This is a genomic window from Paenibacillus sp. 7523-1 (assembly GCF_002276415.1).
Taxonomy (GTDB): Bacteria; Bacillota; Bacilli; order Paenibacillales; family Paenibacillaceae; genus Paenibacillus; species Paenibacillus illinoisensis_A.
Map to the genome: position 1 here is coordinate 1 of NZ_NPBR01000018.1, position 44,290 is coordinate 44,290.

Annotated in this window: 45 protein-coding genes and 3 pseudogenes; 16 read left to right on the plus strand and 32 right to left on the minus strand. The window is 39.6% G+C overall.

The annotated features are described in order from the left end of the window. Positions 1-339: 339 nt before the first annotated feature. Both CHH60_RS20330 and CHH60_RS20335 read left to right on the plus strand, forming a co-directional pair. Positions 340-915, plus strand: a complete 576-nt coding sequence (locus CHH60_RS20330; protein ID WP_095360868.1) for a sigma-70 family RNA polymerase sigma factor — start codon at positions 340-342, stop codon at positions 913-915. Next, positions 905-1,954, plus strand: coding sequence for a hypothetical protein (locus CHH60_RS20335; RefSeq protein WP_176476145.1), 1,050 nt, complete (start codon positions 905-907; stop codon positions 1,952-1,954). Before CHH60_RS20330 ends, CHH60_RS20335 begins: the two co-directional genes overlap by 11 nt. Before the next feature lie 173 nt (positions 1,955-2,127). Here CHH60_RS20335 and CHH60_RS20340 read toward each other — a convergent pair whose 3' ends face one another. The 3 genes from CHH60_RS20340 to CHH60_RS20350 all read right to left on the minus strand — a co-directional run bounded on the left by CHH60_RS20340 (position 2,128) and on the right by CHH60_RS20350 (position 4,295). Continuing rightward, on the minus strand, positions 2,128-2,760 hold the full coding sequence (locus CHH60_RS20340) for a type 1 glutamine amidotransferase family protein (RefSeq protein ID WP_095360869.1): 633 nt from the start codon (positions 2,758-2,760) through the stop codon (positions 2,128-2,130). A 75-nt stretch (positions 2,761-2,835) separates the two neighbouring features. After that, positions 2,836-3,798: a helix-turn-helix transcriptional regulator gene (locus CHH60_RS20345; protein WP_095360870.1), complete on the minus strand. Its 963-nt coding sequence runs from the start codon at positions 3,796-3,798 to the stop codon at positions 2,836-2,838. A 32-nt stretch (positions 3,799-3,830) separates the two neighbouring features. Then, the gene (locus CHH60_RS20350; RefSeq protein WP_095360871.1) at positions 3,831-4,295 is read right to left on the minus strand and encodes an NUDIX hydrolase; all 465 of its coding nucleotides are present in this window, start codon (positions 4,293-4,295) and stop codon (positions 3,831-3,833) included. Positions 4,296-4,426: 131 nt separating this feature from the next. Between CHH60_RS20350 and CHH60_RS30335 the strand changes: the two are divergent. From CHH60_RS30335 to CHH60_RS20370, 5 genes and pseudogenes are all read left to right on the plus strand, one after another. Beyond that, positions 4,427-4,941: pseudogene (locus tag CHH60_RS30335) on the plus strand (SDR family NAD(P)-dependent oxidoreductase); the annotation flags it as partial. 57 nt (positions 4,942-4,998) lie between these two features. After that, on the plus strand, positions 4,999-5,265 hold the full coding sequence (locus tag CHH60_RS30340) for a hypothetical protein (protein WP_255248025.1): 267 nt from the start codon (positions 4,999-5,001) through the stop codon (positions 5,263-5,265). Positions 5,266-5,537: 272 nt separating this feature from the next. Beyond that, on the plus strand, positions 5,538-5,885 hold the full coding sequence (locus CHH60_RS20360) for a winged helix-turn-helix transcriptional regulator (RefSeq protein ID WP_095360872.1): 348 nt from the start codon (positions 5,538-5,540) through the stop codon (positions 5,883-5,885). Positions 5,886-6,045: 160 nt separating this feature from the next. Next, positions 6,046-6,387 carry an antibiotic biosynthesis monooxygenase gene (locus tag CHH60_RS20365; protein ID WP_095360873.1) on the plus strand — a complete coding sequence of 114 codons (342 nt, stop codon included), beginning with the start codon at positions 6,046-6,048 and terminating at the stop codon, positions 6,385-6,387. 247 nt (positions 6,388-6,634) lie between these two features. Then, a complete protein-coding gene (locus CHH60_RS20370) occupies positions 6,635-7,522 on the plus strand; it encodes an SDR family oxidoreductase (RefSeq protein WP_095360874.1) in 888 nt (295 codons plus the stop codon). A 267-nt stretch (positions 7,523-7,789) separates the two neighbouring features. On the opposite strand, the gene CHH60_RS20375 is transcribed toward CHH60_RS20370, so the two are convergent. From CHH60_RS20375 to CHH60_RS20390, 3 genes are all read right to left on the minus strand, one after another. After that, positions 7,790-7,978, minus strand: a complete 189-nt coding sequence (locus CHH60_RS20375; protein ID WP_095360875.1) for a winged helix-turn-helix transcriptional regulator — start codon at positions 7,976-7,978, stop codon at positions 7,790-7,792. 710 nt (positions 7,979-8,688) lie between these two features. Next, a complete protein-coding gene (locus CHH60_RS20385; protein WP_095360877.1) occupies positions 8,689-9,474 on the minus strand; it encodes a copper amine oxidase N-terminal domain-containing protein in 786 nt (261 codons plus the stop codon). Positions 9,475-9,807: 333 nt separating this feature from the next. Continuing rightward, on the minus strand, positions 9,808-11,226 hold the full coding sequence (locus CHH60_RS20390) for a stalk domain-containing protein (protein WP_095360878.1): 1,419 nt from the start codon (positions 11,224-11,226) through the stop codon (positions 9,808-9,810). A gap of 369 nt (positions 11,227-11,595) precedes the next feature. Between CHH60_RS20390 and CHH60_RS20395 the strand changes: the two genes are divergently transcribed. Further along, on the plus strand, positions 11,596-12,168 hold the full coding sequence (locus CHH60_RS20395) for a hypothetical protein (RefSeq protein ID WP_095360879.1): 573 nt from the start codon (positions 11,596-11,598) through the stop codon (positions 12,166-12,168). 205 nt (positions 12,169-12,373) lie between these two features. Here CHH60_RS20395 and CHH60_RS20400 read toward each other — a convergent pair whose 3' ends face one another. The 14 genes and pseudogenes from CHH60_RS20400 to CHH60_RS20460 all read right to left on the minus strand — a co-directional run bounded on the left by CHH60_RS20400 (position 12,374) and on the right by CHH60_RS20460 (position 23,651). Continuing rightward, a complete protein-coding gene (locus CHH60_RS20400; protein ID WP_095360880.1) occupies positions 12,374-12,871 on the minus strand; it encodes a DinB family protein in 498 nt (165 codons plus the stop codon). Positions 12,872-13,006: 135 nt separating this feature from the next. Beyond that, positions 13,007-13,813, minus strand: a complete 807-nt coding sequence (locus CHH60_RS20405) for a phosphotransferase enzyme family protein (protein WP_369680201.1) — start codon at positions 13,811-13,813, stop codon at positions 13,007-13,009. A gap of 399 nt (positions 13,814-14,212) precedes the next feature. After that, a complete protein-coding gene (locus CHH60_RS20410) occupies positions 14,213-14,752 on the minus strand; it encodes a GNAT family N-acetyltransferase (RefSeq protein ID WP_095360881.1) in 540 nt (179 codons plus the stop codon). Between the two features lie 215 nt (positions 14,753-14,967). Next, positions 14,968-15,381 carry a GNAT family N-acetyltransferase gene (locus CHH60_RS20415; protein WP_369680200.1) on the minus strand — a complete coding sequence of 138 codons (414 nt, stop codon included), beginning with the start codon at positions 15,379-15,381 and terminating at the stop codon, positions 14,968-14,970. A gap of 339 nt (positions 15,382-15,720) precedes the next feature. Continuing rightward, complete coding sequence (locus CHH60_RS20420) at positions 15,721-15,990, minus strand: CD3324 family protein (RefSeq protein ID WP_095360882.1); 270 nt, start codon at positions 15,988-15,990, stop codon at positions 15,721-15,723. A 317-nt stretch (positions 15,991-16,307) separates the two neighbouring features. Continuing rightward, positions 16,308-16,688 (minus strand): HIT family protein, encoded by a 381-nt coding sequence (locus CHH60_RS20425; protein WP_095360883.1) that lies wholly within the window; start codon positions 16,686-16,688, stop codon positions 16,308-16,310. A gap of 288 nt (positions 16,689-16,976) precedes the next feature. Beyond that, positions 16,977-18,134, minus strand: a complete 1,158-nt coding sequence (locus tag CHH60_RS20430) for a DUF418 domain-containing protein (protein WP_095360906.1) — start codon at positions 18,132-18,134, stop codon at positions 16,977-16,979. Between the two features lie 33 nt (positions 18,135-18,167). Then, positions 18,168-18,446, minus strand: coding sequence for an AI-2E family transporter (locus tag CHH60_RS30345; protein ID WP_255248017.1), 279 nt, complete (start codon positions 18,444-18,446; stop codon positions 18,168-18,170). Further along, positions 18,443-19,072, minus strand: coding sequence for a hypothetical protein (locus CHH60_RS20435; RefSeq protein ID WP_255248018.1), 630 nt, complete (start codon positions 19,070-19,072; stop codon positions 18,443-18,445). The genes CHH60_RS30345 and CHH60_RS20435 overlap by 4 nt, the downstream gene beginning before the upstream one ends. Positions 19,073-19,263: 191 nt before the next feature. Continuing rightward, entirely contained in the window at positions 19,264-19,749 is a 486-nt protein-coding gene (locus CHH60_RS20440) for a DedA family protein (RefSeq protein ID WP_095360884.1), read from the minus strand. A gap of 27 nt (positions 19,750-19,776) precedes the next feature. Beyond that, on the minus strand, positions 19,777-20,337 hold the full coding sequence (gene pssA / locus CHH60_RS20445) for a CDP-diacylglycerol--serine O-phosphatidyltransferase (RefSeq protein WP_095360885.1): 561 nt from the start codon (positions 20,335-20,337) through the stop codon (positions 19,777-19,779). 25 nt (positions 20,338-20,362) lie between these two features. Continuing rightward, positions 20,363-20,989, minus strand: coding sequence for a TetR/AcrR family transcriptional regulator (locus CHH60_RS20450; protein ID WP_095360886.1), 627 nt, complete (start codon positions 20,987-20,989; stop codon positions 20,363-20,365). A 69-nt stretch (positions 20,990-21,058) separates the two neighbouring features. Further along, positions 21,059-22,245 (minus strand): annotated as a pseudogene (locus CHH60_RS30550) (MFS transporter). A 254-nt stretch (positions 22,246-22,499) separates the two neighbouring features. After that, positions 22,500-23,651, minus strand: coding sequence for an FAD-dependent oxidoreductase (locus tag CHH60_RS20460; RefSeq protein ID WP_095360887.1), 1,152 nt, complete (start codon positions 23,649-23,651; stop codon positions 22,500-22,502). Positions 23,652-23,828: 177 nt separating this feature from the next. Here CHH60_RS20460 and CHH60_RS20465 point away from each other — a divergent pair, with 177 nt between their 5' ends. Together CHH60_RS20465 and CHH60_RS20470 are read left to right on the plus strand one after the other, a co-directional pair. Continuing rightward, a complete protein-coding gene (locus tag CHH60_RS20465) occupies positions 23,829-24,422 on the plus strand; it encodes a TetR/AcrR family transcriptional regulator (RefSeq protein WP_095360888.1) in 594 nt (197 codons plus the stop codon). Between the two features lie 511 nt (positions 24,423-24,933). After that, positions 24,934-26,169, plus strand: a complete 1,236-nt coding sequence (locus CHH60_RS20470; RefSeq protein ID WP_095360889.1) for an MFS transporter — start codon at positions 24,934-24,936, stop codon at positions 26,167-26,169. A 144-nt stretch (positions 26,170-26,313) separates the two neighbouring features. Here the strand turns inward: CHH60_RS20470 and CHH60_RS20475 are convergent, their stop codons facing one another. The 3 genes from CHH60_RS20475 to CHH60_RS20485 form a co-directional block, all read right to left on the minus strand. Beyond that, complete coding sequence (locus CHH60_RS20475; protein WP_095360890.1) at positions 26,314-26,817, minus strand: DUF3600 domain-containing protein; 504 nt, start codon at positions 26,815-26,817, stop codon at positions 26,314-26,316. Further along, entirely contained in the window at positions 26,807-27,373 is a 567-nt protein-coding gene (locus CHH60_RS20480; protein ID WP_095360891.1) for a sigma-70 family RNA polymerase sigma factor, read from the minus strand. The genes CHH60_RS20475 and CHH60_RS20480 overlap by 11 nt, the downstream gene beginning before the upstream one ends. A gap of 157 nt (positions 27,374-27,530) precedes the next feature. Next, positions 27,531-28,337 (minus strand): aminoglycoside phosphotransferase family protein, encoded by an 807-nt coding sequence (locus tag CHH60_RS20485; protein ID WP_255248021.1) that lies wholly within the window; start codon positions 28,335-28,337, stop codon positions 27,531-27,533. 234 nt (positions 28,338-28,571) lie between these two features. Here CHH60_RS20485 and CHH60_RS20490 point away from each other — a divergent pair, with 234 nt between their 5' ends. Both CHH60_RS20490 and CHH60_RS20495 read left to right on the plus strand, forming a co-directional pair. Continuing rightward, entirely contained in the window at positions 28,572-29,003 is a 432-nt protein-coding gene (locus tag CHH60_RS20490) for a MarR family winged helix-turn-helix transcriptional regulator (RefSeq protein WP_095360892.1), read from the plus strand. Positions 29,004-29,009: 6 nt separating this feature from the next. Next, the gene (locus CHH60_RS20495; protein WP_095360893.1) at positions 29,010-29,564 is read left to right on the plus strand and encodes a GNAT family N-acetyltransferase; all 555 of its coding nucleotides are present in this window, start codon (positions 29,010-29,012) and stop codon (positions 29,562-29,564) included. Positions 29,565-29,678: 114 nt separating this feature from the next. Here CHH60_RS20495 and CHH60_RS20500 read toward each other — a convergent pair whose 3' ends face one another. Next, positions 29,679-30,077, minus strand: a complete 399-nt coding sequence (locus CHH60_RS20500) for a winged helix-turn-helix transcriptional regulator (protein WP_095360894.1) — start codon at positions 30,075-30,077, stop codon at positions 29,679-29,681. A gap of 136 nt (positions 30,078-30,213) precedes the next feature. Here CHH60_RS20500 and CHH60_RS20505 point away from each other — a divergent pair, with 136 nt between their 5' ends. Further along, on the plus strand, positions 30,214-31,248 hold the full coding sequence (locus tag CHH60_RS20505; RefSeq protein WP_095360895.1) for a zinc-binding alcohol dehydrogenase family protein: 1,035 nt from the start codon (positions 30,214-30,216) through the stop codon (positions 31,246-31,248). Positions 31,249-31,549: 301 nt separating this feature from the next. Here CHH60_RS20505 and CHH60_RS20510 read toward each other — a convergent pair whose 3' ends face one another. Beyond that, positions 31,550-32,779 (minus strand): stalk domain-containing protein, encoded by a 1,230-nt coding sequence (locus tag CHH60_RS20510; protein ID WP_255248022.1) that lies wholly within the window; start codon positions 32,777-32,779, stop codon positions 31,550-31,552. A gap of 244 nt (positions 32,780-33,023) precedes the next feature. Next, positions 33,024-33,914: an AraC family transcriptional regulator gene (locus tag CHH60_RS20515; protein ID WP_095360896.1), complete on the minus strand. Its 891-nt coding sequence runs from the start codon at positions 33,912-33,914 to the stop codon at positions 33,024-33,026. A gap of 428 nt (positions 33,915-34,342) precedes the next feature. Here CHH60_RS20515 and CHH60_RS20520 point away from each other — a divergent pair, with 428 nt between their 5' ends. Beyond that, entirely contained in the window at positions 34,343-34,690 is a 348-nt protein-coding gene (locus CHH60_RS20520; protein WP_176476147.1) for a DUF3221 domain-containing protein, read from the plus strand. Positions 34,691-34,798: 108 nt separating this feature from the next. Here the strand turns inward: CHH60_RS20520 and CHH60_RS20525 are convergent, their stop codons facing one another. Further along, positions 34,799-35,275: a hypothetical protein gene (locus CHH60_RS20525; protein WP_095360898.1), complete on the minus strand. Its 477-nt coding sequence runs from the start codon at positions 35,273-35,275 to the stop codon at positions 34,799-34,801. 1,507 nt (positions 35,276-36,782) lie between these two features. Further along, positions 36,783-37,670, minus strand: coding sequence for an AraC family transcriptional regulator (locus tag CHH60_RS20535; RefSeq protein ID WP_255248023.1), 888 nt, complete (start codon positions 37,668-37,670; stop codon positions 36,783-36,785). A 399-nt stretch (positions 37,671-38,069) separates the two neighbouring features. On the opposite strand from CHH60_RS20535, the gene CHH60_RS20540 reads away from it, so the two are divergent. Next, positions 38,070-38,510 carry a hypothetical protein gene (locus tag CHH60_RS20540; RefSeq protein ID WP_095360900.1) on the plus strand — a complete coding sequence of 147 codons (441 nt, stop codon included), beginning with the start codon at positions 38,070-38,072 and terminating at the stop codon, positions 38,508-38,510. A 1,002-nt stretch (positions 38,511-39,512) separates the two neighbouring features. Here the strand turns inward: CHH60_RS20540 and CHH60_RS20545 are convergent. Further along, positions 39,513-39,827: an ArsR/SmtB family transcription factor gene (locus tag CHH60_RS20545; RefSeq protein WP_095360901.1), complete on the minus strand. Its 315-nt coding sequence runs from the start codon at positions 39,825-39,827 to the stop codon at positions 39,513-39,515. A gap of 190 nt (positions 39,828-40,017) precedes the next feature. Between CHH60_RS20545 and CHH60_RS20550 the strand changes: the two genes are divergently transcribed. Continuing rightward, complete coding sequence (locus CHH60_RS20550) at positions 40,018-41,391, plus strand: MFS transporter (protein ID WP_095360902.1); 1,374 nt, start codon at positions 40,018-40,020, stop codon at positions 41,389-41,391. 91 nt (positions 41,392-41,482) lie between these two features. Here the strand turns inward: CHH60_RS20550 and CHH60_RS30360 are convergent. The 3 genes and pseudogenes from CHH60_RS30360 to CHH60_RS20560 form a co-directional block, all read right to left on the minus strand. Next, a pseudogene (locus CHH60_RS30360) lies at positions 41,483-41,778 on the minus strand (IS3 family transposase); the annotation flags it as partial. A gap of 285 nt (positions 41,779-42,063) precedes the next feature. Next, the gene (locus CHH60_RS20555) at positions 42,064-43,488 is read right to left on the minus strand and encodes an MFS transporter (RefSeq protein WP_095360903.1); all 1,425 of its coding nucleotides are present in this window, start codon (positions 43,486-43,488) and stop codon (positions 42,064-42,066) included. Positions 43,489-43,591: 103 nt separating this feature from the next. Beyond that, positions 43,592-44,179 carry a TetR/AcrR family transcriptional regulator gene (locus tag CHH60_RS20560; RefSeq protein WP_095360904.1) on the minus strand — a complete coding sequence of 196 codons (588 nt, stop codon included), beginning with the start codon at positions 44,177-44,179 and terminating at the stop codon, positions 43,592-43,594. Positions 44,180-44,290 lie beyond the last annotated feature (111 nt).

The following is a 44,290-nucleotide window of genomic DNA, read 5'->3' on the forward strand; positions in this document are numbered from 1 at the left end:
GATGAAGCCGATGAATCTTAATAAATCACATACAGCACAAATAAGGCCGTTATATATTAACGACCTTATTTTTTTATTGTTAAATCACTTAAGTCACATGAGCGTATTTCCACTCGTTATTGCATCTCTTCACTACCTCCTCAATCAAGGTAGGATGATGTCAGCTCTCGCAGATTCTTTTTAGCCAAAAAAAATGAATTTTTCTTAATCACAAAGATCATGCCATAAACCTCACACTAATTACAGATGAGTTTACAAAAAAATAAAAAGAGAACCGAACCTTTTTCCGAAAGAGAGACAATATAGTGTGTAAGCTGCTTACTCAGGAGGGCCCTCTGAATGGAAAGTGAATATATGTATCAATTACTCACAAAAATGAAAGATGGTGATGAACAGGCGTTTCATACGATGTATGATGCCACTTATCAGGACGTCTATCGGACCGTTACCTTTCTGGTGGATCATCAGCAGGATCGGGAAGATGTCATGAATGAGATTTATATGCAAATGTGGACCTCACTGGCCAACTACGATACGAGTAGACCTTTTCACTTCTGGTTGCATGGCTTGGTGATCCGTCAAGTGCAGAGATTTCGGGTCAAGAGCTGGCGGAGATTCCGAATTTTTGAACGCATCTGTTCCTTCTCTCGGGAAGAACCTCATTGGGATCAACCTGCGGTGTTGACGGGTGGGACGAACGACATGATATCGCAGGCCATTAAGAAACTGACCGACAAACAGCGAACGGTGATTATCCTCCGCTTTTTTCATGACTATACGCTCGAGGAAACCGCGACTTTGCTCGATATTCCATTGGGAACAGTCAAGTCGAGATATCATGCTGGCCTGCAGGCGCTTCGAAAAAACATTTGGAATCTCCCCCCAGAAAGGATGGAAAAGATCAATGACTATTGAACGCAAAATCCGTGAACATCTGCACAAAGAAGCTGAAACGGTGGGGTGCCCACCGGCCATTTCCAATCGAATAGAACAATCCTATTCTCAATATTTGCAACGAAAAAGGAGCGGAAGACCCATGAAAAAACGATTGATTGGTGGAATTGTTGCTGTTGCTATTTTGATTCCAAGTGCAGCATTTGCGGCACCTACCTTGATTGATATGCTTACCAGAACACCATTGACTGCTGAGCAAGTCAAGGAGAATGAGGCTGGCAGAGCAGCACTTGAAAAGCTGTACAGCGCATTTCCCGAAACAAAGGCGTTTGAGATCATCGATGCAAGCAACGTTCAAGGTGTTCAAACAAGCATCATCCTGCAGGAAAAGGGAGGAACAGGAAAAAAGATTACACTTCATACAAACGGCATTACCGGTGCGATTGAACACGTGATTCAAGAGAATTGGGAGCCTAAGGAGAAGCCGCTCACTGCTCTAACCGATCAGGAAATCATATCGAAGGTAGATTCTCTCATTGATAAATTGTATGGTAACATCGAACAGTACGAGTTATCTATGGAGCAAATGGAGAACCCGAATCAAAAAACATTTATATTGAATTACAGCACAAAGGGATCAACAACACCGTTCTACCAGGTATTTGTTCAGGGCAATTCCATTAGTGTCTCTCTGATCGGAGTTGAGACTACACCTTCAAGCAAGGTAGAAGGTTTCTTCTCTTCAAATGGTAAACCAGATTATTTTGCCGATGCCTATCTAAATGATGAAAAACTGTTTGCTTTACTTGAAATCAGCCCAGAAGAATTAAAACAAGAACTAGCAAAGGGTAAATCTGTTGTGGAGATTGCAGCATCCAGAAATGTCTCAAAACAACAAGTGATTGACGTCATTGCAAAAACGCAGATTGACGGACAGATACAAGGCGAAAAAAATGGCGATGTTCCAAAAATCAATCGTTCAAATGAACAAATGTTAAAAGCTGTTGAACCCAAAGTATTACAAGTGATTGAGCACAAAACTGAAACGCCATCAAAGTAATAATCCCACTAACTAGCGAGGATGTACCCGTTAATATCGAGTGGATAAAAAGTAATAAGAGGCCGGTATCCTTAGCATCCAGGAAACCGGCCGTTTTTAGGTCAAACAGGGCTTGGCGTATCAAATTCGCAGCTTGTTGGTTACATGCTATGATAAGCAAGTGATTTTTCAGCTCAACTATTTATTGAACTCATTAACTGGAAGAAGTATTCAGGTTTATGAGTCTTATTTAGGTTGTACCATGAATGTAATGTATCTGGTGCAAATACATCTAATTTTTTCAGTACTTCCACCGCAAATTCCAGCGGAGCTATTCCTGATGCAGTAACTACATTCGTATCAGATACCGCAGATCCCATCTCATAGAACTTTTCTCCTTTATAATGAGGACATACCATTTTAGTGTATTCCAAATTATTAGTTGTATGCTTTCTGGTATCTAAGTATCCCCTATTCGCAAGGGCCTCCGTTGCACCACAAATGGCAGCAACAATAGTGCCAAGCTTTAAAGCTTGGCCAATTCTTTCCAAGATAGGCTGATGAATTTCTTCATCCCAGGTCGTCCCTCCTGGCAAAATTAAAAGATCTTCACTCTCAAGAGTACATTCATCAACGGAAATCTCTGGTTTTATACTCAGTCCTCCCATCGTAGTAATCATTTCTTTATTAGCTCCTACTGTAATTACGTTTATTGGTCCTACATCTTTTTTGAAATATCTCCCCGAGTTTAGTTCAGCAACTAAATATCCATATTCCCAGTCCGACATCGTATTAAATACATATAGAAAAACGTTTTTGGCTTGCATCCATTAACACTCCAATCCCAATTGATATAGCCAACTGTAACATGACTTCACTGACAACTAGCGTCAGGGAAGTCATCAATTTTGATGAAAATGTATTAACTCCGACAAAACTTCAATCATTCTTTTCTTAAGACTTATTGGCTTAACAATTCGAATTGATTTACCGTATGATAAAAGGAAATAAGGTACATATGTATCTATCATATCTTTCTCAAAATGAAATACGGCTTGATTTGTAGTTCGCTCTTGTAAATAATGTCCTAGAAACCAATGTTGGCAAATATCAGCTAATACACTTGTATCCCCATGAATAACCAAAGAAATAATCTCTTCCTTATCTTCTATAGTTGGAAGAAAGTTTTTCATAAAAAAGGCACGTGCTGAAAAATGTTCTGGCTGGTCAAACTTATTTTCGGTTAGCATTAGATCTTCAATTCGATCTACTCTAAAACTACGGATATCACTCCTAAGATGACAAAATCCAATCACATACCACTTATTATTCCAATAGATAAGTCTGTACGGATCAACCAATCTATCATGTATTTGCTTTCCGCCACTTTTATGGTGGAGAATTTTTACTGAGTATCCGTCTGCTACGGCCTGCTCCAACTTCTTCAAAAAAGGCTGCCTAGAGGGTGAACTTAATCGACTTATGACTTCAAGACTAGTTAAATGTTGGTTTATCTTGGTTTCCTGCTCTTGATTGGAGTATTTACTTAGTTTTGAAATGGCCCTATTTAATGCTTCACCTCCATAATATCCGGCTTCTTCTGCAAAAACTGCAGCATGAAATAGTGAAGTTTGCTCCTCAAAATCAAAAAAAAGAGGAGCCTCAACAAAATGGTTCATTAAAGTGTATCCACCATTATGTCCTGGTTCTGAAATGATAGGTACGCCACTTGTTGAAATGGTATCGATATAACGATACACAGTCCTTATATTCATCTCTAACTTTTCTGAAATTTGTTTTGCTGTAATTTTTTCACCTGATCGAAGCATCCATAGAATGGCTAGCATGTTGTCTATTTTAGGCATAATTCCACCCCTATATAAATTCTCTTGTTAGTTTAAACCATGTTCTCCAGAGAGCTGTTGAATACGGATAACGAGTATTCCTTTTGAGAGATCAAATTTTGGGTGATCCGCTTTATGACCCCTTTATCGCGGAGCTCCAGAAAATCTGGGATCAACAAATCCGCAGGTGCTATCCATTTCGAATCAATGATCTCCGCTTTATCTAATTGAAGAGAACCACCGATGATTTCACCAATAAAATGAAATAAAATAACCTGATGATTTGTACTACTCATGAAATTGTAAATGCCTGTAGTGGCTGTAAGTTTAACATCGTACCCAGTTTCCTCCTTTGCTTCTCGACGTGCCGCCTCTAGAATATCTTCATGATATTCGATTCTCCCTGACGGGAAGTTCCACGTATTCCTAACCGTTGCTTTGTCTTCCTTGATCATAAGCAGCTTATCTTCATGTATTATCGCAACACTCACAACCAAGACAATCCCGTTTTGAGTCACGCTGAAAATACCATGCTAACTTATTTGAAATTCCGTATCAACCTGCTAAACCGTAACATTATAGAAGAACGAAAGAGAAAACAGAAGCTTTAAAAATACTACACACAAGAACTGTATTGGAGGATAATACTATGGAAAACAAAGTCTGGTTCATTACAGGAGCCTCTCGCGGATTAGGGCGCATTTGGGCGGAGGCTGCACTCTCTCGCGGGGATAAGGTCGCCGCGACTGCTCGAACACCCGAAAACATCGTCGAACTTAAGGAACGTTTTGGAGACGCTGTTCTCCCCCTAGCGCTCGATGTAACGGATTCCCAGCAGGTCGAGCAGGTCGTTCAGCAGGCTCATGCGCATTTGGTAGGCTGGACGTCGTCCTAAACAACGCCGGTTACACCCTGGTTGGCACGACTGAAGAGGCTGACGAATCCGACGTCCGCGAACTATTTGACACCAATTACTTTGGTACGCTTCGTGTGATCCAAGCTGCCCTGCCTCTGCTTCGACTACAGGGCAGCGGGCATATTCTCGGCGTCTCAAGTGCCATGGGGATTGTTGCAGCTCCGCTCATCGGCTTCTATTGCGCGTCCAAATGGGCATTCGAAGCATTGCACGATAGCCTCGCTCAGGAGGTTAAAAGCTTCGGCATTAAGGTCACGTTGCTCGAGCCGGGCGCCTTTGCAACTGACTTTGGAAGCCCCCTTTCCATGAAGACATCACAGGGATTGGAAGTCTACGCTGAACTTCGAAATAGGGTGTCCCTTCGTTTATCGACAGAAGAACGAGGCGATCCGAATGCGACGGCCGATGCGATTCTTCGAATCATAGACGCCGAGGAGCCACCTCTGCGCTTTGCTGTCGGCGCTGGGGTCTTGCCTTTGGTGCGCGGAGTCTATGCTGATCGTTTAGCCACTTGGGAGACATGGGAAACTGTTTCGAACGGAGCACAAGGAGCACCGAAAAGCCACCGTTAGATTTGAAATTAGCAAAAGGTAAAGAGACAGGGGGCAGCTGCCGAAAGGCAGTCTGTCCCTTGTTTTTTTTACGTTACTTCCAAGTGAGCTGATACGTAGACTACAATTCAACTAAACTGCCCGTTATTTCAATTGTCTCGAAAGCAAATTTAACTATGTATTTTAGTTTGATTGACATGATAAAACAGACAGAATATACGACAAGGTAGGTTGATTGAATCAACACATGTAATATAATAATTGAAAATTAAATGAGGGATGGTGCTTCTCAATTGAAAACTTTTTATTGTGATCTGGAAATAACCTTAGATGTCATTGGCGGAAAGTGGAGACCTCTTATTCTGTATTACTTAATAAAAGGTCCTAAACGGACCGGTGAATTGAAAAGGCTCATCCCATCAATCTCTCAGAAAATGTTAATACAGTCTTTGCGGGAGTTGGAGAGTAATCATTTGATTATAAGAACAATGTTCAATCAGGTACCACCAAAAGTGGAATATGCAGTATCCGAAATGGGTATGTCTCTTGAACCCACTTTGCGAGCACTTTGTGATTGGGGTCAGGATTATGCAGAGAAGTCATTGAACAAGAATGAATATCGGAGATTAAATGTAGAATGAGTAATTTAAAAATCAATTTATTCTTTACTTCATCACAATTATCACTTCTTGGTTACTATATCACCAAAAAGTACGTACTATTTTAAAAGTGATACATCGTACATAATGAGACTTGTGGCCATGAAGAAAATTAAAGAGTTAATAAAAGGAGTGTGTAGTGATGTCAACAAACAACAAGCAAATCATACTCAATATACGCTTTAAAATTAAGCCTGGTAAGAAAGAAGCTTTTCGTGAAAGTCTATTTGCAATGATTAGCAACTTCAAAAGTGAACCTGCCTTTGTCAATGCGATCGTCTCCGATGATCTGGATCATTCTGATGATCTTGTCATCTATGAGATCTGGCAGGGAACTAGAGAAAGTTGGGTTCAACACGAACTTCCTAAACCTTATCGTGCTGAGTATGAAGGTGCACTTACCAACCTTATTGATGATAGAATCGTAAGCTGGCTTGAACCAGTCGGTGAATGGGGAAGTACACTGACGAATGTTAGACAGTAATTTTTTTAAAGGTTAGTATTATCACTTGCATAGTAAGTTAGTAACCTTTTTTTTGATTATAATGTAACTATAATTGTTACAATAACATAATATCATACCTCATTTACCTTTATTGGAGAATAAGATTGTGAAACAAGGGCTTTCAGTCAAGCATATGGTCATAAAACTGGTGAACAATTCGGAAAGTTGTGATTGGTTTCTAGTTATAAGATTAAAGCATTAATAAAAGTACAAAGGGGTTATTCATATGGGTAAAATACTTATTACTGGAGCAACAGGTAATCTCGGCAGCAGAACACTAGAGCTTCTTCTTAAAAAGGTTCCGTCCAATCAGGTCGCTGTATTGGTACGTAATCCCGAATCGGAAAAAATGAAAAAGTTTGTTAAAGAAGGTATAGAAGCTCACCAGGGAGACTATTTTGATTATGACTCACTTCTGCGAGCCTTTAATGGTGTTGAAAAAGTTATGCTTATTTCCGCGCAAGCATTTACCGACCGCAATACGCAACATTTCAATGTCATTGCAGCTGCAAAACAGGCTGGTGTCAAACAAGTGGTTTTCACGTCGATCATACGAAGAGAAAATTCAAATCTTATTATTCCCGAAGTATCGATGTCAGACTTATTTGCTGAACAAACGCTTAAAGCATCCGGATTAGCCTATACCCTACTGCACAATCCACCATATCTTGAAGTCATGCACTCGTATTTCGGAGATGCGCTTAAAGTCGGCGTACGAGTACCAGCGGGTTCCGGTAAAGTAGCCGCTGCATCTCTGGACGATTTGGCGGCAGCGAACGTAGCCGTTCTCACTCAAAACGGACACGAAAATAAGTCATATACTTTAAGTGGCAGCGAGGGAAGCTCTTTTGCAGACATCGCTGAAGCCCTCTCGGAGATTAGTCAGATAACTATCCCTTATGAGGCAATTAGCGAAAAAGAATATATAGACACTATGGTAGCGAATGGCATGCCTGTTCTTATGACGGATTTCTTATTAGGTTGGGTGCGTGGAGTCAACACTGGAGAATTCTCGGAGACGTCTGGGGATCTTGAACGTCTGATTGGCCGAAAACCAATGACATATAAGGAATTCTTCAAAATCAAATCTCCGTTTTCTAAAATTGAAGATTGAGAGCTGGAATGTTACTAACTTAACTCTATGAAAAGTTCAGAGATATTTGCAAGGAAGATATATTATGGGCCGCAAAGGGCAAAGTATTATTAAGATCGTTAACTAAAGTTTCCCGTCAGTCAATATGATATACGAAGAAATAGCCAACCATTTAAATGATTGGCTATTTTCTATTCAGCGTTATTAAAACATACTTCTCCAATGCTGACAGGGCTCCATTATTGAACGTGCACAGGTACAAGTTCCTTCCTTGATTCTTGATGATCCCTATTCTGGTTTTGTATCTTCATTTTCCGCTTTTTTGAACTGCTTCCTCTCCATATGGGACATCCCCCATTGATGCAAGGTTTCCAAAATCGGAGAAAGGCTCATGCCGTATTCCGTGATGGAGTACTCCACTTTCGGACTTGAATCCAGCGCCACAACGAATTGACATTGGACAGGGTTCTTTTGCATGTATTCTCCTCTTTTATAATAAGCTAACGTTTCCCGTTAGCTTAACGATGCTTATTTTTATATTTTTATATTTAATTGCCCCTACATATTAAGTGTAACATGAGGAAATAACTAAAATGAGGTGTTAGACATGAGTAAAATGTTCTTAATAGTTCTATTTACTATAAATATTATGGGGACTTATTTTGTAGATCGTACAAGCGATTATGAGATCAAAACCAATTACAATATGGATCACAATTGGATCAAACTCCCAACAAAAGTCGGATCATTGAACGTACAATTAATTACAAGGAATGAAATAAAAAAAGTGATTTTTGCTTGTTCCAATGGGAACTTCTAGTTGGAAATTTAGAACCTTATTAGGTATCGATGATGATGGTACTGATGGATGGAGATTAAAATGGCAATTCTCAAATACAACAATTTACGATCATATTGTAATTGAAATTTCTAGAATAGATGGCGAGACTGACTCATACATTTTAAACGTCTCAAATCAATAAAAGTCTCGACTCAAATACCCAACTATCAACTTAGATCAAATTTGCTCAAAAAGTCACTCTAAAAAGCTTATTTCATTAAACTAACCTGCCCGTTAGTTGAACAAAAACAGCAGATCCACATGGATCTGCTGTTTTAAAACCTCATGTTAAGTTAGCATCAACGACATATAAACTCATTTGGTCAAAATCCTGCTCTTGTTCGTACTATGGCACAATAATTTGTCTACCCACGTTCACATCGTCTACCTTCCATTGGTTATCAACAAATTTATAGAATACAAAACGATCAACGAGTTCGAGGTTGATAGGACCGCTTTCAAAGTAAGCTGATTGGTGCATTCTCGCTTCTGTAGTACTGCTGTAGGTAATATTCTCCTTCTTTGTTAGTGTAGCGTTATTTTTAATGCCTTCACTGTGAATAATCTTGTTTATAAATGAGTCCGTGAAATAGGGTCTGAAATGTGTTCTGATCTGTGAATAGCTTGAGAGATCGGTGGCCTCATTTATTTTTTCATTAAGTACATTTATTCTTTCCTGACTCATTCTCCACGGCTTGAGCGGCTCTGTATGGATATAAACCTGTTGCTGACCGATTGTAATGGTTGCTTTTCGTTCTTGTTGAGACCACAGCGCTGTTCCGCCAAGGGCTTCAGCAAAAACACGTGCTGGTATATAAGTTGTTTCACTATAAATTTTCGCTGGCACATTAAGGTTGAGAGCAGCGTTATTTAATAAAGCAGCGCGAGAATTAATATGCAACAATAGCTCTCGTTTGCCACGAGTAATCGAAATGCTTTTTTCCCCCTGGTTCCAAAATACTTCCGCATCCAATTTCTCTGAAACAGTACGTAATGGAATTAGCATTCGTCCATTTTCAATTTTTCCATTGTCAACCGTATTCGAAAAAGTATTGGCGAAGCTTATCGTTGGATTACCGATTAATAAGGTGCACACTAAAGTAAGAGCTAGTGTGCTTATTGTTTTTTTCATAGATGATTCCTCCCGTGATTCCATTATATTCTCATCCTTAGCCCATATGGATCTATCATATATCCTAAGTAACCAAACCACACTAAAGAAAGAAAGACCTTCAACCCTATGGCCGCAAACCTAACTCAACTGTCTTTATGTTTAACAAGTTTGCCAGACGTTAGAATCATGACAGCGCTCCTCGTCTGCCATAGAATCGAAGGGGATCTGCAAGAACGGATCTTCCTGTAATGAGAGCGATACCAGAGCCCTTCACACTTTCACCCAAATAAAGTTCTAAAATATAACCCTCCGGCAAAATATGCCGGAGGGATCAGGTAGTACGTAATGAAGCTATTTTTGCTCAAATATAATTACAGTTTTCGGACTCACCATGTATTCTACGGGGGACCCCAGCAACTCGGATACCATGCGTACGGGCACAAACGAACTATTCTTCTTCAAAAGTAATGGCGCATCCAATGAAACTGCTTTTCCGTTCACATTTGCTGTCTTCGTATTCACTTTCATACGGATTGTCGTGTTACCTTTGCTGATCGTTACCTCTTTTTTGCTTTGGTTCCATGCTACCTTCGAACCCAATCGTTCTGATACAAATCGAATCGGGACATAGGTTCGACTTGATTCGATAAACGGTGCTACGCTGAGTGCAAAGGATCTTTCCCCTACGTAAGCAGTTCTACTCCCGATCACTAATCGCTGGGCTTTCAGTTGGGAAGACCCATCTCCACCGAGCTTATTGAGAAGTTGATACGTTTTGGTCGTGCTTCTTAAATCCAAATAGTTACCGCTCAATTGCAACGAGTACCTTATCGCACCCGTGTCATATTGAGCAGGATTGAACGTATGATTCCGAATGGGATCCAAATTCCATACACGGTTATCTTCTAGGTATAAATTATGAAGTTCGCTTAGGGATTTCAATGGCTCAAGATTGTAAACTAAATTTGAGTTTAGGTTCAAGGATGACAGGTTAGACATTTTTTTCAGTGGATCTAGATTCTTGATCTGATTGTTTTCCGCGGAAAGAGCCCTCATTTGCGTCATCCCTTCAAGCGCACGGAGATCCGAAATTCGATTGCTTCCGATGTTAAGACTCGTTAAACTTTTGGATAGCGGCTTAAGTGGACTCAGGTCCGAGAATCGATTGCTCGCTAGTTCCAAATTCTTTAGCTTGGTTAATCTGCTCAAGGGCTGAATTTTCGCGATCTGGTTCCTGTTCAATTGTAACCATGTTAATTCTGTGGCCGACGATAATGCCGTAATATCCGAGATTTGATTATCGTTCGCTTCGAATGTATGCAGACGCCCAAGCTGCTTGATCACATCAATCGAGGAAATTTGGTTCCGGTTTACGATCAACATTTCCAAATCCGTCATGGTGGACAAATCCTGAATTGAAGCGACCTGATTGTCCGCAATATCAAGTTCGCGAATCTTAGTCAATGGCTTGAGCGGCATAATATCTTCAATTTTATTATTGGACAAGTCAAGATATTTCACATTGGAAGCATATTGCAAGCCTTGAATGCTTTTAATTCCTCGATTTGAAAGATCAACCAAGGTTAATGATTGCATATCTTTCTGCATAATGGCCGCATTTTCATCCTTTTTTAAAATCTGCTTTATGGCTTGCTCCAACTGCTCGTCCTGAAAACTAACTTCCAGGGATGCCTGCTCCATTGATGCCTGTTCTGGTAAGACGAAAAAGAATATCAAAACTAATACTACTCCTGATAAAACTTTATGCATTTCGTTTCTATCCCCTCTTCTACTGGTGTCTAATGGTAATTACGCTTATAACTGATAAAAGTTACTGCAGTCCATTTTTTCCCAAGCCACCAAAAGATCAAGAATATTTTACTTATTAACTTTTATAGAGTGATATTCATCGCAAATCTAATAAACTTATAAGTCCTATTCGAGGTATATTGGTGACCAGGATCTAGGTTGGATAGTTGAGTATTTAAATGAATTATCACTTGGACTTTAGAATCTAGTGTAGCCCGTTAGTTTAATGAAACAGATAAATATTCTAATCGAAACATATATTGACAGACCCTAATATTTCTGGTTAGATGAAATAACTTTATAGTAATTTATCTTCAAGGAGACACATCTATGAAAATGATCTATTCTTTAGTCGGAAGCGTTACCTTTGCTTTTTCAATAATTTTGGCATCATTTAATGTACTAGGGCTAGAAGCAATCTTTGAAGCAACCGGCTCATGGCAAGATGATCCTCTGTCAGAACTTGTCTATATTATTTACGGAGTTATAGCTTTTCCTATTGTCTCACTCTCACTCTTCCCAATATTTATTTGGAAGTATCACAAATTGAATATTCGGGGTATCGCAATCTTTGGAGGAATCGGGATTTGGTTGTTTTTCGGTATCTATATTTATTCTATTCACATGGCTAAATACGTCATGTGGATTCCTTTGGTATTCATGGTTGTAGGGTATTACTTAACAAAGCTTAAATATGATGAATATAAGCTAAGAAATCTATTGCTTGGGATGATACTGGGATGGGTCGTTAGTTATTTAATAGTAATCGGGAAACGATTGTTTCAAAATTCGCTAACCTCATATTTCAACTTCAATCTAGCTGAGCAAAAGTTTGTAATCATTGCAATCGCGTTCTTCGGAATTACAGGGTGGTTGTTCGGGAAATATAATAAACATTCTTAATCAGTTGACCACACAACACAATAAGACTAAACCAGTCCTCCTTCTAACCGTGCTTTTCCGTTTGGCACTAATGGCGATTTGCAGTAAGGACCGACCCAATATCTTGCCCGTTAGTTGAACAAAAGCAGCCGATCTCATGGATCAGCTGCTTCTTAATTGTATTACACTAAAGTTTCCCGTTAGCTTAACGTCGGTGCGTCTTAGTTCATTTGCCTTCCTCATCGGCCGTGGGACCGTAGAGGCCTGGTAATGGAATGTCGAGAAGCCGCAAATAAACTCCGAGCTGCGCCCGGTGGTGAATCATGTGGCTAAATCCGAAGGTGCGAAGCGCGATCGCCCGCGGTTGGCGCAGGATGATATGGTCACCATTCCGCAAGGTCCATTCCTCGCCGAGCATATTCTCATCGCATTCGGCTAACAGCTTTTTAAGCTTGAAGACGTTCGCGTCGAATTCCTCCAACACGTCTTCGCGTGTTTCCAAGGGTTCCCGCCGAAGCGGAACGGTCGAAAGATTAAATTCAGGGTAAAGAAAAATCGCCATTTGCCAGTTCAGCAGGTTGATCAGGTGCGTGGCCAGTCCGCCCAACGTCATCGATTTCACGTGTGGTTTCCATGTCATATGCTCTTCAGGTAAGCGCTCCAGGATGCGGCGCGTAGTGGTCAGCTCATGCACGGCGTCTCCGACGATCAGTTGTTTCACCATCGATTCTCCTCGTCTCTCTTTTATTTGAAATGTACTCAATATATACTAGCATATATTGTAAGTAATCTGCCCATTAGTTAAGAAAACGGCAGTCGTTGTTTCTAACCACCAGCCCTATTCAAGTTCGCTAAAAAACTATATTTTTTCAGGTTCTATCGGTTCTATCACTTTGAATAAGAATGACCTGTCATTTATGTATTCTGTAATATAGGCCAGAGCATATTTTTGTTCCTCGATTAAACTAGGTATTTCTCTAGTATCAGACGAGTGATGACAATAGTTTTCAATCATAAACATGATGAAAAAACATTCTAGGTCGCGAATGTAATCCTTGCCAAGTTTGACTACGCTCTCATATCCTTGAATAAGTAACCATCGATGTTTAGGATAAAGCTCCAACAATGCAGCTGCCATATCATACAAATAGTATCCAAACCCGCATCTTCCAAAATCAATTGGGTATGGGAGTCCGTTGTTGAATACAACGTTTCCGGAATGCAAGTCCGCATGAATTAGACCGTAATTTCGAACATCTCGTTGCATGCTGGCCAATTGATCAATGATCTTATCTATGGCTTTTTGATATAGCATCCATGATCCGCCCGATAGAAATCGTGGATAATAACGCTCTAATTTGGTTATTTCTTCCCTGAAACTAGAAATCCCCCAATGAGGTCGAACAAAATTATGTGATGCATCTAAACTTGCTGAAGTTTCATGCATTTTCCCCATCATAACGCCAATGCTGAACACATGACTATCTGTGAACTCTCCACTCCAACGCTCTCCCTCGACCCATTTCATTATCGTGACACAAGGTTTCCGATACCCATCCTCTGTTTCACATTCCAAAACATAAGAGCCATTGCGACTCATAATCCCTTCAGGTACTAAGTCACCTATTTTCCTTAATTCATTAAGAAAAATAAGTTCAGAAATGATCTCTTCTTTGTTTACTCATTCTGAATGAATGCGAAGTAAATAATTACCCGTTGTATTGGTCTCTATTTTGTATGTAATGGTACCTGACAATTGAATAAAACGAATACAATTCCATTCAATTTCATACTGTCGAATTGCCCATAGAGCAACATTTCTTGCTCGTGAGAGCAAACTTTGTCTTGTTTCGTCTGTATCAAAGTGGAAAAAAGGTTTCAAGACTTCACCTTCCCTGTCTTTAATATTCTCGCCCCAATTTCTGATAACATCTTATTCACGAACTTCGCAAACAATTCCATGGCTTTGTTGCTGTAATCGTCCAACAACGAGCTTGTGTAGTACAAAAGAGCCTTATCAGGTAAATTGATAAGCCCCAGCCCAAGCACCAACAATACATCCAACTCATGCAAGATTATTAAAGCGGAAAATAAGTTTATGTCCATCGAAGGTTTCCCCGAATTCCTCCATGTAATTGCCATTCGTATATTTAGAAACCGTTTTTCTCCAAAACCTTTGTCCAACAACGTTTTTGGCTGAAGGGTTAGTAAACAGCTCCCAATTCCCTCTGAATTGTTGAAACACCATAGTTGCCGCCAGTTCAGCAATCCCTTGACCTCTTAACGATTGGATTAAAAAGAAATCATTTACAAAATAATCAATTCCTTTATTACAGTACGGAGGGGTCGCTACTCGAATAAACCCCGCTGGTATCCCATTTGCCGAAATTAAATAGGGAAATAGGATGCCAGGCGGCTTCTCCCACCAAATATTTTGAACCTCATACTGCTCACTTAATGTTCTGCAGTCGTCATTCTCCTCATAGATCCCATGTGCATTTGGAAGTCTGTCATAATGGCCGGATAGGTCATATAGGTACAACGGTAGCAGGTTTTTAATCAAATATGCATTATTTTCGTCCGTTAATTGTACGTCAACTTTCATTGCACTTCTCCTTTAATTGGGTATGGATTTTCTCGAAATTTTACGCAACATATTGTGATATCGCAATAGAAATATTCATTATAGCTAAACAATACTGCCGGTTTGCATAATAAAAGGGAGCAGCTGCTAACTGGCAAGTTGCTCCGTGCTATGTAGTTCAACGAATATCGGATAACCTTGTTTATTACAAAACCTATGAATAAGGAACAACCTCTCTAATTACTCACTTTTTCAGAACTCGTGCTGAAGCGAAAGACTAGCATTTCTCCAACATCAGGATGATGACCAAGTTCTTCGGAGTATTTCCCGTTGATACATGTGTTAAGTGTTCTACGCCAGAAACGTTTCGCACGTTCGTTTCGTTCGGTGGGATTTGTTTGCACTTCCCATTGCCCTGGCATCTTTCCAATAATCTGTCGCACCGCTTCTTCTCCAACACCCTTTCCTCGATAATTACGTAATAGGAAGAACTCATTCATGTAATAATCGATATAGTGAGGACATGGTATGAAAGGGGAAGTAGCCACAAAAGCAAGCCCCGCAGGTATATCATCCACTGTGATAAGATAAGGGAATAATATGTTCGGGTGTTCCCACCAAATATCAAACACGCGATTCTGTTCAATCAAAGTTCGGGTATCATCATTCTCAAACACCCCATGGTCTTACGTTCCCATACTTCAGACAAATCATGCAGATAAAGAGGATAAATATTATTGATAATGAACTTCTCCTCCATACCGCATAGTCTGGCGGTAACATTCAACTTATTTACTTCATGATTAACGCAATCCATTTTGCAACTCCTCCGATTCCGATACTCTCAATCAACGATATCACTAATACCATAATTCTTTCCTAGCATCAGTATAAGGTGAATATCGCATCCTTTATAGGCAGAGTATTTATATAATCATTTTTTACATAACAAAAGGCCCGTGTTGGTTTTATCCAACATGAGCCTTTTGTTATGCCTGCGTTTTATAAACAATCCTCTTAATGCTGTCATGGGATAGACAGTAGGAACTCGCGAGTTGATCCACATTCATACCCTGCCTGAAAAGCTTCCGAATTTCTGCATTTCGGTTCAAAAGAAATTCACGTTGCCCTGAATCATGTCCCCACTTTTTTCTACATCCTTTGGGTGCGGGGATATATAAAGTCTTGCCTTGTATATAATTTTGTATTTCACGAAGTAAATCTTCTGGTAAAACTTCACTTGCTGAAACATATTTCATTAGCTTCGCCCCTTCATCTAATATCGATGGTAAGTTGCAAAGCCTACATGAGGAACGGTTTCTTGCCGTTAATTCCTTGTTATACGTTACGAATAATAAGCTCCATGCAAACAACCGCGTTAATGTCATATAGACTTTGCATGGAGCAAGTCTCGAAACCTTGCATCGGTAAATTTTCACAAAGCATAGATTCACTAACACACTTCATATCGATATCCCTCTCTCTGATGATATTTACTTATATAATTATTTCTCATCACCATGATGAATTCCTTCTGAAGAAAGGATTAAACCATTAAACTAAACTGCCCGTTAGCTTAATCAACCCTATGTTGGCTCTTAAGAAAGTACCGAATCCCTTTCCCTGCCATTGCTTCATCAGCATAACGAGGAATCACATGTAAATGAGAGTGAAAAACGTGTTGTCCACCCACATGACCACAGTTCCATCCAACATTGTAGCCTTCTGGTTTATAATTTTTATCCAAATACAGCTTAACCTCTTGAAGTAACTGATATGTCGCATCCCATTCATCCTGTGTTAAATCAAATACAGTTTCTCTATGTATTTTCGGTACAATTATGCCAGCACCTTTTATTTCTTGTTCATTGAGCAAAGTATATATGCATTTTTCATTGCTAATGATTACCTCATGACTGAGGTCATCAATAATATTGCAATAAGGACAGTTAATCAAACGGGCACCTCCAGATTAAAAAATGATGTTGGTTCTTTATTCTTCAAAACTACATGTTTCCCTCATTTTACTTTAACCTGCCCATTGATTGAATAAAAGCAGCTGATTTTGTTGATCAGCTGCTTTTCTCAGTTTTGTTGAGCTAACGTTTATACGTTAGCGTAATTAGGCCTCGATAAAATTCGCGACAACCCATAGTGTTGGAATTAATCTCTTTTGCCTGATTTTAGACAAGAGGAACACAAAAAAACCCTTAAACCACAGTTATTGCAGATATTGTCCTAAAAGTTAACTATTCTTGTGAACTAATCGTTGTAAGAGTCGTTCTAACGGTCCATTTATTTTGTTTATTTCTAAGATTGTAGCCAATAAAACAGCGCTGATCCAAATACCTACTGCAATCAGAGCTGCCACACCATTACTCACGCGTCCCCCTAAATCAAATGCGACTGGTGATAGATATAAAACTAGCAACGCTTCATTCCAAACAAAGAATGTCAGCGAACGCTTCCCTACAGCCATAAGAGACCTTGTGATTATTCCTACCTTAGCCATTTTGGCACCTATGATACCGAAAATCGCTGCATAAGCTGCACCTCCGGCGATTCCAGTTAGAATATGCAATCCGCTTAAAAAGCCTACTGTATGCGTTTCCGGATTCCATATGTCACCAATTAGAGATACAGGCAATGCTCCTACCAATGAGACTGCTAAGCCTATAATAGAAATATAGAGAAGTTTTTTGAAATGCTGTGTAGGTCTGGTCAATAATTGATACCTAGCCATCCACATTCCAAGCAAAACAGAAGGCAAGATAGGAAACATAACATGAATTAACAACGGATAAATAGGGAATACAATTAAATTAGAAATTGCTACATCAAGATAGGTGTCATTTGCTGAAAAACCCGGTTGAAATCCATTCCCGCCTATAGCTCCCCATAGAATAGGAATTATCAAGACATAAAGCAATGTAATTAATACGAAATTACGGATTATGGTTTTGTTCTCCCGCCTTACTAACCTACTTAAAATAAGTCCCGCTATCCCGTAGGCCATTAATATATCTTGGCCCCCAATAAAGATGGTTAGCGCCATTCCAAAACCAATTAAGTACCAAGAACGTCGTCGAATGGTCTTTACGGCATCTTCTTCCCTTTTTCCCTTTTTGATTTGACTGTTATAAATTAAAATTAGACCATACCCAAATAATACAGCAAACATAGCTCTGGCACGGTTATCAATCGCGAGTAAACCCAGAACATTCACTACGTGATCAAACCAAGTAACAGCTTCAACCTTAAACATAATACCAGGTTTACTGTTGTACAAATACAGCGGAGCATGAGCAAGAGCAATGAGGAGAAGCATAGCGCCTCGAGCAAGATCTAATGAAACAGCGCGTTTTGAGTTATTCGTTGTTTCTATTGTTGATATGTTGGACATCATGATTTATCACCTCTATTCGCAGGATGAATTCTAGGTTTCAGTTTTCCGATTAACCTCTAAAATATCTAAGAAGAAAATAAATATAGGGATTCCTACAATTAATCCCCATACGCCGATATAATGTTCTGAGAACAGTAGCACCACGAGAGTATAAAACATGGGCAGGTCCATTTTCGAGGCCATTAGTTTGGGGTTTAAAAAGTACCCTTCAACAAAATGCAATACTGAAATCATAACTAGTACATAGAAAACCATGTCTATTCCACCGATCGTGTAACCTATTATGCACAGTGGAACAAGCGATATCACAAAGCCGACAACGGGAATTGCGCTTCAATTACTTTCCCAAAAGAAGATACAAACTTTTTCCCAAGGGACTTGACTTCAATATAAAACCAAGCTAGTTTACTGCTTTCCAACTTAGAAGTAAAAGTGACAATGCGATTTTTTTCAAGTATAAAGATAAAACTTAATATGATTGATAAAACAAAGCTTGAACCCCAGTTGCTTATCTTCAAAACGTAGTCAATGCCATTCTTCAGGTAACTTTGATAATTTAAACTATTGATGGTATCAAACAAATAGAGGGTAATTTTGTTCTGTGGTAGGTCATCAGGGCTTAGGTTTGTCAAGAAAGTAGTTAATTGCATCATTTGTTCATAGATTTTAGGGAGATAATTCACGAGCGAAGCAATAATAAGAGCAATAAGTATGAGATACAGTAAAATAACTATTACTTTACTATTAACTGTCACAAACTTACTGATTCTTTTATGAAGCTGTATTTGAATGCTATTCATAATAAAGGCTATCAAGAATGTGAGAAGCACTACATTAAGCATTCCTTTAATGAAGTACAGCAGTAATCCAATCAATACTAAAACTATGAATCGTCGAGTGTTTATATCCGAGAAGAACCTTTTAATAAAATCCATGTTAACCGTCCTTATACTTATAATTGAGATTGATGCCATAGATTATGACTTGTCCATACTTTCGTAAAAAAAGAGTGTGTCTAGACAGCTTGTCCTTGTTGATCAATTCCATAACAAATGGTGGATTTAATACATGATTGATAACAGAAAGCTTGGAAAATAGTCAGTAATGGCCAAAGGTATTCCTCAATTTATATTACTCCCCCAACTCCGTATCCGATTGTTACAAAGATAAGACACCATATCAAAGCACCGATGCTTGAAATAATGAAATACTTCCTGAAATTAATCCCGCTGATTCCTGAGACATAGCATGTTAAATGGCGTACGCCGGGGATGTAGTATCCAAAAATAATCGTCCACTGCGCATACCTTTCGAATAACCTTTCCACTTTCTCCAACTTATTCGGTGTAAGAAACAGGTATTTTCCAAACCGGAGTAAGAGCGGTTTCCCAAATCTTCGACCAATCCAATAACTCACCGTCATTCCGGTGACTGTCCCTAAAAAGCCAAACAGCACAGAGAGTGGATAGCTTAATACATGTATTGAAGAAAGATAACCTATGGTCACCATCATGATTTCGTCTGGGATCGGAAGACCGACAATCCCTATTGCCAGGAGTATATAGATAGCCCCATAACCATACTGTCCAATTACCTCTGTAACCCATTCCATAAAGTGTTCCTTCTTTCTAAATTCTCATCATTTCAACCACTTCTTCAAACTTGGAAAACGAACTCGACTAACCATAAGAATACTTAGTAAAATGATAACAATTACGGTAAGACTCATTTTTAATTGCGAGGCCATAAGACTAAAAATAGCCAAGAATCCTCCAGCAATCGTAATAGGGACCCCGAGGAAGTCACTCATCTGATCTGCCTGTGTATTAAAGCGTGCTAAACGAATTGCACCACATATGATAAATAAAGCTACAAGTAACACACCTATCATGTTGAGATGATAAAGTTTTTCTACGTAGATTAGTAATGCTGGAGCAACACCAAACGTCACCATATCACACAACGAGTCAAGCTCTTGTCCAAACAGACTTTCTGCATGCAGCTTACGAGCAGCAAATCCATCCAGTAAATCAAATATCATCCCTATGATGATTAGTAGTACCGCAGCTTCACTATCCCACGACAACATCAAGATTGCGAAGATACCACAGCTCAGGTTCCCAAGTGTAAGAATTGATGGTATCCATTTGATGAGATTCTTTCTTCTTTTGGTAACAGATACCGATCGTTCTTTATACATTGTTTGCCCACCTTAAACAGCATAATTATTTTGTTTGATTGTAATACCATGATAAATAAGGTTTTGGATTTAACACGCCTTGTAGAAACACCTGTGCCGCTTTACGATAAAGAACTTTCATTTCATTGCCATTCATACGAGAAGCCATAAGAGCTAGGCCCTGTATCATGGCCTCTAAGATAGTAGCTAATGATTTACTATCGTCAATAGCTATTTCACCATCTAACATAGCGATTTCAAGTATGTCACGAATAAAGGCGATATGGCCTTCAACATAGTGAGTCACACTCGCTTGGATCTTTGTATTGTTCCATTCCTTGCTTAAAAATTCATCCATCACATTGGTTAGTGGATGATACATATCATTTGCCATCGTCTGAAATAACCCATCAATTTTTTCTGAAAACGTTGAAAGAAGCGGTTCCTTCTCCAACCAGGAGCTTCTCCATTCCGTTTCCCAATCTTCGAGCAAGTAAAGGAATAAAGCCTCTTTGCTTCCAAAATGGTAATAAATATTGCCTTTACTTTTTCCCGTAATGGCTACTATATCTTCAATTGAAGTTGCTGAGTAACCTTTTTCTCTAAACAATTGTCCAGCGGCTAACAGAATTTCCCTTTTTGTTTGTTCGCTCTGTAAATGCTTTTTGTTCATATGAAATTTCCTCCAAAAATTCGTATTACATTTTACTAACCTCCGTCAAATGGATGAACTGCAGACAATTTACGCGGATTGCTTTATTCTTTGTCGAAGTTTCAACCCAACTAGGCAGATGAGAAATGTAGCACCTGCAGCTATATAAGGCAGCGACAATGATACATCGTATAAAATTCCAGCTGCCACTGAGCCAATAATTGTTCCTAGACTGGTGAATGTTGAATTCAATCCCGCCACATATCCTTGTCTTTCTCCTGCAGCTTTTGACAATAGGCTGCTGGCTGCAGGTCTAATCAAATCAAAAGAAGCAAAGATAAAGATAGTAACAATGGTAATTGCCCAATAGGAATGAACGAATAATATGACGAATATCGAGGCCCCACCAAGTGCAAGGCTTAGATACATGACCTTCATCTCACCCAATTTTTTTACAAGTAAATCTAACAAACCAATTTGAATGACAACACCCACAATAGCGCCGATTGTCAGAACAAATGCGATATCATTGGGACCGAATTGATGCTTGGCATCCAAATACAGTCCAAAAACAGTTTCAAAGTTCGAAAGACCAAACCCAAGTACAAGTAATACGACTAATGTTACAAAGTATGATGCCTTTCGACTCTGCCATATTTGGCGGATGAGCCCTTCTCTCTCCAAGGGCAACCGATTTTCAATAAGATCAGCTTTTTTCATTGATTCCGGTAAGACGATCACCGACAGGAGAGCCACAAATCCGACCACAGCTGCAGCAACATAAAAAGGAACTCTAACGCCGTACTCTGCTAAAAAACCGCCTAAGCCGGACCGATAATGAAACCCGTCGACATCGCTGCCGATATATATCCAATCCCTTTTGCACGTTCATTCTCGGTGGTTATATCTGCTGTAAATGCCATAACCCCTGGAAAAATGAAGGCAACTCCTACACCGCCAAGCAGTCTGGACAGAAATAGCATATATACGGAAGAGGAAAACCCAAAAATAGCTTCCGAAACAGCCAGCAGGGCTAATCCAATTACGATTATTTTTTTTCTGCCAATGGTGTCACCAAGTCTTCCGCCCCATGGTGAAAATAATAATTGTGTGACTGCATAAGCCGCCGTTAGATACCCAACACTTGCCCCCGTTAGCCCAAGGTTCCGCATTAGAGTTGGCATTACAGGAACAACTAACCCATAAGCAGCCATAGCAAGAAAAATATTAACCATGAGTAAAGCTAAGGCTCCCTTGTTTCTAAATAAAAGATTCATTTATCATCTCTCCACTCAAATAACCAAACTTAGATCATAATGTCAGTGCATAAAGGTCACGCCTCTATATACTGAACGTTCGTTATAAATCAATATGAAGCTCAGACTCGCTATTAAACCAAACGATGAATTATACTGTTACTTTCAAGGAATCTTGCAGCCGAGCATACGCTCGACTGTTAGATTCTTGATTAAGCTATAACATCAATATATTTGGACGATTGTCCGATTTATTGCAAAAAAAATCCAACATATTACTCCCTTTTATCCCAACTGACACTTAGTCCTTCTCCAAAGAACGCAAAATCTTCAGTATTCTCCAAAGTGAGATTATCTAATATTGAAGCACTATTAAATACTTTTGCCGCTCTATCCTTACGATCGGTTTCATAATAATGAAATGCGTCATCATAATCATGATCTCTAAGCAACTTAGACAAATAAAGTGCGTCTTCTAATCCTAGGGTAGTACCCATTCCTGCATTCGGATCTGCCGTATGAAGTGCATCGCCAATTAGTACAACTCTGCCGTATGAGTAATGATTCATTAGATCAATTTTAAACAACTGCTTAGGTATGAAGTTATCCGTGTTTTCAATTAATTGTTTAATTGGAGCTTCCCAGTCTGAGAACTGATTGGCCAAGTCTGATCTAAAGGCTTCTATTGGCTTTTCTTCAAAGTGTTTCTTAGAAACCTTTTTTTCCTCGTTAACAATCATTGACCATGAAATTTCATTATCTGTCGGATGGTGTTTGGATATAAATAAATTGAAATTTTCGTGAAAATAAATTAGCGAAGTTTCGGAATCAAAAAACTCTCTATGATCGTTAAGCTTGTCAAGGCCAACTAAGCCGTACACTCCCCATTTGCCAGCATACTTTAGTGGATAGTTAGGGAACGGGAATAAAATGGACCTTGTTTTAGAACGTACTCCGTCCGCTCCAACTAGTAATGTACCTTTAGCTTCTGTTCCATCCTCAAAGAAAACCTGAATATGATCATCACCCTCAGTGAATGATTTTAGTCTTTTTCCAAAATTAATTTCTATTCCTTGTTCAATAGATTTCTGATAAAGGATATCAATTAAATGGAAACGGGCAATGTTGATTAAATGAGGCATTCCCTCCCTTTCCCCATCCATTTCCATGTCTCCAAATATAGAGTTACCTCCTTTATCCATTACTTTAATGTCAGTCATCTGATGACTATTTGCCTTTAATACTTCGCCTAATCCTAATTCCTCCAAAACTTGAACCCCACTTGGATGAATTACAAAGTTTCCACCTGCATTACCATACTTCGTCGCTTGTTCATAAACTACACTCTCGATATTGGCCCTTTTCAAGAATAGCGCCATCGCTAATCCAGCTATTCCCCCACCAATAATAATTATTTTCTTAGTCATTTCAAAACCACCCCTTTCAGAAATATTTATTCGAATTATCGTCCGAATAGCACTAAAAAAATAAGGATCTGTTTCATCCTATGCAATCATTATAAATTTATTCGGACGATCAGTCAATTAATATGTCGCATAGTTGATTCTTTTAAGCTACAATAGAATAAAAACACTGGAGGAATTATGAGCAGACCAACAGGCGTGAATAGTGAGGATACGAAACAATTCATTGTGGATGTAGCAACGAAAATATTTGAACAAAAAGGCTATAGTGTTACATCTATGGCCGATATAAAAAATGAAACAAACTTAAGTAAAGGGACAATTTATTACCATTTTAAAAATAAAGAAGAACTGTATCTTTACTGTATTCAACAAGTATCTAACGAATTTATTCGAAATTGGGACATTACATCGAAGACTGAGCGTTCCGCTGAGAAAAAGTTATATATTTGGGCGAACTTAAATAGTATTATGCTGCAAAAGCCGATTATGAATACCATTCAAGAATATTTCGTTTCAACAAATAAAAACAATTATGACGCTGTGCTTAAACTGTATGAACCCGAATTTCAGATTGTTAGCCGGATTTTAGAGGAAGGTATAAATCATGGGGAATTCAAGGGAGACTTGCACATTGATGATGTATCGGTACTTTTATACAATTTAATCACATCATTAGCAAATGCAGAATTGTTTGGCTACCATTCAAGTCAGGAACAGAAAAATTTATACAAGCTAGCCATTGATTTAATCTTACCTGGGCTGAAAGAATAAAAAATGTTATTGAAGCCTCCCCAAAATACTCTCAAGCTGTTACATGAAGTATTGATCTACATTCGTCTTGTCCCCTTTGCTGAACGACAAAGAATCAGGATCTTGTCTCCCCTGAGAGCAAGATCCTGATTCTTTGTCTTTTTCCCTATTTACTAAGAAGGCCAAATGAAGCGAGCTACTTAATGTTTGGGGACTTATCTTCGAATTCTTCAATAGATACTGCACAAAAAAGATGAATGCGGTATCCGATCTTGTTTGGCAAGGAGCTTGATTATCAGGATTTACATAATTATTTGACCGATCGTCCGAATAAAGTTATACTGTTAGAGAAACAAAACTTTTTTTTGCACCTAATCGGACAAATATCCGATTATTTTGGAAGGGATGTTGAATCACAAAATTGACCTGTCCTATTTAATTGTCCTCCAAATCGTACTTTGAGCGATATATATCATCTAAAGAATAAGAAAAAGAAAAATGATCAAATAATAGACAAATTGAGAAATCGATTATAAGGAGCGGGGATTTTGTGATTTCACTTTTAAGGAATAGAGTTTTTAAGATTGTGTTGATCGCTGATTTATTACAGCAAGCAGGTATCTGGATCCGTAACATGTCCTTGCTCTTTTATATAATGGATCAGTCCAATAACAATCCGACAGCTGTTTCTTTGCTTACAGCTTTAGAGTATTTACCAATTTTCATTTTCTCATTAATAGGTGGTACCTTTGCTGACAGATGGGAACCAAAAAGAACGGTGATATTTGGTGATTCTTTAAGTGCTTTATCTATGTTATTAATTTTACTATTAATATCTCTGGGTATATGGCAAGCAGTGTTCGCCGCAACAGTCATTTCAGCTATCGTGAGTCAATTTTCCCAGCCTTCTTCGTCCGTCCTTCTAAAGAGACATATTCCTTCTGAAGACGTTGGAACGGCTGTTGGAATAAACCAAAGTTTATTGGCTTTGTTCACCATATTTGGTCCAGTCTTCGGAACATTTGTATACACTCAGTTGGGGATTAGATCTGCTGTTATTGCTCTATTCATTATCTTTGCTTTAGCTGCAGCAATTCAATTATTGTTACCTTCGTCGAATAGGGAGAAAAGTCAAGAAAAGAACACTGCAATAAGTGATATAAAAAGTGGGTTTAAGTATGTTCTTGGCCATGTAAATCTAAAACTCATTGCTATCATGTTTGCGGTAAGTGGAATTGCAATGGGTATAACACAACCTCTCGACGTCTTTGTAACAATGGAGAGATTAGGATTACCTAAGGAAAGTGTTCAATGGTTTGCGGCTTCAGAAGGAGTAGGAATGCTCTTTGGAGGTATCTTAGCTGCGGCAATTTCATCAAAAATAATAAGGTACAGGCGTGCGGTATTAACAGTTACAATGATCATTTGGTCAATGATAACATTGATCGAGGTATTATCAACTTGGCCGACATTAACCGCTATAGTAAGGGTACTGTCAGGGGTGGCAACAGCTTTTTTCCAGGTCGTTTTTAGTGCGATGATGATTAAAGAGATTAAGGAAGAATACATCGGAAGAACGAATGGAATCGTACTACCACTTTTGATGGGGGGAATGTTGTTAGGAAGTACTTTGTCTGGTATTATTGTAAATCAAATTGAATTATTCGGTGCATATTTTATTGCATCTGTCCTAACCCTCTCTTGTGTAGTTTTCACTTTACGTTTAAGAACAGATTATATGAATGTGAATGACAAGCATCATAATTAAAATATAATACTTACACTTTACTGTCCATTTGAGAAACAAAACAAAAGCAGCCGATCATATTGATCAGCTGCTTCCTTGGTTTTATGAGCTCTCGTTTTTACGTTAGTTGAATGCTAAATGCAAGACGGGTCCCTGTTTTCATTATTAAGGCTGGACCGTTTCGTTAATTTTCTCGAAATACGGGGACAGCTTGGAGGCTAGTTGCTCAAATTGCCGCTGCTCTTTTGGGGTCAATTGCTCCTCATGACTGACCCCATTTTCATCAGTGATCTTCAGTTTTAATACCATCAACTGCTTTGTCAGTTCCATATATTCTTTAAACTCATCTTCCGTAAGCTTGCCTTTTGCTGCCTGAAGCATCCCTTCAATCTCTTGATAGTCTTCTTGTGTACCCCCTTTCTGTTCAATAGTCGAAGAAGAACCAAAAATATCATCGGCCAAATAGGAAGCAGCAAATGCGGCTGACGGAATGAGGATTGCTACTGCAGCAATACCGGCGAGTATGCGTTTTTTCATTGGAGATCTACCTCTCTTCTCATTTACATAGTGTTGATAGGACTGTCGTACACGTCCATACAACTCGGGTGGGCAATGCATCGAATCCGCCACCTGTCGAAGCTCCTCACTCAACTCCTTGTCAATGGACATATGCGTCTCCTCCCGTCATTTCATATCGTTTCCGAAGTTCTTTCCGTGCTAGATGATGCCTGGATTTAACTGTGCCGACGGGGATCTGCAACATGTCCGCAATGTCTTCCAAGGTATAATCGTGAAAATAGCGCAGGATGACGACCACACGTAGTTTGTACGATAACTGGCGGACAAGGCTAAAGAGCTCATGCTGCGTTTCGGACTGCAAGACTACTTTATCCGTCCAGTCGAACTGTTGTTCACAAGTCATCTGGCGATTTCGTTCAAAAAGGCGAATTCGTCTCCAGGTCTTTCTTTTCCAATCCTGTACAAGATGGACAGTGATCCCGTGCAACCAAAACCGGAACGGTCGGTTAGCGTCGTATTTCTGATATGACCGCCACATGTGCATGTATACTTCATTCACAATTTCCTCAATGTCCTGTTTGTTGTAGACCAGAAAAGCAACGGTCCGATAGACATCTTGGTGAGTCTCCTGATAGACCAGCTGGAAAGCTGACTCATCGCCAAGTATTGCTTTTTCAAGCCATTGAATTAACTCTTTGTCATTCATGGGGGCCCCTCCTGAACGTGATACAAATCTTAATTCGCTCCCGTGCGGGAAAAGGTTCAGTAGAAGAAAAAAACTTTCTCAATAAAAAAACAGTCGATCCTAATGACCAACTGCCTCTCTATTTATATTAATCTAAAGTTTCCCGTTAGCAGAATACCTAATTTTCAATCCAATCATTGAAATGATCTGCAACAAATCGAATTTCGCTCTCATAGTGAGCCAAGTGTCCTTCATCCACCATTTTTTGAAAGGCCAAATTCCCTTCCGCAGCACCATTCCTCAACGTATCACACATCGTTGTCAATCGTTGAATAATCCACTGACACAGTTCATTAGGGACGGGAATTCCATATGATTCAAAAAACAAATGGATCCGCCGACTTCGCTCTCTAGAGTGCAAATTCGATTGGTATACTACCGTTTTTTCCGAGGTATGGTTAGGCTGGAAACTGGCAAGTGGAACCGATGTATAAAGGGTATACGCAATGTCCCACATGCGGGGACCGGGGCCAGCCATGTCAAAATCAATCAGCGCTACAGGGTTCTCACTTTGAAAGACAACGTTGTACAACGCAGCGTCATTATGGCATATCACTTCGTGCTCACGATCGTCGACATAACTAAGCTGCCACTCGCCATTAGCCAAGAGAGTTGATCCTTCAGTCGCATCATGAAAACGGCGTAAGAGACATGCTAAACCCACAAGCGTTTCATCAGACCACATATAGGGTTCAAGTTCAGGATACTCATTTCCTGGAACTTCCCCTGGAATGAATGATAATATTTCACGGTCAGAATCGTCGATTCCGAGTAATCTTGGTGCTCCCTCAAATCCTTGCTTCTCTAAATGTTTGAGCAGCTCATGAACACTCGGACTCCAATAACCCGTGGGACGGAGAACCATATTCTCCTTTCGTATAATGTGATTCACATTTCCACCTTTCAATACTTCTTCCTGAGTCACTTTGTCTCCCCCTTTTTATTATTTTTTTCAAAGCCACCACACTTAGATGGATTTGGTTGAATATCTTTTTATTCTTTATATCTTATAAGGAACCTTCTATATAGGCCGAGTACTTCAAAACATTCATTTTCACCTTATTCTCTAACATCCTCGTTCATTGACATTAATCCGAATTCGGAATAAAATACTTATTACTTTCATTCCGAATTCGGATTATATCCAAGGAGGCTTGTTATGAATAACGAAGGTCGTAATGAAATACGCCGATTGATGATTGCAGTAAACCGAATTGATGAACTTTATTACCGGGCACTGCGGTCACTCAAAGTTAAAGACAACACATTCGTATTGTTTTATGCGATTTCTGATGGAATGTCTCACTCCCAGAAACGAATTTGCGAAGAATGGCTTATCCCGCGTACAACATTAAACACGATAGTGAAGGAATGTATACATTTGGGTTACATTCAACTTGTTTCTCAAGGGAACAAAGAAAAAGAAATTGTTTTAACGGACAGCGGAAAAGCTTTTGCAGCAAGTATCTTGACGCCAATCTTTGCCGCCGAGGAAAAAGCGATGGAGCCGCTTTTGGGAAAGGGTCTCGTTGAACAGTTGGAATGTTTTACGGAACGACTACAATCGGAATTTCAGCAAATGAAGGAGTAAATCATTGTGAAAACAAACCTTGAATCAAACGTTACTTTGGAACTGGCCAAGAAATCGGATCTGCCAGAATTCAGAAAAAAATTGCAGGAAGCCTTTGCTATTGGCGTAACTGAAGCATTTGGAGATGCTGATCACGGGCCGATCCCATCGGATCACGATGTTCAGCAGTCTTTTGATGCTCCTGGAGCAGTCGTATATCATATTCTTCAAGAGGATCAGAAGGTCGGTGGGGCCGTACTGCGTATTAACAGTGAAACAAACTATAACGACCTAGATTTGTTCTACGTATCTCCGGAACATCACAGCCAAGGGATTGGTCTTTCTGCTTGGAAAGCCATTGAAGCAAAGTATCCGGAAACTGTACGTTGGGAAACCGGAACACCCTATTTCGAAAAACGAAATATCCATTTCTATGTGAATAAATGTGGATTCCAAATTGTAGAGTTCTACAATAAGTATCACCCCGAACCACACATGCATCACGACCAACACGAAAATAACAATCCCCTATTGGGGGATGAGGACTTCTTCCGATTTGAAAAGGTTATGAACAAGGATTAAACAACATGTTCTTGTTAAATTAACTTGTCCGTTAGTTAAACAAAAGCAGCAGATCACATGGATCAGCTGCTTTCTTGGTATCATTAAGCTATCGTTACCCGTTAGTTTAATGAACTAAATCAAATCCACCATGGAATCAACCACGTCTTCTGTCTCTCTAGAAGCAGCACTTGATAAGTTTTTGTGTTTTTCTCCCCAGATTTTCATTTCCATAATGATCGGCACTAATGTGCGTCCGAATTCCGATAGCGAGTATTCCACTTTGGGAGGAACTTGCGGGTACACCTCACGGTGCACAATTCCGTCTTCTTCAAGCTCTCGAAGCTGTAGCGTCAGCATTCTCTGCGTAATGGTCGGACATATTCTGCGAAACTCGTTAAATCGTACAGGGCCTTCAATCATATGATACAAAAGTACACCCTTCCACTTGCCGCCAATGACATCCAACGTATACTCGACGGGACAACCTTCTTCATTCGGGCAATGGCCATATCCCGATTTGCGGTCACGCATGTATTTATCCTCCTCTTTTAACAGTATACAAATTGATACTACATCACACTATTGTGCGTACTATTCACGATAGTTAATATACGTTATATTACAACCAGAAAGCAATAAGTGATGTACATTCAAGGAGGAAACGACAATGTCAAACCGACAAATGAAAGCCATCGGCTTGTTGAAATATTTACCCATTAATCAACCTGAGAGCTTGCTGGACGTTATGATGGATGTACCTAAACCTACTGGGAGAGACTTGCTAATCCGAGTCAAGGCCATTTCTGTTAATCCCGTTGACGTTAAAGTGCGCGCTCCCAAAAATCGGACCGAAAACACGCCAAAGGTTCTCGGTTGGGATGTTGCAGGTGTCGTTGAACAAGCCGGACCGGAATCTTCACTGTTCAAACCCGGCGATGAAGTGTATTATGCCGGCAGCATTGACCGTCCTGGTGGGAATAGCGAGTTTCATCTCGTTGATGAGAGAATCGTCGGTTCTAAACCAGCAACACTGGAATTTGCGCATGCAGCCGCTCTGCCGTTAACCGCTATCACCGCTTGGGAAGGACTATTTGATCGTTTGGGTGTGTCTGCTGCCACCGAGCGCAACGAAGGTAAGACCATTTTAATCATCGGGGCAGCGGGTGGTGTAGGTTCTATTGCGACACAACTGGCCAAACATGCTGGTTTGACTGTCATCGGCACAGCTTCACGTCCGGAATCTGCTGAGTGGGCTAAAAATATGGGAGCTGACCACATTATCAATCATTACGAAGCATTTCTCCCTCAGCTCAAAACACTAGGTTTAGAATATGTTGATTATATTTTCTGCTTGAACAGTACGGAGAAGCATTGGGTCAATATGGCTGAAGCCATTGCTCCCCAAGGGAAAATCTGCTCCATTGTGGAGACGGATGAACTGCTCGATCTGACCTTACTGAAAAACAAAAGCGTCACTTTTGCCTGGGAGCTAATGTTCACCAGACCATTATTCCAGACTTCGGATATGATTGAACAGCACAACCTGTTAAACGAAGTTTCCCGTATGATCGATGATGGACGCTTACGAACTACGGTTGCCCAGATCCTCTCTCCCATCAATGCAGCCAATTTGCGTAAAGCCCATGCCATACTGGAAGAAGGACGTATGACAGGTAAAATCGTGATTGAGAACTTCGAGTAACTAATCGATTGCTAAACGCAAGGGCAGGAACGTTTGTATTCGAAACTACTGTACTGCTTAAAACGTCTCCGCAAACGAAGCATAGGTAGAGTCAGTTTATGTATATATTATTCGCGAGATTATGCTATTCTGTCCGTTAGTTAAACAAAAGCAGCCGATCATATTGATCAGCTGCTTTCTTTGTTTTATAGCGCTATCGTTTCCCGTTAGTTTAATGACGGTCTACATATTTTATCTTGTTTCGAAGCATGGTCATTGCGTCCTCATCTTCAGAGATTATTCTGTAATTTCATTATGCTGATTAATTTTTGAAAATTACGACCATATGCTTGCTTCCCATATATTCAATGGAAGTATTTAACTGCTCCGCCACAAAACGAACAGGAACGAACGCACTGCCGTTCTTCAGAAGTAAAGGAGCATCTTGCATCACCGTTTGCTGGTTTACTTTTACCTGCCTGTTCCCTACAACCCAACGAATCGTCTTACCATCCTTCTGAATCGTTACCTCTTTGGTATTCTGGTTCCAATTCACGGCTGCCCCAAGCTTCTCGGAGATGAAACGGATCGGCACATAGGTACGTCCCGTCTGAATAAATGGCGCTGCGGTAATTCGATAAGCACTGTCTCCCACATAAGCTGTCGTACTGCCAATCACCAAGCGCTGTGTCTTACGCTGACCGCCAGGCAACTCATTTCCTGCCATTTTCACAAATAATTTAGTTGTTTTCGATCCCTTGGTTAAATCTAAATAGTTATTTTGCAGCGCAAGTGGTTCAATGAATGCACCCGTATCATAATACGGTAAAAAACCACGTTGTTGGAGCGGCTCTAAATCCCAGACTCGATTGTTTTTCAAATAGAGGTAAGCCAACATTTGAAGATTTCTCAACGGCTCCAAATCATAAACCTGGTTAGATGATAAATCCAGAGAAAGTAAGTTAGTTAATTTAGATAACGGGGCAAGATCTTTGATGTTATTATTCGCAGCATCGAGTCTCCAAAGATTAACCAATCCTGCTAGCGGCTTTAGATCTGTGATCTTGTTAGAACTTATGGACAACGTATTCAGATTAACTAGTCCCGCTAGCGGTGAAAGATCATTGATTTGGTTGCTAGCTAGAGATAAATCTGTCAACTTCGTTAACTTCCCAAGGGGCTTAATATCCTCAATTTGATTGTCACTCAAATCCAATGTTGTCAAATTTACAGCATCGGATAGAGGTGAAATATCAGCAATTTGATTTCTGCTTAAAGAGAGCCTCGTCATATTGACCGCATACTCCAAACCCTGCAAACTCTTAATTCCTTTACCCGCTAAAGGAACGTCGGTCAGTGACTCTAGATCCTCTTTGGTTAGGGATTCATCGTCGTTTTTATTCAATAATGACTTAAGCGCTTGTTCTAGATTGAGATCCTCAAAAGCCAAAGGCTGTTGGTTAGACGCCTCCATGTAAGCCTGTCCTGGTAAGCCCAGACCCAAGACAAAGATAATTATTAATCCAGCAAGGTATTTCTTCATTCTGACCATTCCTCTCCAACCCCTGTATAAACTAGCCCATAGTTGCTTCAATTAGTACGCAATTTGGATAGAAAAGTTGTATTGAAGATTAATGTAAATAGTTGAATAAAAGCAGCCAATCACAATGATCAGCTGCTTTCTTGTTGTTATGAACTAACGTTTCCCGTTAGTTTAACGAGGAATAGAGCAGTTGCCAATTGCAAACTGCTCTATCTGTTTTAAGTATATTCAAAGAGGAAGCTTTCTGAAACAATCACAACTCATGTATTTTTCTTACCGCAAACCATAGCTCAACAAAATTAAGCCCGTCTTTAGCTCCTGTAATTTCAAATTCCAACCCATCGACCTGTTCATATCCAGCAGTAGGAAGCCATTCGGAGAAGAACCGTTTATATAATGTCTCAATTGTTTCATCAAATTTATCCCATGTGAACGGATCAGAGGAAAAAATCGCCCAGGTTTGAGCTGGTATGGTTATACTCGTGTAACCCTCAGTTTTACTTGAATCCCCTTTGAATGCGGACAGCATATAAGGAAAATGATCCTCATCTGTTTTTTTGTAGCTACAAACAGCATGTATTTTATGATAGTTCTGATTTAAAAAGGTTGGTAGGTCTCCAGCATTGTCCGCCAGCCTTTCAACCTCGCCGTTAGCATGGCATTGCTTCCAAAACTCTGCTGGAGTATCTGCTCCGTTTAGTTGAAATACTTTTTCAATACCGAACACTTGAAAGGATTCTTTTGTCTCAATACGATAGTTCATAGCCTTTTCCCCTTTAATTGAAATAAGGAAGGAAAGCCGAGGAAAGGCTTTGAGGGAGGTCCCTTCTTCTCGGGCCATTGCTGGATTAACACCATGTAATAATTGAAAAGCCCTTGCGAATGAAACTGGAGATTCATAACCATACTTTATCGCAATATCAACTACTCTCAGATCACTATTCTGCAATTCAATTGCAGCGAGAGTAAGCCTTCTTCTCCTTATATATTCCGCAAGAGACACATCTGTAATGAATGAGAACATTCTCTGGAACTGATGTGAAGAACAACAAGCACATTTAGCAACTTCCTTCAATTCGATCTTTCCAGTTAGATTCAATTCAATGTAATCCAATGCTCGATTCATCCTCATCAGCCAATCCATCTGATCCCTCCTCTTAACAGAAGTATAGTTTCACTACATTTTCATATCGCAACAATTTGTGCACAATTAAGTTTCCTTGGAGAATTCAAGTCAATTCTAAAAATTAATTATATAGCACAAAGATGTACTTATTACAGGTAATCCTGAACGTTAAGATAATCTTTTATACTAATCTGCCCGTTAGTTGAACAAAAAGCAGCCAATCACATGGATCAGCTGCTTTCTTAGTTTTAAGTAAATATGGTCAGTATCAATATCAATCACGAAATCTGGCATTACCCCTCCTCATACTGTAAGGGCAGACGCTACAAAAGCATATTGTACTAACATAGCAAATTACCGATGTATTGAATTAAGCAACATTTAAGAGTAGGAGCTCGTCAATTAGTAAGGAAGGTACAATAGAGTTTGTTTAGGAGGGGATTTTAGTGAAAAAGTGGAGTGTACTTGTAGTAGTACCATGTCTTTTCTTACTTATTGTTGGTTGCTCTGGGAACGAATCAACCACCCCTGAGAAATGGGATCGTTCAAATGGTTATGTCATTGCAAAAGAAGATCATAAAATGTTGATAGTTAGGCATATACCTGAGACTGGCAATATCTCAGTATCACAAATCCTCGAACAAAACAAACCTGATGCAACTTGGATAACAGTCAAAAATTTAGATGTGTATGATACAATAGCAATAGGTGATAATGTCGAGTTAAGTTTGGAAGGATCAATTAAAAAGTCGTATCCTTCTCAAGCCACTGCTACCCTTAAAATCAAGAAATAGGTCATTTACAAATGTAAAAAACGCTTTTGTAGGTATCCACAAAAGCGAGAAGTATTCGGATATGTTCCATCCTGAATACGTGAATAGAACGTGGCTTAGAAAGTGTAACTAATTATCCATATACTGCAGAGCGTGAATGGGTGTACCTTTAGTAACTTCACCTGTCAATGTGTTGATTCCCAAAGGCTCTACTAAAACCTTCCAACCACTCTCGCTTTTGAAAACTTTAAATGGGAGTGGTGGTGACTGTTCATAGCTTTGTCCAGCATACTTTTGAACTACATAAAATTGAACTTCATTACTGTTGATTTGTTTGCTTTCCACAATTTCATACCCAGTAGTAGGATTAGTTTTAAAATCTTTTACATATCCTTCCTCACGACTTTTCTCATCCAAATAGTTTGTATCTTTTGAATAGAACATCATTCCCTCTGCATCCCTAGCAATGTAAGCATCAAAGTACTCAGTCGCTGCCTCCATCGGAGTTTGGGCAACTACTCTTTCCGCGGTGGTAGTCGAGGTGACTAAAATAGAGCCAGCAACAACTCCAGCAAGTAAAAGCGATACTAATTTCTTTCCGTTCATGGATTGAAACCTCCTTTTCAATGTTCCTGAGTGTTCGCTATGCATATTTTATTTTTTAGGCCTATTGATATAACGCAGTAGATTACTGGGAGGTTGTAGGATTTCTGATTTTTCTTTAATCTTTAACTTAGATGAACTAACATACTTGGAGTTCTTAAAAAGCTTAATGAATATTCTTTTGACTGTTGAAAACAGAAGCCTGAATCCGTCTACCGTTGTTGCATGTGATACTTTTTCAATCGTTTAAAAAATTTGATTAGATTCTACTTTCTCATTGGAGGCAAATTCATTTTTATAATCAACAATAAAATCTCCCTTTCCTTTCATATTAACGCCGAAATACACAGTCCGTACGATAGCAATACCTATAATTACGAAATCCCTTCTCATAGGGTACTCTCGGAATGGGGCTTATGTTGTAACGCTAACCTGCCCGGTAGTTGAACAAAAGCAGCCGATCATATTGATCAGCTGCTTTCTTTGTTTTATTGCGCTATCGTTTCCCGTTAGCTTAACGATTAAAGATTATAATCCTCGTTAAGTCTTCTCCGGTTTCCAGTGTTGAGGTACTGTAAACATGACCTCTTATTTCACTGCTACCATGATCACAATTACCAATCGTTAACGTAACGATCTACTTTTTTTAGTAAATAAATAAAATTATAACTAAGAGCAACGGCCCAGAAAGGGATAGTACCCAAAACAGTTTTTTGTTCCCTACTAATTGAACTAGATAAAACACTAAAGAACTTGCAGCAAATATAAAAAATAATGGCCAGTAAGCTATAGATGTTAACAGCCCCAAAAGTATATACAGGATTGAACAAAGTATATATTTCAATTCTAATTTAAATTTAACTAGAGTTGCGAATAGAGCGATACCAAGTATACAACAGATATAGTTGTACAAGGCTACAAACAAAAGTTGATTTTCAATGTGCTCGCTATAAATATGGATTGTTAGAAGGAAAATTATTATTCCAATAAATAAAGAACTCCCAGAACCTTTGAAGTATCTGCCAATCATGATTAGTCCACCTTAAATAACATTTTTGAATTCGCTTTTACACTACATTAGATATTAAATGGAAGCGTTCCTCTTTCAAAGTATGAATGCGTCCTGGAAACCTATGCTCTTGGATTATACATTATAAAACTTCTGTTATAACCCCCATGATTCCTTTTATGAAAAGACCAAAAGACAAAAATAAGTATATGATGCTTTTTAGACTCTAATAGTTGATCTTAATTTCTTTACTGCTTGTACTTGTTTATCTGTACGAAAGCTCCTAGAAATTAAAATAGCTTGCCCGTTAATTGAATAAAAGCAGCTGATCAATTTGATCCAGCTGCTTTCTTAGTTTTATTACGCTATCGTTTCCCGTTAGCTTAATGAAGGATGATTGGAGTTGAGTAATAATTAGTTTACCAATATCGTTCATCAAAGTCCTTTAGTCCATGAAGAAATGGCCACCTAATGGTGACCAAAACTGCAGTGAAACCATCTCTACTTCTTACTAACCGGAATCCATACCTCACAGATTGAATCTTGATGCGTATCATCAATCCAGTAGTATTTCTCTATACATGGTCCTTCTACTTGTTCAAAATTCGTTGAGGGAAACCACTCGGAATAGATACGTTTCCAGATGTTCAGAATACCCAGTCCGATTTCAACATCGTCCCGAACCGTCTCCCTACTGTCGAATACTGCATACGTTTGACCAGGAACATGAAGGACAGTAAATTCATCCGGAATCTGTTTTCCATTCGGTAGTTCTGCTCCCATCAGATAGCGTTTTGTACCATCCTCATCAAAATCAAAATGATAACCGTACAGCAGTGATCCCGCTGGTCTTCCTGCCAAATCGTTAATCTGATCATGAATACCATTCTTCCAAATTCCCTCCACAAACACGGGTATCTCTTTGTAGGCATCCATACGTATAGTAACCGTCTTACCAAAAACTGTTGATTCCATTTCCTCCACGATTCGATAATTCATCTCGGTTTCCCCTTTAATCTGAATTTGAAAGGAGATTCGAGGAAATGCTTTAAGTTTTACATTCAATTTCTTAGCCGCAAGAGGTGTAACACCATGCATCCGTTGAAAAGCTTTCGTAAAAGCCGCCGGACTGTCGTAACCGTACTTAAGCGCGACATCAATGACTTTACAATCCGTTCCCGCTAACTCCTGCGCCGCAAGCGTAAGCCGCCTATTCCTCACGTACTGAGTTACAGTCACACCGGTTACTGCATGAAACATGCGCTGAAAATGATATTTTGAACTCATTGCTGACCTAGCAATGTCCTCAATCTCAATCGGCAAGTGCAAATGTTGTTCCACATAATCAATGGATTGACGAAGCAACTTAAGTATTTCCAAGATCCGCATCTCCTTTCTCCTACAGTGTAAAAGAACCGTTGAATACCTTCTTGTTTAGGAATGCTTCATTTTGTCTGGAAACTCAAGTACAAAATGAGAAATTTTGTATGCAATGCTTCAGCATGTTCAACCCTTTGATATTTTGATTTATATTAACACATATTGAAAGAGTTCTACCCAATAGCTTAAGAAAAACAACTGTGGTGGCAAACTATTCTTGGACTATTTCTAAACTAACCTGCCCGTTAGTTTAATGATTTGAAAATTTTAGTGATTCTTTTTCGTTACTTTAATATAAACAAATCATAGTACTCTTCTATGCTCCTAAGTAAAAAAGAGGTATACAAAGGAGGGTTTAGGACAATCCTATTACTAGAATAGTAGTACCTAATTATTAGGAGAGGAATGGTGCTTGTGCTTATGAAAAAGATATTCAATGCTTCAATTGTTATTTTAATTTTGCTTACTAGTTCGACAGCCAATGCTGAACCAACCGCTACCAAAGTACCGAATGCAACTGCAAAATCAGTCCAACTTGTTGACAAAACAAACAGTAAGATTCCCGTTACTGATAATATTTCTTCCGTTATAGAGACAAGTTGGAGCTCTGTTTATTATGATTTTTATGGGGAGCCGGGACATAATTTTACTGTAACATGGCAAAAACTTGTTAATGGTAAGTATGTAACCCAACAAGTTTGGAAGGATAATTTTGATAAGAAAGGCCAGAGGCCAGGATCTTGGGCCCAGGGAGCCAACACATCGTGGAAAGTTCTTTTAGAAGATTCTGATAACGATTCTTCTGCAACATATACCTACACTATTGGTAACAAAAGTAAAAGCCCTTAGTTTTTCTAAGGGCATTTTTTTATTATTAATTACCCAAAAATAAGTTAACACAATATTTCGACAATTATAATAAAAATGTGTTCAGTAGCTGTCTTTATTTCTTTCATTAAACTAACCTGCCCGTTAGTTTAATTTAAAGTCGTCCTAATGGGGACTCACGGCAACTTTATACTTCCAATTTTGACTCAAGGCAAACTTATGCTTCCATATTCATTTAAAAATCACGAAAACACCAAGTTTCTATGCATTTTCTGACATACTTATGGGTAAATATCTGATCCTTTTATGGGTTAAGTCTCAACCTTGAGACTTAACCCATAAGTTTGCCATTTGGCAAGCTTATTCTTCCAAAAACTCATGGCAAACTTATGCTTCCAATGCATCCATCTACAAACACACATTCCTATTTCGCTTAGAATTAGTGTATAAATTGCCCGTTTCAGGTCCTTTATGAATGACCGATTGCGGGTAGTAACTCCTTCATAATGAACAATTTGAGTTAGGAAGTTATAACTATTGTTTTAAATGAAATCATTAAAGTCAAAGAAGCCAACCACTACTACGATTGACTTCACATGAATTTATTGAGCTATCGTTTCCCGTTAGTTTAATTTACCTCTATTATGCATTTGAATAATTAATCGAGACCACTCCTGGTTAACTACATGATAAGGCCAACTACCTCATGTGAGGAAATATACGAGCTCCTCAACTTCCTGTTTAACAGATTCAAAAGTGATATTCACGATAAATAGACCCCTTCAATAGATATATGAATTTTTCAACACTTCCAAGAAGAATCCTCTTAAGCACATTCAACGATCATGCTATTATCCTGATGAATAAAACAAAATAATCGAAAGGTAGATGCAAAACCTGAAATAGGTACAATCCCTTTTAGTGTGAGTTGTACAAACAAAATAAAGAAAGCCGCTTATAGCGACTCTCAATAGCATCCAGTTTCTACGCTCTCAACTCTTTGCTTATCTCGATTAACTCCATTTAATTTTTATCACTTTCGTAAACATTTAGTATGGAATCTATTAAGCCAGGGAATCGTTCATTGAGGTCTTCTGTTCGAAGTGACAACAAGCGTTTGGTTCCTTCAAAACGAGTATAAATAATTCCAGATTCCCGAAGTGTCCGGATGTGTTGTGACCTTGTAGAATTCGCAATGGGAACGTCAAAATTCTTACAAGCCTGCTCTCCACTCCTATACATTTGTGCCACCATGTGAAGACGAATTGGATCACTGAGTGCATGCAGCACTGCTGGTAGCATGAAGTCTTTACGATCAGGATGATGTAGTGATTTCATAAATTTCCCCCATTATATTTCATACCTAATTTACTAAATGACTGATGTGTGCTTACCTTTTGATCTTAACTCCAAAAACAAATTCATGTTGTATTTTACAATACTGCGTTATATACTTCAATTGTTCGCTATTTTACGAACAATAAAACAATATGTATACATATTTAACACAATCAGAAGGAGAGATCATATGAGTTCAGAAAAAAATTCCTCGGTAGTTCAATCCGAGCAACCACTTTTAGCCCGAGAAGGCTTTACCATTGTTGCCATATGTATTGCTATTGTATTGGCACTTATGAATACATCCATGTTTAATTTGGCGCTGCCTAATATCATCTCGGATTTCAATATTTCCTCGTCCACAGCTTCCTGGATTGTGTCCGGATATTCCATAATGTTTGCTGTTTCTTCGATCACATTCAGTCGTTTATCTGATTTCATACCACTCAGACGGCTGCTGAATATTGGAGTCGTCGCTTTAGGACTGGCTAGCTTAATCGGATTCTTTAGTGATAGCTTTGTTGTATTGCTTCTATGTCGGATTGTGCAGGCAGCAGGTGCGGGCGGTATTATTTCCCTGTCTATGGTGCTTTATACGCGATATATACCTATAGAACGCCGTGGTGCCGCTATGGCCATCAATATGTCCGCTGTATCACTAGGACTTGGTGCGGGACCAGTCGTCGGTGGAGTAATTGTCGAAAATTTGGGATGGCACTGGTTGTTTATTCTGACTTCATTCGTCTTGCTGCTGCTTCCATTATTTCTTACTTTGCTTCCGAAAGAGTTACCACAGGCCGGATCCTTTGACCTGATCGGCGGGATATTGCTCGCTTTAGGTACGACTTCATTACTTCTGTTCACGACTAATCAGAAGTGGATTATGCTTATTGCCGGACTCGTTGCATTAATACTCTTTGTTATGCGAATTCGTAAAACCCCGGAGCCATTTGTACTTCCGTCGCTATTTGCAAACCGTCCATTTTTAATACTCGTTTTACTAGGAATGACGGGTTATATATGTAATTTTGCTACTTTGTTTCTCTTGCCTCAGATTTTAACTCAGAATTTCCACTTTACACCCGGAAATGCGGGATTAATCATTTTTCCTGGTTCGTTACTTGCTATCCTCGCTTCACGCCAAGTGGGTCGTGTAATTGACCGTTACGGAAATCGTACCTTTTTGAAGTATGGCCCTATATTGTTGTTAATTTCTACGATCCTCTTCGCTTTATTGATTGGACACTCTTGGATAGGAGCAATGCTTACCTATATGATTCTTAGTCTGGCATTTACAGCGCTCTCCAGCTGTTTATCCAACGAGATCTCACGTGTACTGGATAGGAAGTATATAGGTTCAGGAATGGGTCTATATCAACTTCTTCAGTTTTTCAGTGGAGCCTTTGGGGTTGCCATCGTAGCCATTGCTTTAGAAAAACAGCAGCAATTCACCTTGGCCACAGCATATACAAATATTTATTGGGGCTTATGTGTATTAGCAGTCGTGGGTGTTGCCTCTGCTATCATCTATAGAAAAAGTGGAACTTTTACACAACCAAACTGAGGCTGTCACGTATAATTTCATTGAATAATTGTTGTATAAAAAAAGCAGCCAATCATATTTGAAGTGCCCCTTAAAAGTTAGTCAACTATATTTACGCGACTCGTTGGGCATGAGCTCGGTATTGTACCGGGCTCATGCCTTTTAATTTTGACTTGATATAATTGATGTATCATGCTAATCCTTGTTTTGGATTGATCTACACTTTCTAATTCTAAAAATATAAAGACTCTGATTTCATAATGCAGGAGGAGTTCTCCATTACTGCGTTAGCGTTATCATAACAAATTCCCTTTGCGTGACATGCTCTGGGTAATTCGCTTGTCCCTTAAAAGCATGTCGTTACTCCTTCATCTGGTAGTGCCAGCCTTGATCCAAATGCAGAAGGAGTACGCTGTATAGATTTTTTCAAACACTTTTAAACTGCCTCTATCTTCAACTTTATAATTAAAATTTGGCAAAAAAATGCACCTCCAATTGTTAGATGTGTCCAAATTGGGGTGCAGTTCAATGGATCAGCTGCTTCTTCTTATTATTGTGCTATCGTTTCCCGATAGCTTAATGAACTCTAGTCCATGTCAGTACTTACTTACAAATAAAAAAGCAAAAGACCCCGAGAAACAATTCTCGGTCTTTTGCTTTTTTCAATATCCATATAGCTTGAAGTGTTGTTCATTAGTGAGCTACTTTCACTTGATTGTCGGCCGACGGTTTAGCTTGTTTCAAAGCTAGGAAGGCAACTACGATGCCTAGTAAGGTCGTGGCAGCGGCGATAAAGAACGCCGTGTGGATTGCATGATTTAAATCCGCTGGAAGCATGTGTTCCAATGTTGCCCCTGTTCCTAGACTCGCTGAAATAATAGCCATAATGACCGCAAGTCCGATCGCTCCACCAATTTGCTGGCCGGTTGAGATTAACGCCGAAGCAACGCCCTGCTCTTTCGGTTCAATGCCTGCACTGCCTGCGACAAACATGGTTGTGAACACTAAAGCCTGACCAATACCAATGACGACTGTACCTGGGATGATTCCCCATGCCGATCCGGTTTCCGATAGCCCCGTCAGCATCAGGAATCCAATCACGCCTAGTCCCATCCCTGTTGCAATGGTACCCGCTACACCCACCTTGCTTAACATCCCGTTAATCAGCTTAGCTCCAACAAATGCACTAAGCGTCAAAGGCAAGAAGCTAAATCCCGATTGAATGGCTGAAAATTCAAGCACACCTTGGGTATACAAGGTCATGAAATAATACAATGAACCAAATGAAGCCGAGAAAAGAAATGCGATAAGTGCAGCTCCCGTCAGATTACGATTCCGGAACATCCGGAAGGAAATGAGCGGTTCTTTTGTACGTTTCTCGATCAAGACAAAAGCCAGTAACATCAGCACGCCAATCAAGGCAGCTGGAAGTGTGGTAACACTGCCCCAGCCTTCAACCGGTGCTTGAATTAGATAATAGACAACAAGTAACAAACCCGCAGTCACGGATATCGTTCCGGCTGCATCATAGTGTTTAGTGGCTGCGGACACTTTGCTTTCTTTCAGTACGAACGGTGCTAGAATGACGACGAGAAGTGCGATCGGCACATTCACCAGGAAGGTCGCTTCCCATCCAATATAACTTGTCAGGACCCCTCCAAGCAGCAAACCGAGCGACATCCCCACTCCGCCCATCGCGGCCCAGATGCCCATGGCACGGTTTCGTTCAGGTCCTTCCTCAAAATTAGACATGATCAGCGATAACGTTGCCGGCGAAAGTAATGCTCCACCCAAACCTTGCAGGGCTCTGGCTACGATCAACATCAGTTGGGACTCTGCCAGTCCGCCAAGCAGCGATCCTAATCCAAAAAGTCCGATGGCAATCATAAACATGCGTCTTCTGCCCATCAGGTCCGACAGTCTTCCTCCGATGAGTAAGAAACCACCGAATGCGAGTGAATATGCACTAACCACCCACTGGAGGTGATTGGCTGAGAAGCCAAGATCATTACCTAAGGACGGCATGGCTACAAATATAATCGTGTAATCCAGTGCCAAAACCAGCTGTGAAATGGCTAGTATGAATAAGGCTAAACCTTTAAATCGCGTTGAATTCATCTTCTTAATTCCTTTCACTTGCAGACAACAGTCTGCAACCCATATTAATTTTTGACCATTCGATCTATTTTGAGAAAAAAGGAATGAAGCACCGTATGACGCTTCATCCTTGTTCCAATACCGAAAGTGTAATGGTTGTAATCTGCTCAATCACGAGCGGATCGTCCGTTAATTTTGCGACTTGGGTGAGCCCATATCGTGAATGGTACAAGTATCTTGCCATTGCACGCATATCCTGCTTCGGACTGAACTCCCCCTGCTGCTGACCGCGTATCAACGCATCGTACAAAGCCTCTTCCAATCGAATTTTGTCCTGTTCGAAAAGTTCAGCAATCTCTGGATCATGCGGCACCTGATCAATCGCACTATAGAGAATAAAGCACTCCTTGCGGCGCTGCTCATCTCTTAATGTGTCTCCAATGACGTTAAATATATCCCTAATCGCTTGCTTCACGGGTGTCGTTTCTGCCAAATATGCGACCACTGCCGAGGACTTTTCGTCCACGTAATGTTTCGTTGCTTTCAAAAACAGATCCCGTTTCGTACCATACGTATCGTACAAGCTTTGACGTGCAATACCTAACCCATCGAGTAGAAGGTGCATGGAGGTGCCTTCATAGCCATAATGCCCGAACACCTCCATCGCCTTATGCAGCACGAGATTCGTGTCGAATTCTTTGCTTCTAGCCAAATGGATAACCCCCTTTCTCCTCCTCTATGCTAACGATATTAGATCGTTCAGTCAAGAAGAGGCGAGTGGTGGTTTCCAGGAAAGACTTCCCGTCGACCTGTCTTGGGTTAA

What these genes read in the sequence shown, in the direction of transcription:
- CHH60_RS20340 (WP_095360869.1), bottom strand. Translation starts at nt 2,760, where the DNA reads ATGCAAGCCAAAAACGTTTTTCTATATGTATTTAATACGATGTCGGAC.
- CHH60_RS20375 (WP_095360875.1), bottom strand. Translation starts at nt 7,978, where the DNA reads ATGCAAAAGAACCCTGTCCAATGTCAATTCGTTGTGGCGCTGGATTCA.
- CHH60_RS20515 (WP_095360896.1), bottom strand. Translation starts at nt 33,914, where the DNA reads ATGGATTGGCTGATGAGGATGAATCGAGCATTGGATTACATTGAATTG.
- CHH60_RS20545 (WP_095360901.1), bottom strand. Translation starts at nt 39,827, where the DNA reads ATGAAATCACTACATCATCCTGATCGTAAAGACTTCATGCTACCAGCA.
- CHH60_RS20555 (WP_095360903.1), bottom strand. Translation starts at nt 43,488, where the DNA reads ATGAATTCAACGCGATTTAAAGGTTTAGCCTTATTCATACTAGCCATT.
- CHH60_RS20490 (WP_095360892.1), top strand. Translation starts at nt 28,572, where the DNA reads ATGAATAACGAAGGTCGTAATGAAATACGCCGATTGATGATTGCAGTA.
- CHH60_RS20385 (WP_095360877.1), bottom strand. Translation starts at nt 9,474, where the DNA reads ATGAAAAAAACAATAAGCACACTAGCTCTTACTTTAGTGTGCACCTTA.
- CHH60_RS20550 (WP_095360902.1), top strand. Translation starts at nt 40,018, where the DNA reads ATGAGTTCAGAAAAAAATTCCTCGGTAGTTCAATCCGAGCAACCACTT.
- CHH60_RS20370 (WP_095360874.1), top strand. Translation starts at nt 6,635, where the DNA reads ATGGGTAAAATACTTATTACTGGAGCAACAGGTAATCTCGGCAGCAGA.
- CHH60_RS20345 (WP_095360870.1), bottom strand. Translation starts at nt 3,798, where the DNA reads ATGCCTAAAATAGACAACATGCTAGCCATTCTATGGATGCTTCGATCA.
- CHH60_RS20480 (WP_095360891.1), bottom strand. Translation starts at nt 27,373, where the DNA reads ATGAATGACAAAGAGTTAATTCAATGGCTTGAAAAAGCAATACTTGGC.
- CHH60_RS20505 (WP_095360895.1), top strand. Translation starts at nt 30,214, where the DNA reads ATGTCAAACCGACAAATGAAAGCCATCGGCTTGTTGAAATATTTACCC.
- CHH60_RS20335 (WP_176476145.1), top strand. Translation starts at nt 905, where the DNA reads ATGACTATTGAACGCAAAATCCGTGAACATCTGCACAAAGAAGCTGAA.
- CHH60_RS20390 (WP_095360878.1), bottom strand. Translation starts at nt 11,226, where the DNA reads ATGCATAAAGTTTTATCAGGAGTAGTATTAGTTTTGATATTCTTTTTC.
- CHH60_RS20475 (WP_095360890.1), bottom strand. Translation starts at nt 26,817, where the DNA reads ATGTCCATTGACAAGGAGTTGAGTGAGGAGCTTCGACAGGTGGCGGAT.
- CHH60_RS20365 (WP_095360873.1), top strand. Translation starts at nt 6,046, where the DNA reads ATGTCAACAAACAACAAGCAAATCATACTCAATATACGCTTTAAAATT.
- CHH60_RS20420 (WP_095360882.1), bottom strand. Translation starts at nt 15,990, where the DNA reads ATGAAATATGTTTCAGCAAGTGAAGTTTTACCAGAAGATTTACTTCGT.
- CHH60_RS20535 (WP_255248023.1), bottom strand. Translation starts at nt 37,670, where the DNA reads ATGCGGATCTTGGAAATACTTAAGTTGCTTCGTCAATCCATTGATTAT.
- CHH60_RS20435 (WP_255248018.1), bottom strand. Translation starts at nt 19,072, where the DNA reads ATGGATTTTATTAAAAGGTTCTTCTCGGATATAAACACTCGACGATTC.
- pssA (WP_095360885.1), bottom strand. Translation starts at nt 20,337, where the DNA reads ATGTATAAAGAACGATCGGTATCTGTTACCAAAAGAAGAAAGAATCTC.
- CHH60_RS20525 (WP_095360898.1), bottom strand. Translation starts at nt 35,275, where the DNA reads ATGAACGGAAAGAAATTAGTATCGCTTTTACTTGCTGGAGTTGTTGCT.
- CHH60_RS20500 (WP_095360894.1), bottom strand. Translation starts at nt 30,077, where the DNA reads ATGCGTGACCGCAAATCGGGATATGGCCATTGCCCGAATGAAGAAGGT.
- CHH60_RS20510 (WP_255248022.1), bottom strand. Translation starts at nt 32,779, where the DNA reads ATGGTCAGAATGAAGAAATACCTTGCTGGATTAATAATTATCTTTGTC.
- CHH60_RS20400 (WP_095360880.1), bottom strand. Translation starts at nt 12,871, where the DNA reads ATGGTGAAACAACTGATCGTCGGAGACGCCGTGCATGAGCTGACCACT.
- CHH60_RS20410 (WP_095360881.1), bottom strand. Translation starts at nt 14,752, where the DNA reads ATGAAAGTTGACGTACAATTAACGGACGAAAATAATGCATATTTGATT.
- CHH60_RS30340 (WP_255248025.1), top strand. Translation starts at nt 4,999, where the DNA reads ATGAAGACATCACAGGGATTGGAAGTCTACGCTGAACTTCGAAATAGG.
- CHH60_RS20450 (WP_095360886.1), bottom strand. Translation starts at nt 20,989, where the DNA reads ATGAACAAAAAGCATTTACAGAGCGAACAAACAAAAAGGGAAATTCTG.
- CHH60_RS20465 (WP_095360888.1), top strand. Translation starts at nt 23,829, where the DNA reads ATGAGCAGACCAACAGGCGTGAATAGTGAGGATACGAAACAATTCATT.
- CHH60_RS20460 (WP_095360887.1), bottom strand. Translation starts at nt 23,651, where the DNA reads ATGACTAAGAAAATAATTATTATTGGTGGGGGAATAGCTGGATTAGCG.
- CHH60_RS20330 (WP_095360868.1), top strand. Translation starts at nt 340, where the DNA reads ATGGAAAGTGAATATATGTATCAATTACTCACAAAAATGAAAGATGGT.
- CHH60_RS20440 (WP_095360884.1), bottom strand. Translation starts at nt 19,749, where the DNA reads ATGGAATGGGTTACAGAGGTAATTGGACAGTATGGTTATGGGGCTATC.
- CHH60_RS20395 (WP_095360879.1), top strand. Translation starts at nt 11,596, where the DNA reads ATGAAAATGATCTATTCTTTAGTCGGAAGCGTTACCTTTGCTTTTTCA.
- CHH60_RS20430 (WP_095360906.1), bottom strand. Translation starts at nt 18,134, where the DNA reads ATGTCCAACATATCAACAATAGAAACAACGAATAACTCAAAACGCGCT.